This window comes from Photorhabdus namnaonensis (assembly GCF_001684335.1).
In the GTDB taxonomy this organism is placed as follows: Bacteria; Pseudomonadota; Gammaproteobacteria; order Enterobacterales; family Enterobacteriaceae; genus Photorhabdus; species Photorhabdus namnaonensis.
The window spans coordinates 170,108-212,668 of record NZ_LOIC01000083.1 but is presented as its reverse complement, the minus strand read 5'-3'; the positions used below and the strand labels follow the sequence as shown (position 1 = coordinate 212,668).

The window sequence follows — 42,561 nt, the reverse complement described above, 5'->3', positions numbered from 1 at the left end:
AGGTTTGGGATTTTTGGCAATTGATCAGATCGCAAAAATCGGACTGAGTTCCCTTCCAGTGATCTATTATTTTGAAAATTTATTTATATCACTTAAAATATGACGAAAAAACACAGAAAAAAACAAGGGCGGATTTCAAAGCATTTGAAACCACACTCGTTGCCCCGACCCCAACTAATACCAAACTTAAAGCATTATTAATGGCGTCCTCACCTTAGGAAAAACAACCTTCCCAGTACTACGAGGATAATCAACCATCTGAATTCCCTTCCTGTGAAAGAGAATACGTCTCTATCCTCCCAAATACGCATTTCTCACAGCTTCATTAACCAATAACGCAGACCCACTGTCTTCTAGTACGATCTTACCGTTTTCCAATACATATCCTCGGTCAGCCAATTTCAACGCCTGATTTGCATTCTGCTCAACCAAAAAGATGGTCATCCCCTCTTCCCTCAACTGCTGAATAGTATCGAAAATCTGAATAATCACTATCGGCGCCAATCCCAATGAAGGCTCATCCAGCAACAATAATTGTGGCTGACTCATTAAAGCACGGCCAATTGCCAACATTTGCTGTTCACCACCGGACATCGTTCCAGCTCGCTGGTTACGCCTTTCCTGTAAACGCGGAAATAAATCATAAACCCGCTCAAGGCGCTGCGGATACTGGGTCCTATCAGCAAAAAAGCCGCCCATTGCCAAATTCTCTTCCACTGTCATACGAGCAAACACTCTGCGTCCTTCCGGGACAATCGCAATGTCCTCACGCATAATACGAGATGTCGGCCATTGGGTGATCTCCTTACCACGAAAAATTATGGAACCTTCGGTTGCTCTGGGTTCACTACATAAGGTACTGAGCAACGTTGTTTTTCCTGCGCCATTTGCACCAATTAGAGTGACGATTTCCCCCTGCTGAATATTCAGACTGACCTGATGTAATACCTGAACTTCTCCATAATGGGCAGATACCCGATTAAATTCCAACATAATTAATACACCTCGCCCAGATATGCCCGGATAACATCCGGGTTGTTACGAATCTCTTCTGGCCGTCCTTGCGCTAAAGACATTCCCTGATTAACAACATAGATACGATCTGATATTCCCATCACCAATTTCATATCATGCTCGATCAACAATACAGAAACTTGATGATATTCCCTCAGTTCAGCAATTAAAGCATTAAGCTCTGCTGTCTCTTTTGGATTCAGCCCCGCAGCAGGTTCATCCAGCATCAAAATCTGCGGACGAGCTACCATACAGCGGGCAATCTCCAAACGCCGTTGCTGACCGTATGCTAGATTACCGGCCTGTCTGTTTGCCAGTGGTAATAAACCAATCCGTTCTAACCAAGTTATGGCCCAATCTACAGCCTTAGATTCTGCTCGGCGGAATGCCGACGTTTTAAAAAGACCGGCCAAAAGGCCCCTTTTCAGGTGCTGATGCTGCGCTACTAATAGATTTTCAATCACAGTCATCTCTCGGAACAACCGCACATGTTGGAATGTTCTGATAATACCCATACGTGCAATCGCCTGCCCAGATAACCCTTCCAGATGTTTCTCCCGCAGTTTTATCGTACCGCTAGTCGGACAGTAAAATCCGGTCAGACAGTTAAAGATTGTAGTTTTCCCTGCACCATTAGGGCCAATAAGAGAAACAATTTCACCCTGATTTAGCCTCAGGGCAATGTTGTTAACCGCGAGCAAACCACCGAAGCGCATGGTCAGATCGGAAACTTGCAATAATGGCGTTGCACTCATGGTTGCTTTCCTCCCTGTACCGGTCGTTCCAATTTAACATGACGGCGTTTTGTCGGTAGCAACCCTTGCGGGCGCCAAATCATCATCAATACCATCATTGCCCCTAGCAGCAACATGCTGTAGGCATTCAGATCACGCATCATCTCACGGGAAACCACCAATAAAACGGCCGCTAGAATCACCGCAGTCTGTGAACCCATCCCTCCGAGTACTACAATCGCCAGCACAAAAGCAGATTCAGCAAACGTGAAGGACTCCGGGCTGACGAAACCCTGCCGGGCAGCAAATAAAGTACCGGCAAAACCGGCAAATGCAGCACTGATAGTAAATGCAGCCAGTTTAATTCGGGTTGGACTTAAACCAAGAGAGCGACAAGCAATCTCATCTTCACGCAGCGCTTCCCATGCCCGGCCTAATGGCATACGCAGTAGCCGATTAATAATAAATACTGTCAGTATTACCAACAGTAACACCACCAGATAGAGGAAGATGACCCGATCACTGGGATCATATTTCAAACCAAAGAAGTTGTGGAAAGTGTCCCAACCTCCCTCTTTCACACCGCGGTTAAATTCCAACCCGAAGAAAGTCGGTTTTGGGATCTGGCTGATACCATTCGGACCACCGGTTATTTCAGTATTATTCAACAGTAGAATGCGAACAATTTCACCAAAACCAAGGGTAACAATTGCCAGATAGTCACCGCGCAATCGCAATACCGGAAAACCTAACAATAACCCCGATAAAGCCGCCGTTAACCCCGCCAGCGGTAAGCTCTGCCAAAATCCTAATCCGTAATAGTGACTCAGCAAAGCGTAGGTATAAGCACCGATAGCATAAAAACCGGCATACCCAAGTACCAACAACCCCGACAAACCAACCACGACATTCAAACCCAACCCTAGCATGACATAAATTAACGTCAGCGTAGCAATATCAACACTACCACGGGATACAATAAACGGCCAGATAATTGCAGCAATAATGACCAATATCGCCAGTAATTTTTGCCCTTTGGTTGAACCATCGAAATCCGGCAACGACCAGCTTTTAATCGGTATTTTCTTCATTGTCTGCTGAACAACTGGACGCAATAACTGGAACAGAAAAACAACCGCGCAGCCAATACCAATCCATAACCATCGCACTCCATCGGCACGATGGACGACCAACTGCGTACCGTCCAGCGACAACTGTATCCCCATCATAAAGACAGACAACACAAATAAAACGACTGAGGCGATAACGGCATTCATCCAATTGGCATGTTTCATACTTTTTCTACCTCTGGACGGCCTAAAATTCCAGTGGGCATAAACAACAGCACAACAATGAGTAGAGCAAAGGAAACGGCATCTTTATATTCTGTGCTCAGATAAGCAGAAGTTAGGGCTTCTGAAATTCCCAAGATCAAGCCACCAATCATCGCCCCCGGAATACTGCCAATTCCTCCCAATACCGCTGCGGTGAAAGCTTTCATTCCTGCCATAAAACCGATATACGGATTTATCACACTGTAGAACTGCCCCAACAAAACACCGGCTACCGCGGCCATTACCGCACCGATAACAAAGGTCAAGGAAATCACTCTGTTAGTATTGATCCCCAACAAACTGGCCATTTTCAGATCTTCCGCACAAGCACGGCAGGCCCGTCCCATACGGGAATAGCGAATAAACAGTGTCAATATCAGCATGGCAAGAAATGTCACTATCCAGATGGTCAGTTGCATTGCGCTAAGACTGGCAGAAAATCCATCACTTGCACCTAATACCCACTGTCCGGTAATCAGGCTCGGCAATGCCAGATCGCGAGAACTTTGTGACAGGCTGACATAGTTTTGCAAGAAAATAGACATCCCAATCGCTGAAATCAGGGCAATCAGGCGTTTAGAATGGCGAACAGGTCTGTAAGCCACTCGCTCAATACTCCAACCATAAGCAGCGGCAATGACAATTGATGTTAAAAAAGCGGCGGTAATCAGCAACCAGCCCAAATCAATTCCTATCATGATCAGAGCCGCAATCACAATAAAGGAGACATAGCTACCAATCATATAAACTTCACCATGAGCGAAGTTAATCATCCCGATAATGCCGTAAACCATCGTATAACCAATGGCAATCAATGCATAAGTACTACCCAGAGTCACTCCATTTAACATCTGTTGTAAAAAATAGAGAAATTGCTCCGACATACGTTGTACCTCTGGAATAACAGCGCCTGGCAAACAGGCGCTGATGACCACGACTTTACTTCACAGAAGTGGAAGAACCATCTGCATGCCATTCAAAAATACCGAATTCGAATCCTTTTAGATCGCCGACGGCATTCCAGCTCAGTGTTCCCATTACGGTATCCACTGGATTCGCTTTCAGGTCTTTCACCAAATCAGTCGGTTCCATACTACCGGTACGGTTCATTGCCGCGGCCAGAGATTGCAGCGCGGCATAGGTTGTCCAGACGAACGGGCCTGTCGGATCGCTTTTCTTACCTTTGATCGCCTCAACAATAGCTTTGTTCACCGGCACCTGATCGTAACGCTTAGGTAATGTGACTAACATGCCCTCGGAAGCGGCTCCGGCGATATTGGATAGTGAGGAGTTGCCTACACCTTCTGGCCCCATAAAGCGAATATTCAAGCCGGACTGCTTAGCCTGACGTAGAATTTGCCCCATTTCAGGGTAGTAGCCGCCAAAATAGACAAAATCCACATTCTCTTTTTTCAGACGAGCAACCAGAGCCGAAAAATCTTTATCACCCGCTGTGACGCCTTCAAACAGGACAATATTAGCTCCCGCTTTTTTCAATTTATCGAGAACAGATCGCGCTAATCCTTCACCGTATTGCTGTTTATCGTGAACAATAGCTATACGCTGAGGTTTAATCTTTTCAGCAATATATTTCGCTGCCGTTGGTCCCTGATCAGAATCCAGCCCGGTGGTACGCAGAATCATCTGGTAGCCACGAGTTGTCAAATCAGCATTGGTTGCCGCCGGTGTAATCATAATGACACCTTCATCTTCGTAGATGTCAGATGCCGGTTGAGTAGACGAAGAGCATAAGTGGCCGATAACATAACGAATGTTATCATTAATCACTTTATTCGCGACGGCTACAGCCTGTTTCGGATCACACGCATCATCATACTCAACGCCCACCAGCTTATTGCCATTAATACCCCCTTTAGCATTGATATCTGCAATTGCCTGACGGGCACCAGTAAATTCCATATCACCATATTGCGCAACTGGACCTGACATTGCCCCCACAATCGCTACTTTGATCTCTTGCGCCCACAGTGAGTGACTCATCATCATGACAATACCGCCTGTTAATAGGCTTTTACCTGTTATGACTTTCATTTTATTTATCCCCGTGTTGTTATTAATCTAATTTATTGTGCTTACCTTTTAGATCTCCGATTATCTAATGGGATAACCGTGATCTTTTGTGATCGATGATTAGATAAAGTAATTTTTATGAATAAGATTTTATTTTTCATGTTATTAAACTAGCATTTCATGCTTAAAATCAAATTAACAAGGTAGCTAAAAGCATTAATTACAGAATAAAATACCGCCAAAATTGATTGGAATTTAGACGAAACATGGTGTGATATTCTGGTTAAATATTAGTAAAGCAATCTTTAACTCGAAAGATCGACCATGTTAAAAACATTTTTCCAGTAACGTATAAAAGCGGTTACACGACACTCCATTGAACTATTCAACTAAAATTAATATGGAAAAACCATGAAGCTAACTATTGAACAACTTACTGTTTTATCAACACAAGATACGATTGATCTGAAAAAAATATGGCCTCAGCAAATACCTGAACAGTGGCAAATCTATCTAAAAAACGGCAATAAACTGTTCGCTGCTCGTTTTAATGATAGATTACTGGCCGCAGTAAAAGTGACTTTCAGTGATCAATCCGGCCTGCTTAAAGATTTATGTGTCCGTGAAATAACACGCCGCCGGGGAGTGGGTTTATATTTGATAAATGAAATAAGAGCTCAACATCCCACCATTAACCATTGGAAATTAAACCTTGAAAAGTTTTCCGATGCTAACGACCCGGCATTAAAAGGTTTTATGAATGCTTGTGGTTTTTACTACGACCCCAAGTCAAATTCTTATTCTAGCTGACCCATTTTCCAGACCGCAGCCACATTGCGGGCAGTGACCCGCAAATTCTCATGCCCGCAAGCAAGAGCGTCAGAAAGAGAACAAACGCCGGGCATAATTGAGAAAACGGCATCCAATCCGTGCTCATGAACGATGCTATAGTTCTGACTTATACTGCCAACCAATGCGATGGTTGAAATAGCATACTTTTTGGCGATACGAGCAACACCAATCGGCGTTTTACCGTAAATAGTCTGGCTGTCCATTCGACCTTCGCCAGTAATAACCAGATCAGCGCCTTGTACCGCCTTTTCCAATTCCAGCGTGGAGATAACAATATCAATTCCCGATTGTAACTTAGCGTCCAACCAACCAAGTAAAGGAACGCCCATTCCCCCTGCGGCTCCCACACCGGGTACGTCAATGACCTTAGTGCCGGTCAGTAATTCAATTGTCTCACCATAATGGCGCAGAGCCGCGTCCAATTCTTTCACCATCTCTAGTGTCGCCCCTTTCTGTGGCCCGAAAATAGCAGATGCGCCAAACTCACCACATAACGGGTTAGTCACATCACAGGCGGCGATAATTTCAGTCTGACTCAAACGCGCGTCCAAACCAGAAAGATCAATTTTAGCAAGCCGACTTAACGCAGCCCCACCAGGCTCCAACTCTTTTCCATCAGAATCAAGCAAACAGGTCCCCAACGCCTGCATCATACCGACACCGCCATCATTAGTCGCGCTACCGCCAATACCTAAAATTATCTTTCTGACACCTTGATCTAAAGCAGCCAACATCAGCTCGCCGGTACCATAAGTCGTGGTTATCAACGGATTACGCTTTTCCATCGGCACTAAATGCAAGCCAGAAGCCGCCGCCATTTCAATAACAGCGGTTTCTCCATCGCCTAGCACGCCGAAAAAGCTATCCACCGGCTGATTTAACGGACCAGTAACCGACAGGTGTACAACTCTCCCATTGGTGGCTGCAACCATCGATTCAACCGTACCTTCACCGCCATCTGCCATCGGCAATTTAATGTATTCTGCTTGTGGATAGATTTCACGAAATCCTTGCTCTATCGCTTCAGCGGCCTGTAAGGCGCTGAGACTTTCTTTAAATGAGTCAGGCGCAATAATAATTTTCATAGATCCTCCGCAAGGAAACCCTCGACTTTAGAGGGTGTCGCAAAAAGCCAGCATTGAAAATAAACCCATAGAGATTGATTGCCTGTGATTGGGACTGACAACCCATGACAGGCTAAATATGCTGCGATCCTAGCCCACAAAGCTCAGTATACAGATGAAGCAAAAGCGCTCTTGGATAAAAACAGAGTTTTTGGAGCAGGTGCTACGGACTAGATTTTTATCAGAGAACAAAATTTGAGCGCTAGCGCGGTCTCCCAGTCCTGTTGATGGATACATTTTCTATTTTTGTATAAGAAACGTTCATGCGGTAGCCCTAAGCCTATGTGGCGCCAGGCTAGGCACCGTACTGGCCAGCGGGATATGATAAATTATGACCCAATAAAACCAGAATGATCCACATTGTTTCATGCGTGATATTTAATGTACATAATGTACATATGGTAAAAGAAATACTTTTCAGTATTATAATCATAAATGGGTATGCCCATTATAACTGGGTATGCACATTACAACTGGGTATGCACATTGACCCCAATTTATGGGTAGTTTAGGAGGTGATATGAAAAGAATAGGATTTGTATTGTTGGTGTTATTCTTCGGCATGGCTGTTTTCCCTGCGAGCGCTAACAATGGGCACAGTAACTGCCGCCACGGGCCGTATATTAAATCGGGCAAGTGGATAACGCGCTTTGGCAAGATGACACTGGCGGTTGTGCCAACCCAATGTGGTCGCAATCTTCGCTTCGGTAAAACCAATGAGGCATTCAAAGAACTGGAGCGTAAATTCGGGAACAGCCCACACTGGTACAATACGAAAGGTATGCGTAATCAGTTCGACTGCCACGTGGATATTGCCCGTAACAAAGATAAATGGAATCTCGATCCTTACCGTAAACATGTGGGGTACAGCGCAACGAAAAAAGCTGGCTGCAATCCATAATAATATCGTAAAAAAGGAGCTGAATCAGCTCCTTTGCTTTTCTGGCGATGCTTCCAATTTAGCAAAAACCTCCGTAAGCCCTCGTCCAGTGCGGACGGGGATCGTAACGCCTGCAAGACACATATTTCATAGAATTAACTGAATGAGATGACAACTGTGAAAAATAAAACAAAAAAGGCGATAAACCATTATCGCCCTTTTAATTTATTAATGATGAATGCGTTAACGCAAAATCACTTTATACCTGTCATCTTTCAAGTTGCCTCTTTGTTGGCTGCACTCGCTCACCCCGGTCACATAGTTATCTATGCTCCCGGGGATTCACTCCCTTGCCGTCGCGATGCATCTTGAAATCCATAGGGTATATATTTACGCCTCAATGGCTACACGCAATTTTTTCATGGCATTTTTTTCAAGCTGACGTACACGCTCCGCAGAAACACCATATTTATCCGCCAGCTCTTGCAGGGTAGATTTATTGTCATCATCTAACCAGCGGCAACGGATAATGTCCTGACTGCGTTCGTCTAAACTTTCTATCGCTACCGATAATTTATCAGCCGCATGGTTTTCCCAATTGTCCTCTTCAATGCCGCCTGCAAAATCAGAAGCTTTATCTTGAAGATACAGCACTGGCGCAACCGGTTGACCTTCCTGACCATCATCATCGGCAGACATATCAAACGCCATATCCTGCGCTGACATACGAGATTCCATCTCACGCACATCTTTACTGGTCACACCAAGTTCTTTGGCGACCATTTCTACTTCGTCCTGATTGAACCACCCTAAGCGCTGTTTAGTTTTACGCAGGTTAAAGAACAGCTTACGCTGTGCTTTAGTTGTTGCAACTTTAACAATACGCCAATTACGCAGTACATATTCATGAATTTCAGCTTTAATCCAGTGAACGGCAAAAGAAACCAGACGCACCCCAACTTCCGGGTTAAAACGACGTACTGCTTTCATCAGGCCAATATTCCCTTCCTGAATTAAATCCGCCTGAGGTAGCCCATAACCAGCATAGCTACGAGCGACATGAACAACGAAGCGCAGATGAGATAGAATCAGCTTCTTAGCTGCATCCAGATCTCCCTGGTAATGCAGCCTTTCAGCCAGTTCCTTCTCTTCCTCTGCTGTCAACATCGGATAGGCATTAGAGGCACGGATATAGCCCTCTAGACTTCCTTGAGGAACTAACGCTAAGGTTTGCATTTCTTTGGCCATTCAAATCCTCTCAAATAAGGCTCAAATCGTTAGTATGGATTAGATTACATCAGTGTATATGAACCCACGTTCAACACACAGCGGTACAGTCTATCACCAGAATGTGCATATTCAAGTTACAGATCCGTGGAAGAGTAATAATTTCAGCACCGACCATCCCTATAACGGGATCGCAGAACAAAAAATAACAGATAGTTTTATATCTATGCAACTAACTTTATTTGTACTATCTCCGACAAATATTAATTCCATTTCATAAAAGCGCCCGTCAGGTTCACTGAGAGTGTACAAGCACCTTTTTAATTAATTCTATACAGTAGAAAATTATGATTTTGGATTTAAGTCAGTGAATAAGAAACTCTTACCCAAGGAAAAAAGGAGATGATTATTGCGTTGTCAGGCTGATCTCGCTCAGCCTGTTGAAAAGATTATCGTTTTATTCTGGCGTAAAATGGCGCAAATGCTGAGTTGTCGCCAACCAAGCAGCGGCCCAACCAATCATCGCGGAGAGCAAAACCAGCAGCAGGGACTCATCCCATGAAAGCCCATGTAAATTAAATGTCGTGCCAAACACGCTGGCAACCTGTGTGACAACATCAGAAAGTTTCCACACCAACAGTGCAGACAAAATTAACGATAAAATTGCCCCCAAAGCCCCCAACAAAACACCACCATTGAGGAACGGGCGCAAAATAAAGCCATCAGTCGCACCAATAAGCTTCATCACGTTAATCGTATCACGATGACTGAAAATAGTGAGACGCACACTATTACCAATGACCAAAAACAGCGCAACGATCATCAGAATACCGATCACGGTCGCAATCTGACCGATAAGACCTGTCAACGCCGCCAGACGGGCAAACCAGCTATCATCCATCCGAACTTCTTCAATACCTTTAACCTGAGAAACTCTATCACGCAGCGTGGTTAACGTCTGTGAACTCTGAAAATCGATTTCCGGTGTGATAATAGCCACCGCAGGCAACGGATTCTCTTCCAACATATCCAACGCATTACCAAAACCAGACCAGGCGCGGAATTCTGTCATGGCTTCCTGACGTGAGAGATAGTTGACATTACCCACACCATCAAGTGCTTTCAGCTCAGTTATTAATTTCTGAGCACTGCTATCATCGAGTGACTTATCGAGATATACCGTCAGTTGAGGGGTGGGATACCATTTTTCCGCAGCCTGGCTGACATTCTTCCACACAATGTAACAAACACTTGGTAATGTCAGGGAGATCGCAATCACCATCACGGTCAACAAAGTCGCCAACGGCTGACGTGACATATCTCTCAACGTATTCATCCAAGCATAGCGCCACTGCTCACGCCATCCTCCTCGCAAAACTTTACTTTTCGATCTTGTGACTTTCCCCGCTGCCTTACGCACATTTTTAACCATGATGCTCTCCTGCCATACGGCCTTGGCTCAGAGTCAGAATACGATATTTCCGTCTTTCAATCAGTGCCATATCATGGGTCGCCATCAGCACTGTCACCCCTACCCGATTGAATTCTTCAAACAGTCGTAAAATCCCCTCTGACAACTCACCATCCAGATTACCGGTAGGTTCATCCGCCAACAAAACCGTCGGCTTATTCACAACCGCACGAGCAATGCCGACACGTTGTTGTTCTCCCCCTGAAAGCTGAATTGGGAAATTTTTCGCTTTGTCCAGCAGACCAACCTTATCCAAAGCCGCAGATGTTCGACGACGGATATCTTCTGAACTGGCGCCTGAAATAATCAGCGGCATCGCCACATTATCGTATACCGTCCGATCCAGCAGCAGGTGATGATCCTGGAAAATCATACCAATCTGACGACGTAGAAAAGGTACCTCACGGCTTTTTAACCGACTGATATCATGACCGGCAAACCAGATATGCCCGGCGCTAGGCCGCTCAATGCCACAGATGAGTTTTAGCAAGGTACTTTTACCCGCCCCAGAGTGACCAATGAGAAATGCCATTTCCGCAGGGCGCAAATGAAAATCCACCCCTTGCAGGGCTTGCCGTCCCCCCAGATAAGCTTTACTGACCTGTTCAAAGCGAATCATAGGTAATTAATCCTCTCGGGCAAAAAGTGCCTCTATAAAGTCGTCTGCCTTAAATGGCCGTAGATCTTCAATGCCTTCACCAACCCCAATATAACGGATAGGAATTTCAAACTGATCAGCAATGGCGAAAATTACCCCACCTTTGGCAGTACCATCCAATTTTGTCAATGAGATACCTGTCAACCCAACAGCTTCATGGAACAGTTTAGCCTGACTTATCGCATTCTGACCGGTACTCGCATCCAATGTCAGCATAATTTCATGGGGAGCATTTTCATCCAGTTTTTTCATCACCCGGACAATCTTCTTCAATTCTTCCATCAGATGAGATTTATTTTGCAAACGACCAGCGGTATCTGCAATTAATACATCTACACCTTTAGCTTTAGCTGACTGAATAGCATCGAAAATCACGGAAGCGGGATCTGCGCCTGTATGCTGCGCCACCACCGGAATATGGTTACGTTCCCCCCACACCTGTAGCTGTTCAACGGCGGCGGCACGAAAAGTATCTCCGGCTGCCAGCATGACAGATTTACCTTGTGCCTGGAATTGACGAGCCAATTTACCAATTGTCGTCGTTTTTCCCACACCATTCACACCAACCATCAGAATGACATACGGAGTTTTTCCTTCAATGTCCAGGGGCTGATTCACTTTAGTCAGAATACCAGACATCTCTTCTTTGAGTTTGGCATACAAGGCTTCTGCATCTTTTAGCTCTTTACGGCTGGCATGCTCTGTCAAACTGCTAATGATTTTACGGGTAGTATCGACACCAACATCGGCAATCAATAACTGCTCTTCCAATTCATCAAACAGATCATCATCAATCTTTTTACCACTGAATAGGCTGAGAAAACCGGACCCTAGATTCTGACGGGTTTTAACCAAACTGCGTTTCAAACGAGAGAAAAAGCCCTCTTTAGTCGGGCGCTCTTGCTCTTTCACAACTGGCTGTGGCTGTTCAGTTTGTTGCTGTTCCGCCTGTTCTGCCGACAATTTTGCGGCTTCCTCTGCAAGACGTTGCTGTTCTGCCTGCTCCGCCGCTAATCTTGCGGCTTCCTCGGCCAGGCGTTGCTGTTCTGCCTGCTCTGCCGCCAATCTTGCGGCTTCCTCGGCCAGACGTTGCTGTTCTACCTGCTCCGCCGCCAACCTTGCGGTTTCCTCAGCCAGACGCTGTTGTTCTGCCTGCTCCGCCGCCAATCTTGCGGTTTCCTCGGCCAGACGTTGCTGTTCTGCCTGCTCCGCCGCCAATTGTTCTTCTTTTTGCTGCTCTTCCTGACGGCCATGCCCGAACCAGGAGAAAAAGCCTCTTTTTTTCTCTTTTGCCATTAGCCACTGCACTCCTCAAGGTTAAATCATGGCGTTACAACAAGGAATAATAACGAAATTAGAGTCAGTCTAACATTTTCGTAATAGCTCAACACATATCAATCATGAATTTCATGGTAAATTAATGCCTGTAAGTCTTCACAACTGTTACGCAAATTATGGCAAAGAAACCACAACGGCAATCGATGGGACAAATCCGTATTATTGGCGGAAAATGGCGAGGCCGGAAATTACCGGTACCGGATAGCCCCGGGTTACGTCCAACGACAGATCGCGTCAGAGAAACGCTATTTAACTGGCTAGCCCCGGTTATTCAGGAAGCACACTGCTTAGATTGCTATGCAGGAAGCGGAGCACTTGGATTAGAGGCACTTTCTCGTTATGCAGCACAAGTTACCCTGATTGAATATGAACGTAATATAGCCAAACAGCTTGCCGCAAATTTGGATTTGCTCAGTGCCCAAAATGCCGAGGTCATTAACGACAGTGCATTAACCTATTTATCTCGATCAGGAAAACCCTACGATGTCGTTTTCCTTGATCCTCCTTTTCGTAAAGGCATGCTTAACGAAACCATAAAATTGTTGGAAGAGCAAAATTGGCTGGCAGATGAAAGCTGGATTTATGTTGAGTCTGAATCTGAATCAACGGCGATTGATGTGCCTGTTAACTGGCAACTTCATCGTGAAAAAGTCGCCGGACAAGTCGCGTACCGGCTCTATATCCGTTATTTACTTGCATAATGATTATTCTGGAGTAACACTGATGTTTATTCAATTGGGCAAACTGTTAATGATCTGCGTTTGGGGATTTCTGATCTTTAACCTGATCTATCCATTTCCAAAACCATTGAAGTACTTTATGGATGTCGCCATGATTTTCATGGTGGTCATGCATGCATTTCAAATGCTGCTTCTGAAAACCAGTCAGCCCAAAGAGCAAAAACTCTCTAGCCTGATGCAAACCAAAATCTTCTTTTTTGGTGTCTTTGAGCTATTGTCAATGCAGAAAAAACAACGGAAAGAGAAAAGCCATCACCTCAAATAGTGGACACGCTCCCCAGTACCCGGAAAGTATATACAATTATGTGAGGAATGATTTATTTCATTCCCCTTTCCGGTTACGAATCCAAAAACTGTCACCATCTGTCTCAAACAGATAAACCATTTTTTAATTCACTGCCTATTTCCGCACAGATACTTAAACCAATCATCATTATTTCAGTATATATTTTAATAGTAAGAGAACAGACCCCTTATCCACCACTTATTTAAGGAACGAAGATGAGCTGGCCATTTATCGCAGTATTTTTCTCTGGTTGGTTGTATGTTGACGCAGCTTACCGTGGTCCAAACTGGCAAAGATGGCTATTCAGGCCAATCACTCTGCTATTGTTGTTATTGTGGGCATGGCAAGCACCTGAGCTGCATATTTCAGGTTATTTAATCTGTCTTGGGTTATTGACCGCTTTAATATCAGATGCTCTGCGTATGCTCCCCAGTAAGTATTCACTATTCTCTCTGAGCGCATTATTCCTCTGTTATCTGCTCTACACAATAAGCTTTGTATTACAGATGAATTTCAGTTTCTTCTTCCCGTTGCCATTAATTTTACTGATTCTAGGCTCCATTATTCTGCTGGTTATTTGGAATAAACTGGAGGAGATGCGCTGGCTGGTTGTTGCCTCAGTCGTTATGCTCCTGATAATGGTGTGGATGGCAGGTGAGCAATACTTCTCCCTTAATACAGCGTATGGTTTTTCTCTGTTAGCAGGCACTATCTTGTTGTTACTGTCACATAGTTTCTGGTTGATTAACCATTACCGGCTCCAATTCAAGTCTTCCAAAGCGATTGTGGCAACCTGTTATTTCATCGGCCATTTTCTAATTATTCGTTCCCTTTATCTTTAAGAGAAAAATTATATTGAAAATGAACAGCCGTACTCAGTCGCGCAATTTACCCATTTATTTTCTTTTTTTGTTTGACTCTAGAGTAGGCTCCAAAGTGTAGAGTTTAACCATTATCTTTGAGTTAACTCTGTTCAGGGGGAGTCCATGTACTCAAATTCAAACAAAAATAGTGCTCATCAACATAACCACCAGCATGGAAGCTGCTGCGCGACTACCACTTGTTCAGATCAGGCTAAACAAGTTAGTAAGCATTTACATAATCATGAACATGATAAGGCTTGCTCACATAAGCATAGTCATTCCCATGATACACAAGAGACACAAGCACCTGAGCTTTTGGCAAACCAACGTTTCAGTTGGGTAGTTAATGGTATGGATTGTCCAAGTTGCGCCCGCAAAATTGAAACCGCGGTCAGCAAAATTCCAGAAGTAAAACAAGTCAAGGTTCTATTCGCCACAGAAAAACTCGTCGTGGATGCGGATACAGATATCCGTTCGGCAGTGATTCAAGCCGTTAATCAGGCTGGATTTACTCTACGTAATGCCGATTCAAGTCAGAAAGCGGCAAAAAGCAGCCGCTGGAAAGAATTTGCCCCGATCATCACTCTTTCACTGATGATGCTGATAAGTTGGGGAATCTCTCACATCAACCCCTCATTTGGCCGTATTGCCTTTATTATTACCACCGTGATTGGATTGGTGCCTATTGTCACCAAAGCCTGGCAGCTCATACGATCAGGCACCCCATTCGCCATTGAAACATTGATGAGTGTCGCCGCCATTGGTGCGCTGTTTATCGACGCCACCGCTGAAGCGGCAATGGTATTGCTGCTGTTTATGCTTGGTGAAATGTTGGAAGCTTATGCTGCCGGCCGTGCTCGTCGAGGAGTTAGTGCATTGATGGCATTAGTGCCCGAAGAAGCACTACTGATAAAAAATGGTGAGAAAAGAACCGTCCCAGTTTCAGACCTCCGTCCTGGCGATATTATTGAGATTGCTCCAGGCGGACGTTTACCCACTGACGCAGAATTACTCAATTCATTCGCCAGCTTTGATGAAAGTGCGCTGACAGGCGAATCTATTCCGGTTGAACGAACGCAGGGAGAAAAAGTTCCGGCTGGTTGTTTGTCCGTGGATCGTGCCGTCCAAATGAAAGTGCTGTCCGAACAGGGCAATAATGCCATTGACCGTATTCTGCAACTGATTGAAGAAGCCGAAGAACGCCGCGCACCGATTGAGCGCTTCATTGACCGTTTTAGCCGAATTTACACTCCGCTGATTATGCTGTTTTCTGCGTTGGTTATCATTATTCCACCTACTGTATTCAGCCAACCTTGGGAAACATGGATCTACCGAGGTCTGACTTTGCTACTGATCGGTTGCCCTTGTGCTTTGGTGATTTCCACACCCGCCGCAATTACCTCCGCCCTTGCCGCAGCAACCCGCCGAGGCGCCTTGATTAAAGGCGGTGCGGCACTGGAGCAACTAGGATTAATCACCACAATCGCTTTTGATAAAACCGGTACGCTGACCGCAGGTAAACCACAAGTCACAGATGTACAACCAGCAGAAAACATCAGCGAATCTCAGTTATTAACTTTGGCTTCCGCTGTAGAAAGTGGTTCCCACCACCCACTGGCTAAAGCCATTTTGCAATACGCAGAAAGTAAACAGGTTAATATTACCGAAGCTGAACACCGTAAAGCGTTGGCGGGGGTTGGTGTTGAAGGTCAGTTAGACGGTAAACGTATTCTCGTCAGTGCGCCCGGAAAACTGCCAGAAAACACGTTATCTGATCGTTGGAAACAAAAAATTGTTCAGTTAGAAGATTGCGGTAAAACCGTTGTCGCCGTGATGCATGATGAACAATTTACTGGCCTTATCGCGATGCAAGATACGTTACGTCAAGACGCGATTGATGCTATCCATTTACTGAAAGATCAAGGCATTAAATCAGTAATGTTGACGGGGGATAACCCACGTGCAGCAACGGCAATTGCAGGTCAGTTGGGAATAGATTTCCGCGCCGGGTTAATGCCGGAAGATAAAGTCAAAGCGGTCATTGCATTGAATAAAGATCACAACACAATGATGGTAGGTGACGGCATCAATGACGCACCCGCAATGAAAGCTTCCAGTATCGGTGTAGCGATGGGAAGTGGTACCGACGTCGCTCTGGAAACCGCAGACGCGGCATTGACTCACAACCGTCTGACAGGTTTGTCGGAAATCATCGCCCTTTCCCGCGCAACGCACAATAATATTCGCCAAAACATTGCTATTGCCCTAGGGCTAAAAGGAATCTTCCTCGTCACCAGCTTATTGGGTATCACAGGCTTGTGGATGGCGGTATTGGCGGATTCTGGCGCAACCGCTCTTGTGACGGCAAACGCGGTAAGGTTATTGAGGATTAAGCTGAAATAAATGAAAATCGCCTAGTTATATTAAGGATATGAGTCTTATTACCGGCTCATATCCTATGCTATAGCAAGATAAACTCAGTGGTGAAAGCTCATTGATGTTCGAAAGCATGGTAAAAAGCAAAATCGTTCATTTCTCAACTTGGTTGTTATTTCAGAGTTGGCTCTCTTTTTTCCGCACCAGATAGCGATAAGGCATTTGTTCCGTTTCTTGCGCAACCAACTGGTGCTCCATAAAACGGCAGAAACTAGGAATATCCCGCGTAGTTGCCGGATCATCAGCAAGAATTAATAACATCTGTCCTGCTTCCATATGACGCACGGTTTTCCGTACCATCATCACCGGTTCAGGACAGCGAAGCCCTTGTGTATCAAGGGTCTTGTCTGGATTAATAAACACATCGGGCATAACTTATCTCTACAATTCCAAGCAATCTATGAAACTGGATTATATTATAAAAAAGCTAGCAAAAATTAACTTTACATACAGACATTTTGAATTCGTGTACAACCGACGTATCATGTGAGGCGCCGTCAGTTAAAACGGCAGATCTTTGATTGGGTTCCCTCACCCCATTTTCCAAAAAGGTACCATAATGTTTTTATCAACTACAATTATACAGCAACGCGCTACCGCTTTAATTTGGCTTTCGTTATTTCACATTCTAATTATTATTTCCAGTAATTATCTGGTGCAACTACCCGTCTCTATTTTCGGTTTTCACACCACCTGGGGAGCCTTTACTTTTCCATTTATTTTTCTTGCAACAGATTTAACGGTTCGTATCTACGGCGCGCCACTGGCAAGGCGAATCATTACTACTGTTATGATCCCCGCATTGCTGATCTCTTATATAATTTCCGCCCTATTTTTCCAAGGAGTATGGCAAGGGTTTACCGCGCTGACTGAATTCAATCTCTTTGTTGCCCGTATTGCCTGCGCCAGCTTCATGGCTTACTTCCTTGGGCAGATACTGGATGTATACGTCTTCAATCGTCTGCGCCGGAGACGTAATTGGTGGGTCGCACCCGCAGCGGCGATGTTCTTCGGCAACTTACTTGACACCCTTGCCTTTTTCTCCATCGCATTCTATCGCAGTACCGATGCTTTTATGGCTGCTAACTGGATCGAAATTGGGTTAGTCGATTACTGCTTCAAGCTATTAATTTGCTTACTCTTTTTCCTACCCGCTTACGGCATTTTGCTGAACCTGATTCTCAAATATTTCTTTAACTATCAAACTAATAGTACCTATATTCAAGTACGCTGATTTTTATACGCCCGACAAATACCTGTCTCTTAATCAGATCGCCTGATTAAGAGATTGGACAAAGCAATAGCCTGCCGCCCTGTCCTAATAATTCGATATTATGTCAGTGATATTACTACGATTTCCTATTCTAATTTCGCTTTTTCGGTTAATTTTACTCTTATCAATTAACAAAACTGATTGTAATGCTCGTTTTATAAGAATCTCTTTAAATTCCGCATTATCAATATTCGAATCCCATAAATCACCATTTGCATCAATGCCATCACAGGAAAAAATAAATAGATCAATCTCTAAATTTTTTAATTGTGCAATAAGTGATGAACTAATATAACAAGCATATTTACGATGCAGCGCTCCCCCTGAACTGATTAATTGAATATTTTTCTTCTTGGATAATTCATGGCAAATACGAATGCTATTGGTAAAAATAGTAATATTAATATCAGGAAGTTGCTTTGCCAGATACCAACATGTTGAACTTGCATCAAGTGCGATTATCATTCCTTCGTTTATCCAAGTCACAGCTTGTTGAGCAATAAGTGATTTACTCGAAAAATGGCTTTTAACCCGCATGTTAAAAGGATCACCATTATCCTGTGTTTCCCTGTTTAAACTTTTTGCTCTCCCATGCAGACGAAGAAGATGACCATGCTCTTGGAGAAATCTCAGATCTCGGCGTATTGTTTCTTTACTTACTTGCAAAACTACGGAAAGTTCAGTAGTTGTTAACGATTCATGGTGATGGAGAAGATCCATGATTTTTTGATGACGTTCATTTCTCATAAAGGAATCCCTTTTATATTGGGACAGAATAGGATTATTCCGCCCAATATCAGCATTAGAAAATCACGCCTTCTTTAGCAATATATTTCCACATTTAGTCGTTTTCTCTGTGACGATGATAACAAAAACGTTACCATTTCCTACTTTAACCGGCATGTTTAAAAACGACGAATAGAAGAAATAAATAGGACAATTATCTTTAACGAAAGATTACCTATTTTTATATAAAATTCTTAATTAATGAATGATAAACCTCCTGATGCTCACCCGGTGTATATAGTTCATAATGATAAGAAAATTGTTCACGGGCCTTTTCAGACGATTCATAGCAACCGACACCAAACCAGGCAAAGAAAGAAGCGCCTAATACCGTTGTCTCCGCTTCATTAACGACTTTTATGGGTAAGTTTAAAATATCTGCTTTTATTTGATTCCAAAGATAATTTCGGCTACCGCCGCCCACCAATATCAACTCCTTAGCATGAAATCCGCTGATTTTTTCCAAAAGAGATAGGTTTTGTTTTAATTGATACCCCAACGCTTCTAATGCGGCTCGATAAAAATGACGTCGTTCAGTATTTAACGTTATTCCACACCACCCCGCCTCAGAAGTTAATAAACGACAATTCATTCTTAAGTTATTAGCGCCGGGAGGAACAGATAAAGCTTCATGGATCATTTGAAGATAAGCATCCGAAGGGGAAACACCTTGCCAAAAAAGCTGCCTGACCCATTCAAGTATTCCAGAAGCCAACCATTGTAATCCGGGATTAAAGAGCCCTTTTCTCGCGTCCAATTCACATGTAGAGCCAGCATAATGGGGTAAAATATGGGTATTCACATGAGGAGTACGTACCATTAGGATTTCCCAAGTGCCGGAAGATAAGACAGGTTGATTCAAATCCGCACCTGATCCAAATAAAGCAAATTGCGTATCATGTCCAGAAGAAATCACTGGAATTCCCGCAGGCAAGTGGAATTCTTTAGCTATTTCTGATGTCAAAGTGCCAATTTGTTCACCGGCAGAAACGAGTTCAGGAAATAAATTCTCTGAAATATAAATCGCATCTAAAATTCCCCCACTAAACTGCTCATTATGAATATTTAGCAACTGACTAGTCCCGGCCATCGTTCTATCAGTTGACATCACTCCTGTTAATCGATAATTGATTAAAGAAGAAATAAATAACCATGCATGGGCTTTATAGTAAAGAGTAGGATGATTTTCCTTTAACCAAATTAATTTATAAAGCGTATTAAAATTAAATTGCCCGACACCGGATATCGTTTGCAATTTCTCAGCGGAGAAGTAACGCGCAATATTTTCAACAATAGGGATTGTTCGTGGACACTTCCAACTAATTATTGGATAAAGTAGGCCCCCCTTTGCGTCGACCAATGTTCCATCAACACCAAAAGTCGTCACCGTTATTGCACGTATCTTATAACCCGATAATTGGGAGATAACCATACGACAACAGCCTGCCAACCGTTCTAAAATGGCATCCAGCGACCATATATGCCAGTGAGGATTGGCTTTATCAGGCTCACTAGTATTCGGTATTGACGCCTTTGCAATCACATTACCCTGAGAGTCAACTGCAATAGCCCGCACATTGGTAGCCCCACAATCCAAAACTAAAACGATATCTTGAATCATATGCTCTCCTGTCTGGAATAGAGGCGGCACAATGCGTACCGCCAACAGCCCCTATTTCTTATAGAGAGGCCCATAGTTTTGACAGGCTCGGTAATCTGAACCTTCTGGCTCCATACCGTGCGCACTCCATGCAGAAGGACGATAAATGGCTTTCTCATCCACGTTATGCATACAAACTGGGATTCTGAACATAGAAGCTAATGTAATGAAATCAGCGCCAACATGACCAATAGAAAGCACTCCATGATTAGCTCCCCAATTCGCCATAACGGAGTACACATCCTTAAAGGCGCCTCTACCGGTTAAACGCGGAACAAACCAAGTTGTCGGCCAGGTTTCATTTGTCCGCTTATCCAGAATGTCATGAATATCTTTAGGCAATTCCGCACTCCAACCCTCAGCGATTTGTAGAACGGGGCCAAGACCTTTAATCATATTGACACGACTCAGGGTGAAAGGAACGCCGCCTTTGGTTAAGAATTTGGAGGAGAAGCCACCACCTCTGAAATATTCATGGAGCGCCGGACACCATTGCGTTGCAGCCAGACAAGCATCTACTTCCTCTGCGGTAATTTCCCAATGAGGCTTCATCGTAGGATGGCCTTGAGCGTCTTTTTGGCAGCAGGTCCCATCCAGTGTTGCAGAGCCTGAATTAATCAGATGAATCACCCCATTTTCAGCCTGCCCCGTGAGCTTTTTGCCCGTAACACGCTCGACAGATTCTGGAGACCAGAAAGTTCGAACATCAGCAAAAATCTGTGCTGTCCCTGTCAGCATATGGCCAAATAACATCGCAACGCCATTTAGACAGTCATTCTCAGTTGCAACCGTAAAGGGCTGACGAATGCCATTCCAGTCAAATGAACTATTTAAAATCGCTTCCGCGGTATCACCATTAGGATATTGATCTGTCCAATGACGTTGCCCCTGAAAACCCGCAGCAATCGCGTTGCAGCCGAGTGCTTCTTCGCCATACCCCTTTTCTTTCAGTTTTGGGTTTCCCTGCATCATGTCGCGAATGCAAATAGCCATGAGTAAACTTTCGCGAAGAACTTGACGACGACTTTCTGGTGAACGGTGATATTGTTTAGCATTCAGATCTTCACCATATTGGAAATAGTTATCTGCCCAAGATAAAGCAATCTCAAGTTCCTCTTCATCATATATTTGCTGATCAATACGACGGCGTAATTCTGTCATATCAACAGATTGGACTTTCATACCAAGCCAAGATTCAAAAAAATCATGATCAACAATTGAACCTGCAATGCCCATTGATGCACCGCCAATAGAAAGGTAAGTTTTTCCTTTCATACTAGCGACAGCTAATCCAGCACGAGCAAATCGTAGCAATTTTTCTTTGACATCATCAGGAATACGAATGTCATCAGCATCTTGAACTTCATGTCCGTATATAGAAAAAGCGGGGATACCTTTTTGCGAGTGGGCGGCTAAAGCTGCCGCAAGGTAGACGGCACCTGGACGTTCAGTCCCATTAAATCCCCAAATCGCTTTTGGTCTTGTTGGCTCCATATCTAATGTTTCACTGCCATAGCACCAACACGGTGTGACGGTAATTGTCAAACCAATATTTAACGCACTGAATTTTTCATCACAAGCCGCGGATTCAGCAAGACCAGCAATACATGTGTCCGCGATAACACATTCAACAGGGGTGCCACAAGCATGGTAAATATGTCCAGTCAATAAATTAGCGGTCGCTTTTGCCATATTCAGGGTTTGCTCTTCGAGTGATTCACGCACTCCCATACGACGGCCATCAATTACTGGGCGAATACCAATCTTGGGTAAGTTCATATTCTTTTTCATGCACTTTCCTCATATAAATAAAATTATTATTTGCTCTTTGAATTAAATGGATTACCGGGTAACGCATTCGCGCGGAATTTTGCGAAAACCAAGATCACAGCAAAACAGAATGCGGGCACGAGCTCAGCCGTTGGAATGTGGCCTACCGCGTCACTGACAAATCCCATAATAGGCGTCACTACGCCACCGCCAACAATCGTCATTACAATGAGTGAAGAACCATATTTGGTGTCCGGGCCTAATCCTTTAATCCCTAATGAAAAGATAGTCGGGTATTGAATAGACATAAACATGCTACAAATGGTCAATGCAATTAAGCCGATGTATCCCCCCACAAACGCGGAAATAATGCAAAGGATCATGGATATCAAGGCATAACAAGCTAATACTTTTTCTGGCGCAAATCGCTTAACTAACCAAGTACCCGTCGATCGACCAATAAAGAAAAACACCATTGTCGCGGTCAGATAATTGGCGGCATACCCCGGAGTCATACTTGGAATTTCATCAACAGCATAACGAATCAAGTAACTCCAGCAAGCTGTCTGCGCACCGACATAGCAAAATTGCGCTAACACTGCCCAGCGCCAATGCTTGACTTTAATCAGGCGACCTAAAGACTCAAAGAATGAGCTGCTATTATCATGCGTATCACTTTGTATCACTGGGAATTTAGTAAATAAAATTAAGAATGCAATCATTAAAACAGCGGCAGCGATAATCATATAAGGGGACTGTACCGCTAAAACGAGACTGTGATTATAGGTATCAAGTTGCTCAACAGTCATTTTATCAAGTGTTTCTTGGGATAAATGAGGGACATTAGATAAAATTAAACTTTGCCCAAAAATAACGGCGACAATTGCCCCAAACGAGTTAAAGGTTTGTGCCAGATTAATCCGAAAATGCCCCGTTTTTTCAGGCCCCAATACCGTGACAAAAGGGTTAGCCGCTGTTTCCAAACACCCTAACCCGGCAGCGATGATAAACAGTCCCACCAGGAATAGTGTATAACTCATCGCTTCTGCGGCAGGCCAAAAAAGAGCGGCACCAACAGCATAAAGTAATAATCCAGTCATTATCCCCGCTTTATAATTTAATTTATTCATTAATATTCCGACAGGAATAGGAATAATAAAATAACCAAAATAAAATGCCGATTGAATTAATCCCGCTTGAAAATTTGTTAAAACAAAAGCCTTTTGAAATTGAGGCAATAATATATCATTTAAATTATTTGCCACCGCCCATAAGAAAAATAGAGAACATAAAAGAGTAAAAGGGGCTAAATAACCTCTGTTTTTTTTATTATCCCGCGCTACACTTGATTGCATCGATATATTATCCATAGCACCCTCATCTATCGCAGTTGATACTGTAAGTCTTCCAGAATCCAGAATCCAGAATCCAGAATCCAGAATCCAGAATCCAGAATCCAGAATCCAGAATCCAGAATCCAGAATCCAGAATCCAGAATAACCCATATTTTTAGTCATCTATAAGATAATAAAATGATCCCAATCACACTTATTTATTCATGCCGATAAATTGTGAACCTAATCACTGAAATAAATCTATTATACATGCCCGTTTGTGTCTTTTTTATTTAATTCGGTCATAAAAATTACCGGATAATATTTTTTATAAAAAAACGGTCAATAAAACCAATAAATGACCGTTTGAGTTAGAAATGAAAAATACGGAATAAAAAAAACAAATATAGATATCTGTAAAACCCAAAAAGTGATAAAAACATTTGAGCTTAATCACAAAAATTAATTTAACTATTTATTTAAAAACAACAAAGTATTACAACAAAAATAAATAGCAAACTTCATTTATTTTTAATTGACTAGCATAAAAGCATACTTCTAATTTAAACAAGGTAAATAATCATGAAAAGAGATACATTATCTCGTGAAATTATTAATATATGCCTAGAAATGACCCGACTAGGATTAAATCAAGGCACTGCGGGTAATGTCAGTGTCCGTTATCACAATGGAATGTTAATTACGCCGACAGGAATTCCTTATGAACAATTGACTGAAACACATATTGTTTATGTAGATGAAAACGGTCAACCTGAGGATAATAAGCGCCCCTCGAGTGAATGGCGCTTTCATCAAGCGGTCTATCATGCCAGACCCGACGCCAACGCGGTTGTCCATAATCATGCAATTCATTGCACAGCGGTTTCTATTTTAAATAAATCAATCCCGGCCATTCATTACATGATTGCAGCGGCGGGAGGAGATTCAATTCCCTGTGTGCCTTACGCGACATTTGGCACCAAACAACTCTCTGACTATGTATTTAACGGTTTTAAAAACAGAAAAGCTATTCTATTACAGCATCATGGAATGATTGTTTGCGAGGTTAATCTACAAAAAGCACTATGGCTCGCGCATGAAGTTGAAGTGCTCGCTCATCTATATTTACAGACCCTGGCGATCCAAAATCCAGTTCCTATTCTGAGTCCAGAGGAAATAGCTATTGTGCTTGAGAAATTTAAGACATATGGCTTAAAAATTGAAAAAAATTGAAAAAATAGGACCATTTTGTCTGGCTGTCATTATGGCGCTAGCTTCCCCAGACTCAGCCAGGCCCAATGGAGAAGAAGGGCCTGTTCCAGTGCAAAGATCCGGGCATAGATCAAAAAAACACACATTTCCTACTATAAAACGGGTATAACAACTTTATTTATCCATAACCAACCATTAATTTTTATAGGTTGTGTTAGTCTGTTAAGTAATTTAAGTACTTTTTTCATCCGAAGACAGTTTACTGGTCTGCCACATTTTGCTTCCTGTTTAAGAAGATTTATACAGCAAATAGATATTTAGTTTCCACAAAAGGAGTATTTTTATGCTGAAAATTATTCAATCCCCATCCAAATATATTCAAGGACCTGATGCCCTGCTCCATATTGGTAAATACACAAAAACCATCGCCGACCACGTTTTGGTTATCATCGGTAACTCCGCGATGAAATTGGTGGGAGATGCCGTTCATAACAGCCTGGAACAGTATGAAATCACCCGCCATTTTGAAGTGTTTGGCGGTGAATGTAGTCGGAATGAGATTCAACGCCTGTCTGACATTCTTAAAAAACATGAATGCCAAGCCGTTATTGGTATCGGTGGCGGCAAAGTACAAGATACCGCAAAAGCGGTCGCTTACGAATCCAGATTACCTGTTCTGATTGCCCCCACTATCGCTTCCACTAATGCCCCGACCAGCGCGCTCTCTGTTATTTACAGCGATGATGGCAAATATGAAGACTATCAGTTTTTCCCAACAAACCCAGATATTGTCCTGGTCGATACCAGCATTATCGCTAAAGCCCCAACCCGCTTTCTGATTGCCGGAATTGGCGACGCGCTGGCGACTTACTTCGAAGCCCGGGTTTGTGGAGCCAGCCATAAACCGCGAATGACAGATGGCGGGATATCCCGTATCGCAATAGCTCTTTCCCATCTCTGTTACGAAACTTTGTTAGAAGAAGGCTATAAAGCAAAGCTGGCTGTTGAAGCCGGCGTCAGTACACCGGCGGTGGAAAGTGTTATCGAGGCAATTACTTACTTAAGTGGCTTGGGCTTTGAAAATACAGGTTTAGCCGCCGCTCATTCCATACACAATGGCTTTACCGTACTAGAAGAATGCCACCACATGTACCACGGTGAAAAGGTCGCCTTCGGGATATTAGTTCAACTAATACTGGAAAATAGCCCAAATGAAGAATTAGATACTTTCCTTGATTTCTGTGTACAGATGGGGCTGCCGGTTACTCTGGATCAACTTGGCGTGAAAGATGGTGAAAAACTGAAAGAAAAAGTGATGGCAGTAGCGAAAGCGAGTTGTGCCGAGGAAGAAACCATTCACAACCTGCCTTTTGAAGTGACGCCGGAAAAAGTGTACGCCGCTATTATGGCTGCTGACCGGATGGGACGCGACTGGCTGTATTAAGTTTAACAAGAGCGGGCAAATTGTCCGCTTTTATTCTTTTTCGAACCACTAAAGTTCGGAAATAAAAAAGGATAATTTTAGCTAATACAATGAGTATCCACCGAAAAAAATAATTTCTGTTAATACTGCTTATAGTGAAGTGAAGATCAATCAACTGAGTTGTTGAACAACGAGAAAACGCACTGTCCAAAATCAGTGCGTTAGGAAACAAATTTATCAAGTCTATTCAGGCCAAAAATTTTCATCCATTATTTGCTCAAACGTCCAAGGACAAGTTTCAGGAAATATATTTCGATTAATTAACGTTTCTTTTTCTGCCAATCGACGAGCGGCGATGTAAGCTTTTTCCAAGTGCTCATTCAACTTATTTTTCAAACTAGGAGATTCTTGCAAACAGTCAATTGCCTTATCACGCTGTTCCTCAATAATCAGTTCCCAACTCCGCCCTCTGCGATCTGCCTGATATCTCCATTTCAGTAAGTGTGCGAGTAAAATTTCCAGCCGGGATCGTAATTCTCTGCGCTCGCTTCGCCCCATAGCCTCAATTTCCTCAAGAAGATTTTCCGTATCCAACTGACTCAAATCACCGGAACGAAGCAAACCGGCCTGCTCCTGAGTCCAACCATAAAAATCGCTGTCATAACGTGTCGTCATGGTTCCTCCACTTGTGTATCAGCTATGCAACTGTACAAATTATGAGTCTGGCAGATTATTGGCATACCGTCAAAACAGTATGTTTATCATCAAAATCGATTAGCAACCTATTCAACATAAATTGAGAAGGCCCCTTCGTTTGGTAAGACCACATGAAGTAACAAATACGAATAAAAAGATGCATAAAAACTATGGTTTTTGTTTGATAAAGAACAAAAACGAACCAAAAACGCTCACCAACAATTAAATAAAGCTCGTTATTGTGACAGTAGTCACAATTTCATTGGTAAAGTACATTTTAAAAAGTTAACAAATCACTCAGAATTGTCGCTGGGACAGAACAACTTTAACAACTGAGGGTTGTTTCACAGATAGGTTGGGTTATTTCGACTATCATAATTTTCGTTATGGAAAATAACCACTTACAAAACCTTTCATTTTCCCATCCGGTGGCATTAGTCAACCGGCGAGCTATTTATATAACTAGAAATGCCATCGGAGGCAAAATATGTTAAGTATTTTCAAGCCGGCGCCTCATAAGCCCCGGCTGTCAACAGAACAGATAGATCCCGTCTATCGTCGCTTACGCTGGCAAATTTTTATGGGGATTTTCTTTGGCTACGCGGCTTATTATTTGGTAAGGAAAAATTTTGCTCTGGCAATGCCTTATCTGGTTGAGCAGGGTTTCTCCAAAGGTGAGCTCGGTTTCGCGCTATCAGGGATCTCTATCGCATACGGTTTCTCCAAATTCATCATGGGCTCCGTATCCGACCGTTCCAACCCACGATTCTTCTTACCCGCCGGTCTGCTCCTTGCGGCTATTGTGATGCTGTTTATGGGTTTCGTACCTTGGGCAACTTCCAGCATCACTACCATGTTCATACTGTTGTTCCTATGTGGCTGGTTCCAGGGTATGGGTTGGCCTCCTTGTGGTCGTACTATGGTGCACTGGTGGTCACAGAAAGAGCGTGGCGGTATCGTTTCTATCTGGAACTGCGCGCACAATGTTGGCGGAGGCTTACCACCATTGCTATTCCTGTTAGGTATGGCGTGGTTCAATGACTGGAAAGCCGCACTCTATATGCCAGCTTTCGCCGCTATTTTCGTTGCATTGATTGCGTTCGCGCTGATGCGTGACACACCACAATCCTGTGGCTTGCCACCAATCGAAGAGTATAAAAACGACTATCCATCTGACTATACAGAGAAAGATGAAAAAGAATTAACCGCTAAACAGATTTTCATGCAGTACGTGTTACCGAACAAACTGCTGTGGATGGTTGCTATGGCTAACGTATTTGTTTATCTGCTACGTTACGGCATTCTTGATTGGTCACCAACTTATCTACGTGAAGCCAAGCATTTCGCACTGGATAAATCTTCATGGGCTTATTTCCTGTACGAATATGCCGGTATCCCAGGCACGCTACTATGCGGTTGGATGTCAGACAAAATATTTAAAGGTAACCGTGGTGCAACCGGCGTGTTCTTTATGACACTGGTTACGATTGCAACTATCGTATTCTGGTTGAACCCACCAGGTAACCCAACGGTGGATATGGCTTGTATGCTGACTATTGGTTTCCTTATCTACGGCCCAGTTATGCTGACTGGTCTGCATGCCCTTGAGCTGGCTCCTAAGAAAGCCGCAGGTACCGCCGCCGGCTTCACTGGCTTATTTGGTTACTTAGGCGGCTCTGTTGCCGCAAGTGCTATCATCGGCTACACCGTTGACTTTTTCGGTTGGGACAGCGGCTTTATGGTAATGATTGGTGGTAGTATCTTGTCCGTTATTCTATTGCTAATCGTCACGATTACCGAAAAAAAACATAAACAAGAAATAGTCCAATAATATGGATAACCTCTGTCATTAAACTGTGATATATCGCTGATAATATTAATTGAGCCGCGTCATTATCTATATGTCGCGGTTTTTTTTCAGCCTCTAAAATAAGAAACTATGCCAATAAGCATGATTAACACAACCAAACACACAGTTTAATGAGATAAAGTTCACCTCATAACTAAAACGGAGAAACACACATGCAAACTCCAATCAAAACAATAATAACAGGTATTATTTTAGCCTCATCGATGTCAGGCATCACACAAGCGGCAGATAAGATTGTTATCGCCCATCGAGGCGCAAGTGGATATCTGCCTGAACACACTCTACCAGCCAAAGCGATGGCTTATGCCGAAGGTGCTGATTATCTGGAACAAGATCTGGTCATGACTAAAGATAATGAACTGGTAGTCTTACATGACCACTACCTTGATCGTGTCACTGACGTTGCCGATAAATTCCCTAACCGTGCTCGCCAAGATGGACGCTACTATGCCATCGACTTTACCTTATCTGAAATCAAGTCATTAAAATTCACGGAAGGCTTCGATATTAAAAATAATCAACAGGTACAGAACTTCGCCAACCGTTTCCCGATGTGGAAATCTGATTTCCGAATCCATACTTTTCAGGAAGAGATTGAGTTTGTTCAAGGATTAAATAAATCTACCGGCAAAAGCATCGGTATTTACCCAGAGATTAAAGCACCGTGGTTCCACCAACAAGAGGGTAAAGATATTTCCACTAAGGTGCTGACAGTGCTAAAAGAGTATGGTTACACCAAGAAAAGCGACAAAGTTTATCTGCAATGTTTTGATGTCAACGAACTTAAACGCATCAAAAACGAACTGCAACCCAAGTTAGGCATGGATCTGAAACTAGTTCAACTTATCGCCTACACCGACTGGAATGAAACTTATGAAAAACAATCAGACGGCCAATGGACAAATTACAGCTATGACTGGATGTTCAAACCAGGTGCTATGAAACAAGTGGCAAAATATGCTGATGGCATTGGCCCTGATTATCATATGATTGTGTCTGAGGATTCCACACTAACCAATATTAAGTTAACCGGTATGGCGAAAGAGGCTCACGCCAATAATATAGAAGTCCATCCATACACGATTCGGGTTGATCAACTGCCTAAATACGCCACCAATAGCGATCAACTTTTCGATATCATGTATAACCAAGCGGGCGTAGACGGTGTATTCACCGATTTTCCCGATTTAGGGGTGAAATTCTTGCAAAAACAGCATCAACATAAATAAGATGCAAACAAGGCGCCTTAATCAGCGCCTTGTTCCTGCCGCTTGATAATTACGCCTTAGTTATCGAAAAGGCCATAACATCACTGAGCTTTTCAGCCCGCAAAGCCAACATGACTAAACGATCGACTCCAAGCGCCACACCTGCACACTCAGGCATCCCTTGTTTCAGGGCGCCAATCAGATTTTCATCAATTGGTCGAACAGGTAAACCTAACTCTGCACGTTTACGGTTATCCTGTTCAAAACGCTGACGCTGCTCATGACTATCAGTTAGCTCACGGAAGCCATTTGCCAATTCAACGCCTTTAAAATAGACTTCAAAACGCTCTGCCACCCGATGATCTTCTTTGCTGATTTCCGCCAAAGAAGCCTGAGAAGCCGGAAAATGGTAGATAAAAGTTGGCTTTTCAGTACCAATATGCGGTTCAACACCAACAGCAAACAAAAGCTGTAATAAAGTATCCCGGTCTTCTTCTCTATCGGCAATATTACTCAGATCCAGTTTGGCCGCGACTTCACGCAATTTTTCTTTCTCTGCTGATAGCGGGTCAATATCCAGATAACGCAGGAAAGCTTGCTGATAAGAGAGTGATTCTGCATTTTCACAATCAAGGATCTGTTGGAGCAAATCATCAACTTCATTCATCAAACGATACATATCATAGTGAGGCCGATACCATTCCAACATGGTAAATTCAGGATTATGATAACGACCCGCCTCTTCATTACGGAAGCAACGACCAAGCTGATAAATAGGACCGCTTCCTGCTGCCAGCAGGCGCTTCATGTGATATTCCGGGCTTGTCATCATATAAAGAGCCATACCATCCGCAGCACCCGGACCAACAAACTCCGTCTGAAAAGCAAATAATTGAATATCAGTCACTGTAAACTGACCCATCGCAGGCGTTTCAACTTCCAATACCCCACGATCTGCGAAAAAGCGCCGTATTTCTGCTAAAATAGTCGCTCGTTTCAACAAGTTGGCGATAGGTGCGCTTGGCTGCCAGTTTGCTGTTTCGCTCATGTAAATGACTCCAAAATAAAACCAAACGTGCAGTCTACCTGCATCACACATATCAGACAAATTATTACCGTCTGATCATCCCGGAACAACTTAGTCTGTCTCGCATCAAGACTATCGCAGATGACTACTACCGGATATATTATTATCTATCTGCCCAAATATTACCGTCGGATAAAAATAAAATAGTGATAGCTTTTTTCCTGACAAAACAAAACCAATACCAGCCAAAATCACTATTTACTCTAACAGAGTTATCAATTTAAAATGGCAAAATCCGTCTATATTGGTTTTATCAGCCTTAATATAATGAATACCTTTCGTTTTAAGCCGAGTCAGATATTTTCCATTATCTGCCTTTAGTGCTATCAAATTATAGCCGACATCTTCTACAATAAACGTAGAATGAGCATCAATATTCAATTTTGAAGCCTCAATATAATTACCACCAGGCCGAACAACCCGACTCAAATAGAGCCCATTGTCTGCCCGAAGTGCCATTGTATAAGCATTAAATAGCGTCACTACATACCGGGAAGAAGCACCAATAGTATATCTTACAGCCTGAATATAATTAATACTTCCTATATTGAATCGACTCAGATAAAGGCCATTATCTGCCTGCAATGCGATAGTGTGCTCTGATAATGCCATCATAGCCTCCGTTTAAATATATACCCGTCATCTTTCAAGTTGCCTCTTTGTTGGCTGCACTCACTCACCCCAGTCACATAGTTACCTATGCTCCCGGGGATTCGCTCCCTTGCCGTCGCGATCCATCTTGAAATCTATAGGGTATAATTAATAACTTTATAGAATATCATTTAAACCTCACATTGACTCTCTATGCCCATAGAAATTAAATTCCCTTGTTGAATATATACTATTACCATTAAACAATAAAATATATCTTCTATTTATTATGGACGATATAGCCAGTTATTACTTGTAATTATTAAATAACCAGAAGAAATTGTCATATTTAAATTAAAATTAAGACATTATAAGGAAACTGAAAAATAATTTAAGATGATAATTATATAACTAGTAACATAAAGAATACATTATCAATAAAATTCTTATGAAATATAATTAACATTTCATCTATAATATTAATTAACCAATCCTATTATTTTACTATTAAAATAATAGTGGTCAGATAAAATTGACCACCATGATAAGATGCAGTAAAGATCAAAATTATCCAATTACAGATTTATAACTTTAAACTGGCAATATATATCCAAGTCGTATTTATCCGGTTTAATATAGTTAAAAATACCACCAGCATTGATCCGACTCAGATATTTTCCATTATCCGCACACAAAGCTACCACATTATCGTCGATATACTCTAAAGTAAAAGTAGAATAAATATCAATGTCTGATTTTGTCGCTACTATATAATCGCTACCAGCCAGAGAGATCCGACTTAAATAGAGACCATTGCTTGCACGAAGGGCTATCTTATTAGAGCTAAGTTGTGTTGCAGAATATTTGGTGTAAATGTCAATAATAGATTTATTAGCTTCAATAAAGTCAAACCCGCCTCCTCGATCAATTCGACTTAAATAGAACCCATTATCTGCTTGTAATGCAATAGGGCTACTTGATAATCCCATAACATTCTCCTATTTAAATATATTTAATTTATTTCATTCAACTATATTATTTATAACACATTAATTTAAACATCACATTTCACTACTCCTGTAAATATAAATTATTTTCAATGAATATATACAACAAATATGATTATTAAATACCAAAATATATTTTTGTATTATTTTGAATGATATAATCATTTAAGATTTAATTATAATATTCATTAAGCATAAATAGTTTTCACATTTAAATTATAAAACAATAAACTATAAACAAAATAAAAAGTTATTTGAAATCATTAATTGCAACATTATAAATAACTTTAAAACCCATTATTATCTAATTATCTTAAAATAAGTAATAAGTTTTTATCTGACATATTAAATAGCTGATATTATTAGTGCAAAAAATAAGACAAAATAATAGTGGCCAGTTTTACCTGGCCACCATAAAAAACTCAAGTAAAGATCATTATTTATGCAATTAGCGTGGTAACTTTAAAGTGGCAATACACATCTAAATTAACTTTATCCGGCTTAATGTAATCAACACCATTCTGAGTGATTCGACTTAAATACTTTCCGTTATCTGCACGTAGAGCTATCACATTACATCCGACATCCTCTACTGTAAACGTAGAATAAACATCAATACTTGATTTCTCAGCTTCAATATAATCACCACCAACTCGACTAATCCGGCTCAAATAACGATTATTATCAGCAAGAAGCGCTATCGTATTGGTACTAAGCTGTATTAATTTATATCTTGAGTATATATCAATGGCAGATTTAACAGCTTCAATATACTGAACCCCCGCCTGATCTACTCGACTCAGGTAGAGATTATTATCTGCTTGCAATGCAATAGTGATATTTGGTAATCCCATAATATTCTCCTATTTAAATACATTTTTATTTCTTAAATTAATTAAGTAAAATGACTTTAATCATGAAAAACTATTTAAATATTACTTATCCCTTTACCTGTAAAAACAAAACTCCTTTACTAAATAATAGGTCATTAAAATAAAATATCAAATTATATTTCCACATCTATTTTCAATAACATGGTTATTTTACTTTCAATTATAACATCCATAAAACAAACAGAAGTCATTTTTATATTTAATTTAAATAATAATTATAGAAAATAAAAATAACTTAAGATTATTAATTATAATATCATCAGAAGAAATAAATTATCTGAATCTCACTGAATATTTACACAATTTCTAATACTGACAAAAATATCAGATAAGTTAAATTCACACTACACAGACTGTGTGCTCAGCCCCACCATAACACTCCATTATTTTCCTCAAAAGGCACTCTCATTACCAGATCGTGATGAACGGAAGAAAAAAATAACTTATTCCTGTCTCAGATCATATTTTTGTAACTAAATCTGACAATAATACCCTTTCATATCAAATTTATCTCACTTGGAAATCGCTATACTTAATCCAATACAAATAGTAATAAATAGCTGTCCTTAATCGTTAAAGCACAGGATTTTACCTAAAAAATCTTGCTATATAAGAAACAATAACAACAATATTTAGGAAAGTTACGACGATTTTGCTTACTAATTAATTTCACTTAAACAATGGAGAAGCACAGTGCAAATCTTTAATGCCGATCTCGCTATTATCGGAGCCGGAGGAGCGGGTCTACGTGCCGCAATTGCCGCCGCTGAAGTTAATCCTCAAATGAAGATTGCTCTGATCTCAAAAGTTTACCCAATGCGTAGCCACACTGTGGCAGCGGAAGGTGGATCAGCGGCAGTCACCCAAGCGCACGACTCCTATGACTTCCATTTCAACGACACGGTATCCGGCGGTGACTGGTTATGTGAGCAAGATGTTGTTGAATATTTCGTCGAACACTGCCCAACAGAAATGATCCAGCTAGAGCAGTGGGGCTGTCCGTGGAGTCGTAAAGAAGATGGTTCCGTCAACGTGCGCCGTTTTGGTGGTATGAAAATAGAGCGTACTTGGTTCGCTGCCGATAAAACTGGCTTCCACATGCTGCATACGCTATTCCAGACTTCTCTTAAGTACCCTCAAATCCAGCGCTTCGATGAACATTTCGTCCTCGATATTCTGGTGGACGAAGGGCAAGCATGCGGTCTGGTTGCACTAAATATGATGGAAGGCGCTAAAATTCAGATAAGAGCCAATGCCGTCATTATGGCAACCGGCGGTGCAGGCCGTGTATACCGTTACAATACCAACGGTGGTATCGTGACCGGTGATGGTATGGGCATGGCATTCCGTCATGGCGTACCACTGCGTGATATGGAATTTGTTCAGTATCATCCAACCGGTCTGCCAGGTTCCGGTATCCTAATGACAGAAGGTTGTCGTGGTGAAGGCGGAATTCTAGTCAACAAAGATGGTTACCGCTATTTACAAGATTATGGCCTTGGCCCTGAAACTCCATTAGGCAAACCTGAAAACAAATATATGGAACTAGGTCCCCGCGACAAAGTTTCTCAAGCTTTTTGGCATGAATGGCGCGCCGGTCGTACTATTTCAACTCCGCGTGGCGATGTGGTTTATCTCGATCTACGCCATTTAGGAGAGAAAAAATTACTTGAACGCCTCCCCTTCATCTGTGAACTGGCAAAAGCGTATGTTGGCGTTGATCCCGTTAAAAAGCCCATTCCGGTCCGACCTACGGCACATTACACTATGGGCGGTATTGAAACTGACCAGAAATGTGAAACCCGCATTAAAGGACTGTTCGCCGTTGGTGAATGTTCTTCTGTCGGCCTGCATGGTGCAAACCGCCTTGGTTCCAATTCTCTCGCTGAATTGGTGGTCTTTGGCCGTCTGGCGGGTGAAGAAGCGGTTAAACATGTTCAGCAAACCAAACCCATTAATAACCGCTTATTGGATGCCCAGACACGTGATGTCTCAGCACGTTTGAACAACTTACTAAAACAGGAAGGAACGGAAAGTTGGTCGAAGATCCGTGATGAAATGGGGATCTCGATGGAAGAAGGCTGCGGTATCTATCGCACCCCTGAACTGATGCTAAAAACGGCTGATAAGATTGCTGAACTAAAAGACCGCTTCAAACGAGTGAAAATCACCGATAACACCAATGTGTTCAACACGGATCTACTGTACACCATTGAGCTTGGCTTTGGCTTGGATGTGGCTGAATGTATGATTCACTCTGCGATAAACCGTAAAGAGTCCCGTGGCGCCCATCAACGTCTGGATGAAGGTTGTACCGAACGTGATGATGAATACTTCCTAAAACATACGCTCGCTTTCTATAACTCTGGAAGTATCCCTCATCTAGAATACAGCGATGTGAAAATCACCAAATCCATACCCGCAAAACGTGTATATGGCGGTGAAGCCGCAGCACAAGAGAAAAAATATAAGGAGCAGGAGAATGGTTGATATGAACACCCTGAGAGTGGAGGTCATGCGCTATAATCCAGAAAGTGACCATAAACCCCATTTTATAACCTATGAAATTCCTTATGATGAGCAGACTTCTCTACTTGATGCCCTAGGTTACATTAAAGACAATCTCGCTCCCGATCTCTCTTACCGCTGGTCTTGCCGTATGGCTATCTGTGGCTCTTGCGGCATGATGGTTAACCGCGTGCCGAAGTTAGCCTGTAAAACCTTCCTGCGTGATTATCCTCAAGGAATGAGAGTTGAAGCGCTGGCTAACTTCCCTATTGAACGTGACCTGGTAGTGGATATGACCCACTTTATTGAAAGTCTGGAAGCGATCAAACCATACATCATCGGGAATGACCGCAAACCTTTTGAAGGCCCAAATATTCAAACTCCAGCACAGATGGCGAAATATCATCAATTTTCCGGCTGTATCAACTGTGGCTTATGTTATGCCGCTTGCCCTCAGTTTGGTCTGAACCCTGAATTTATCGGCCCGGCTGCAATCACGCTGGCTCACCGTTATAACCTCGACAACCGCGACCACGGTAAGAAGAAGCGTATGCCCCAACTTAACAGCCAGAATGGGGTATGGAGCTGTACATTCGTTGGTTACTGTTCTGAGGTCTGTCCGAAACATGTCGATCCAGCCGCGGCTATCCAACAAGGCAAGATCGAAAGCGCGAAAGATTTCATGATCGCCATGCTAAAACCACGATAAGGGGGAGGAAGAGAGTAATGACAACTAAACGTAAACCTTATATCCGCAGCATGGCTCCCAACTGGTGGCGGAAACTGGGCTTTTACCGCTTCTATATTCTGCGTGAAAGTACCGCCGTTACGACTATGTGGTTCAGTATCTTATTGATATACGGTCTATTTGCTTTAAAAGGCGGCGCACAAAGCTGGGATGAATTTATCACGTTCCTGAAAAACCCCGTCATCCTGCTGATTAATATCATCACTCTGCTAGGTGCTCTGCTGCATACTAAAACCTGGTTTGAGCTAGCGCCGAAGGCAGCTAACGTAGTAATAAAAGGCGAAAAAATGGGATCTGGGCCAGTAATCAAACTACTATGGACCGTCACTATTATCGTCACCATGATTATATTAGGTATAGCCTTACTTTAATCTCAAGGAGGATCTAATGAATCAAATACCTAAACGTTCCGATGAACCGATTTTTTGGGGATTATTTGGCGCCGGTGGTATGTGGGGCGCAATTGTGGCGCCTGCCATTATTTTATTGGTAGCAATCCTTTTACCATTGGGAGTAGCACCGGAAGCGTTAAGCTACACACGAATTCTAACCTTCTGTCAGAGCTTTATTGGTCGTGCGTTCCTATTACTGATGATTATTCTACCGCTATGGTGCGGTTCACACCGTATCCACCACGGTATGCATGACCTGAAAATTCATATCCCTGCAAGTAAATGGATTTTCTACGGCCTGGCCGCGATTCTGAGTGTTGTCGCGATAATCGGGGTTTTTACTCTGTAGTTGAACTATTCTGAATATTGTGCTTTCCGCAGGTTCATTTATTCTCCTTTCGATAATGAACTACTACAAAAAGTCGGTATTTCTTGATAAAGAATATCCCATATAGAAGCTGCACTGCCAAAATGTAAAATCTTTGGAGTGCAGTTCAATATTAACTGGACAATTTCAAACCGATAATACCGGCGATAATCAGAACAAAACTTAGAATCCGGGCAAAACTTGCAGATTCACCGAACACTATAATGCCAAAAATGGCAGTACCCACTGCCCCTATTCCAGTCCACACCGCATAAGCTGTACCTATCGGTAAGCCTTTCATCGCATAAGCAAGCAACCCCATACTGAGCGCCACAGCACCGGCTGTAATAAGGCTCGGTATCAACCGGGTGAAACCATGAGTATATTTCAGGCCAACCGCCCAGACGACTTCGAATAAACCAGCAATAGCAAGAACAAACCAGGACATATCAACGCCCCATATATAGTTGTGGAGTCGTCCCCAGAAAACGGCAGTATATCCAGGTCGTCCCGGATAACCATTAGAAACAGAGATGAATTATAGTCGTGTAAAATTGCAGTATCAATAACACAATATCGTGAGCTTAAAAGATAAAATAGCCATGCCCGGTATTATCACCAATAAAGAAAAACCACAGTCTGCTTCCAGAACTGCGGCTTTTATCGAATACAGTCGGGGTAATTATTTTACGCGAGAAACGTATTCACCAGAACGGGTATCCACTTTAATCACTTCACCAATTTGAACGAACAGAGGTACTTTAACTACCGCACCAGTGCTCAAAGTTGCTGGTTTACCACCCGTACCTGCGGTATCGCCTTTCAGACCTGGATCAGTATCAGTAATTTCTAATTCAACAAAGTTTGGTGGAGTCACAGAGATAGGCTGACCATTCCACAACGTCAAGATACACTCAGCTTGTTCTACTAACCATTTCGCATTATCGCCAACCGCTTTTTCATCAGCAGCTAATTGCTCGAAGGTTTCGTTATTCATAAAGTGCCAAAACTCACCATCGTTATACAGGTAAGCCAGGTTCATATCCATCACGTCGGCAGATTCTACAGAATCAGTAGATTTGAAAGTCTTTTCCAGCAGTTTACCGGAAATCAGCTTACGAATACGAACACGGGCAAACGCCTGACCTTTACCCGGCTTCACGAATTCACTTTCAAGAATAGCGCACGGCTCGCCATCTAACATGATTTTAAGACCTGAACGGAATTCATTGGTACTATAAGTAGCCATGGAGATCCTCTTTCTAAACAAAATGGCTTAGCCAAAAAATGGCGCACATTATAACCCCAAAGATCATCATCAGAGAAGACTGGCTGAAACAACTTACAGATGTTATTACCGACCCTGATGAATTATTACAATTATTATCTTTAGATGAACACCCGACATTGAGTAAGGGGAACGAAGCACGTCGCCTGTTTCCACTACGGGTGCCTAGAGCTTTTGTTGCACGTATGCAAGTAAACGATCCTAATGATCCGCTGTTGCTTCAGGTCATAACGACACCAGAAGAATTCACGCTTACACCTGGTTTTTCTACTGATCCTCTGGATGAACAACGTAGTGCTGTCCCCGGTCTATTACATAAATACCGTAATCGTGCATTATTGCTGGTTAAAGGAGGATGTGCGGTTAACTGCCGTTATTGTTTCCGCCGTCATTTCCCATACGAAGATAACAAAGGTAATAAACGCAATTGGCAGCAAGCGTTAGATTATATCCAGCAACATCCTGAACTTGATGAGATTATCTTCTCTGGCGGCGATCCTTTGATGGCAAAAGATCACGAACTTGATTGGTTAATCAGTAATCTAGAAAAAATTTCCCATATCAAACGACTGCGTATTCACACTCGTCTGCCTGTAGTTATTCCTGCCCGGATCACAACAACGCTTTGTGATCGGCTGGCGCAATCAAGATTACAGGTACTCATGGTGACACATATCAATCACGCTAATGAGATCGACCAATCCTTACGGAACAGTATGATGTTGCTGAAACAAGCAGGTATCACGTTACTAAATCAAAGTGTGCTGTTACGCGGTGTCAATAATCATTCTGATATTCTGGCTGATCTGAGCAATGCTCTGTTTGATGCAGGCATTCTGCCTTATTACATTCACGTGCTGGATAAAGTACAAGGCGCCGCCCACTTTATGGTCAATGATGAAGAAGCCAAGGAGCTTATTCGGGAATTACTGACAAAAATTTCAGGTTACTTAGTACCACGTCTGGCAAGGGAAATCGGCGGAGAACCGAGTAAAACACCTCTTGATTTGGGATTAAGGCAAAATTAACAAAAAATTCATGCCCGGATACTTTTCAGCCGGGCATATCATTCAAATTCTGAATGCCATTACTGGCATTTATAGACCTGACCAATTATTTTACTATCCAGTGGAGCAAAGCTCGATAACAGACTTTCACTCGGACTGGTAACTCCATAAATCACATTTCCCCCCATGACTGCGGCTTTATTGCGTAAATCATTAACTGCCCCACGCATTGAGCTGCTTTCATTACTTACACCAGTCATCCAATTGCTTTGTGTACCTGTCACTTCACCTAATAACTGACACTCGCTATCAGGCTTAATGTCAACAAAAAGAACCTGTGAACCTCCAGAAGTTAATTGGTTGGTGGTCGTACACCCTGCCAGCAGTAGCAACACTGAAGCGCTGAGCAAAACTTTAATTCGCATGTTTTTCCTCACTCATTGTTGTAAATTCGACAATTAATCATCAATATACCTTGTTATGCACCATTATCGCAAAAAATAATTTAATAAAGGTATCCTTAAGGTAAAATGTTTAGGCTAAAAATCTTTTATGCCAAGATGAATTCAGTAAAAAAATAGGGAAAATAACCGAATAAATAATACGAATAAGCTCAATAAGTTACTTTTCCCATAAAAAGGTAACTCATTAATTATCCCATTAGTTATCTCCCCAAAAAATATTTTATCTATTATATTAATGACCTGATAGGACATTCACAATACTACAAGTACTAAAACTAATATGGATTATAAATTTTCCTCCATCTCTCTTAATTTAAAGAATCAATCTGCAATATTAAAAGTATAATATAAATATTTAACCAATTCGTTAACTCCTAAGAGCGTCTTGAATAAACTTATAATAATCAGATATATAAATAATGTTTCATAATTCTGCTACACATGACCTTCTCCAACCCATTGTTATACATAGAATTATGGGTAGTATAAGATGTAGCGCTATTTTAGAATCTTATTTATTTCCTGTTAGTATATTTGTGCTTGTTTTCTATCTGATAAATTCAATTCACATGTTGCGAATGATATTAAACTTAAATCATCTCGTTAAAAACACCATTATAATATCTATCAGCAGTTTTAAATTGGTAATATCTCACAACAATCTTTTATTAAGTAATTATCTGACATTATATTTGACAAAAATTACACTTATTAAGATGATTTAGAAATTATACTCATCTTAATTTTATGTGGATTTTATTATATATAAATAACTATTCCTTTCTAACACTGACTCAATTTGAATACAGATATTCCATTGATACCACGATAACACTCAATCAAATATTTTCGTGGTCCCAATTTTATGGTTATTACCATCCATCACCAATATGGATGTGCTCTGCTAGATAGTCGAGAAATACCCGTACTCGTGATGGAGGTTGCCTTCCTGTGCCGACAAAAACAGCATATATTTCTTCCTTATCGCCAGGATTATAGTTCTCAAGTACAGGTAGCAACAAACCAGCCTGAATATCAGCATTCACATGGAAACGAGCCAGTCGTGCTAAGCCAAGTCCTGCTATTGCAGCTTTACGCATGGTTTCTCCATCACCAAGTAACAAGTTCCCTGAAGGCAATTGTTGTCCCCACTCTTCCGAACCGATGAAAGGCCACGCTTTCACATGGCGGGTGAAACCAAAACCAAGTCGATTGTAGCGACCCAGATCGCTAGGCATAGCAGGCATCCCTACTCTTTCAAGGTATGAAGGAGATCCTACCACAACCATGCGACTTGACCCCAACCGGCGCAGCATGAGACATGAGTCGTCCAGAGGAGGGCCGGTACGAATTGCCACATCGCTACGATCATCAAGTAAATCCACTATCAAGTCACATAACGAGATGTCGAGCGTGATCTCCGGGTAGCATTGCAGGAAGTCCGGTAATAAAGGCATCAAGCAATGTTTTCCAAAAGCAACATGACAATTCACACGTATCCGTCCACGCGGCACCGTTCCCTGATTTGCTTCTTGCTCTGCGGCTACGATGTCCTCCAAAATCCTGACACTACGCTCATAGAAAACAGAACCCTCAGCCGTTAATTGAAGTTTACGTGTTGTTCTATTCAACAGCCGTACACCAAGTCGCATCTCCAGTCGATTAATAAGCTTACTGACTGCTGATGGCGTCATGTCGAGCTTGCGAGCAGCGGCAGAGAGACTCTCCGATTCAATTACCTGAACGAATACAGCCATTTCTGTGGATCGATTAAATTTGTGCATAGATATTTGAATTATTTTCCAAAGTCCTATGAATAAGTGAATTTTAGTCTAATAAGCTCATTTTTTCTAAACTTAAGAAAATATTTTTTTCCTTAAGAATTTTCCCTATGCCAAATCATCTTTATTACTTAATACCTTGAACCGCTTTTTAAGCTAATGAAGAGGACAATCACTTTGTAAAGCCGCAGTTTCACATGGTGCAGGA

Annotated in this window: 40 protein-coding genes; 16 read left to right on the top strand and 24 right to left on the bottom strand. The window is 42.2% G+C overall.

Annotation, left to right across the window (positions count from 1 at the left end; all coding sequences use genetic code 11):
• Nucleotides 1-291 precede the first annotated feature (291 nt).
• Genes livF through Phpb_RS18800 form a run of 5 tightly spaced genes read right to left on the bottom strand, consistent with a single transcriptional unit; the run spans nt 292 to nt 5,134 of the window.
• On the bottom strand, nt 292-993 hold the full coding sequence (gene livF, locus Phpb_RS18820; protein WP_065391696.1) for a high-affinity branched-chain amino acid ABC transporter ATP-binding protein LivF: 702 nt from the start codon (nt 991-993) through the stop codon (nt 292-294).
• Between the two features lie 2 nt (nt 994-995).
• A complete protein-coding gene (livG, locus tag Phpb_RS18815) occupies nt 996-1,769 on the bottom strand; it encodes a high-affinity branched-chain amino acid ABC transporter ATP-binding protein LivG (RefSeq protein ID WP_065391695.1) in 774 nt (257 codons plus the stop codon).
• Nucleotides 1,766-3,043: a high-affinity branched-chain amino acid ABC transporter permease LivM gene (locus Phpb_RS18810; RefSeq protein WP_065391694.1), complete on the bottom strand. Its 1,278-nt coding sequence runs from the start codon at nt 3,041-3,043 to the stop codon at nt 1,766-1,768. Before Phpb_RS18810 ends, livG begins: the two co-directional genes overlap by 4 nt.
• Entirely contained in the window at nt 3,040-3,966 is a 927-nt protein-coding gene (gene livH, locus Phpb_RS18805) for a high-affinity branched-chain amino acid ABC transporter permease LivH (RefSeq protein ID WP_065391693.1), read from the bottom strand. Before livH ends, Phpb_RS18810 begins: the two co-directional genes overlap by 4 nt.
• A gap of 55 nt (nt 3,967-4,021) precedes the next feature.
• A complete protein-coding gene (locus Phpb_RS18800) occupies nt 4,022-5,134 on the bottom strand; it encodes a branched-chain amino acid ABC transporter substrate-binding protein (RefSeq protein ID WP_065391692.1) in 1,113 nt (370 codons plus the stop codon).
• A gap of 390 nt (nt 5,135-5,524) precedes the next feature.
• On the opposite strand from Phpb_RS18800, the gene panM reads away from it, so the two are divergent.
• The gene (gene panM, locus Phpb_RS18795; protein WP_065391691.1) at nt 5,525-5,923 is read left to right on the top strand and encodes an aspartate 1-decarboxylase autocleavage activator PanM; all 399 of its coding nucleotides are present in this window, start codon (nt 5,525-5,527) and stop codon (nt 5,921-5,923) included.
• Here the strand turns inward: panM and Phpb_RS18790 are convergent.
• Nucleotides 5,911-7,050, bottom strand: coding sequence for a glycerate kinase (locus Phpb_RS18790; RefSeq protein ID WP_065391690.1), 1,140 nt, complete (start codon nt 7,048-7,050; stop codon nt 5,911-5,913). The genes panM and Phpb_RS18790 overlap by 13 nt on opposite strands.
• A 559-nt stretch (nt 7,051-7,609) precedes the next feature.
• On the opposite strand from Phpb_RS18790, the gene Phpb_RS18785 reads away from it, so the two are divergent.
• The gene (locus Phpb_RS18785; RefSeq protein WP_065391689.1) at nt 7,610-7,990 is read left to right on the top strand and encodes a DUF2599 domain-containing protein; all 381 of its coding nucleotides are present in this window, start codon (nt 7,610-7,612) and stop codon (nt 7,988-7,990) included.
• Between the two features lie 369 nt (nt 7,991-8,359).
• On the opposite strand, the gene rpoH is transcribed toward Phpb_RS18785, so the two are convergent.
• From rpoH to ftsY, 4 genes are all read right to left on the bottom strand, one after another.
• Complete coding sequence (rpoH, locus tag Phpb_RS18780) at nt 8,360-9,217, bottom strand: RNA polymerase sigma factor RpoH (RefSeq protein WP_065391688.1); 858 nt, start codon at nt 9,215-9,217, stop codon at nt 8,360-8,362.
• A gap of 436 nt (nt 9,218-9,653) precedes the next feature.
• Nucleotides 9,654-10,628 carry a permease-like cell division protein FtsX gene (gene ftsX / locus Phpb_RS18775; RefSeq protein ID WP_065391687.1) on the bottom strand — a complete coding sequence of 325 codons (975 nt, stop codon included), beginning with the start codon at nt 10,626-10,628 and terminating at the stop codon, nt 9,654-9,656.
• Complete coding sequence (gene ftsE, locus Phpb_RS18770) at nt 10,621-11,286, bottom strand: cell division ATP-binding protein FtsE (protein ID WP_036776029.1); 666 nt, start codon at nt 11,284-11,286, stop codon at nt 10,621-10,623. The genes ftsX and ftsE overlap by 8 nt, the downstream gene beginning before the upstream one ends.
• 6 nt (nt 11,287-11,292) lie before the next feature.
• Nucleotides 11,293-12,621: a signal recognition particle-docking protein FtsY gene (ftsY, locus tag Phpb_RS18765; RefSeq protein WP_065391686.1), complete on the bottom strand. Its 1,329-nt coding sequence runs from the start codon at nt 12,619-12,621 to the stop codon at nt 11,293-11,295.
• Nucleotides 12,622-12,779: 158 nt separating this feature from the next.
• Here ftsY and rsmD point away from each other — a divergent pair, with 158 nt between their 5' ends.
• From rsmD to Phpb_RS18745, 4 genes are all read left to right on the top strand, one after another.
• Nucleotides 12,780-13,364 carry a 16S rRNA (guanine(966)-N(2))-methyltransferase gene (gene rsmD, locus Phpb_RS18760; RefSeq protein WP_065391685.1) on the top strand — a complete coding sequence of 195 codons (585 nt, stop codon included), beginning with the start codon at nt 12,780-12,782 and terminating at the stop codon, nt 13,362-13,364.
• Between the two features lie 22 nt (nt 13,365-13,386).
• Nucleotides 13,387-13,668, top strand: a complete 282-nt coding sequence (locus tag Phpb_RS18755; RefSeq protein ID WP_065391684.1) for a DUF1145 family protein — start codon at nt 13,387-13,389, stop codon at nt 13,666-13,668.
• A 236-nt stretch (nt 13,669-13,904) separates the two neighbouring features.
• On the top strand, nt 13,905-14,531 hold the full coding sequence (locus Phpb_RS18750; RefSeq protein WP_065391683.1) for a lysoplasmalogenase: 627 nt from the start codon (nt 13,905-13,907) through the stop codon (nt 14,529-14,531).
• A gap of 144 nt (nt 14,532-14,675) precedes the next feature.
• Nucleotides 14,676-16,955: a zinc/cadmium/mercury/lead-transporting ATPase gene (locus tag Phpb_RS18745; RefSeq protein WP_065391682.1), complete on the top strand. Its 2,280-nt coding sequence runs from the start codon at nt 14,676-14,678 to the stop codon at nt 16,953-16,955.
• A gap of 150 nt (nt 16,956-17,105) precedes the next feature.
• Here the strand turns inward: Phpb_RS18745 and tusA are convergent, their stop codons facing one another.
• Nucleotides 17,106-17,360, bottom strand: coding sequence for a sulfurtransferase TusA (gene tusA, locus Phpb_RS18740; RefSeq protein WP_065391681.1), 255 nt, complete (start codon nt 17,358-17,360; stop codon nt 17,106-17,108).
• Nucleotides 17,361-17,547: 187 nt separating this feature from the next.
• On the opposite strand from tusA, the gene Phpb_RS18735 reads away from it, so the two are divergent.
• Nucleotides 17,548-18,222, top strand: coding sequence for a 7-cyano-7-deazaguanine/7-aminomethyl-7-deazaguanine transporter (locus Phpb_RS18735; protein ID WP_065391680.1), 675 nt, complete (start codon nt 17,548-17,550; stop codon nt 18,220-18,222).
• Between the two features lie 84 nt (nt 18,223-18,306).
• Here Phpb_RS18735 and fucR read toward each other — a convergent pair whose 3' ends face one another.
• From fucR to fucP, 4 genes are all read right to left on the bottom strand, one after another.
• Nucleotides 18,307-19,008: an L-fucose operon activator gene (fucR, locus tag Phpb_RS18730; RefSeq protein ID WP_065391679.1), complete on the bottom strand. Its 702-nt coding sequence runs from the start codon at nt 19,006-19,008 to the stop codon at nt 18,307-18,309.
• 220 nt (nt 19,009-19,228) lie between these two features.
• Nucleotides 19,229-20,668, bottom strand: coding sequence for an L-fuculokinase (fucK, locus tag Phpb_RS18725; protein ID WP_065391678.1), 1,440 nt, complete (start codon nt 20,666-20,668; stop codon nt 19,229-19,231).
• Nucleotides 20,669-20,719: 51 nt separating this feature from the next.
• Complete coding sequence (gene fucI / locus Phpb_RS18720; RefSeq protein ID WP_065391677.1) at nt 20,720-22,498, bottom strand: L-fucose isomerase; 1,779 nt, start codon at nt 22,496-22,498, stop codon at nt 20,720-20,722.
• 26 nt (nt 22,499-22,524) lie between these two features.
• On the bottom strand, nt 22,525-23,847 hold the full coding sequence (gene fucP, locus Phpb_RS18715) for an L-fucose:H+ symporter permease (RefSeq protein ID WP_065391705.1): 1,323 nt from the start codon (nt 23,845-23,847) through the stop codon (nt 22,525-22,527).
• 546 nt (nt 23,848-24,393) lie between these two features.
• Between fucP and fucA the strand changes: the two genes are divergently transcribed.
• Together fucA and Phpb_RS18705 are read left to right on the top strand one after the other, a co-directional pair.
• Nucleotides 24,394-25,044, top strand: coding sequence for an L-fuculose-phosphate aldolase (gene fucA / locus Phpb_RS18710; RefSeq protein WP_065391676.1), 651 nt, complete (start codon nt 24,394-24,396; stop codon nt 25,042-25,044).
• Nucleotides 25,045-25,366: 322 nt separating this feature from the next.
• A complete protein-coding gene (locus tag Phpb_RS18705; protein WP_065391675.1) occupies nt 25,367-26,467 on the top strand; it encodes a glycerol dehydrogenase in 1,101 nt (366 codons plus the stop codon).
• Nucleotides 26,468-26,689: 222 nt separating this feature from the next.
• Here the strand turns inward: Phpb_RS18705 and Phpb_RS18700 are convergent, their stop codons facing one another.
• The gene (locus Phpb_RS18700) at nt 26,690-27,121 is read right to left on the bottom strand and encodes a DUF29 domain-containing protein (protein ID WP_065391674.1); all 432 of its coding nucleotides are present in this window, start codon (nt 27,119-27,121) and stop codon (nt 26,690-26,692) included.
• 508 nt (nt 27,122-27,629) lie between these two features.
• Between Phpb_RS18700 and glpT the strand changes: the two genes are divergently transcribed.
• Together glpT and glpQ are read left to right on the top strand one after the other, a co-directional pair.
• Entirely contained in the window at nt 27,630-28,973 is a 1,344-nt protein-coding gene (glpT, locus tag Phpb_RS18695) for a glycerol-3-phosphate transporter (protein WP_065391673.1), read from the top strand.
• Nucleotides 28,974-29,164: 191 nt separating this feature from the next.
• Nucleotides 29,165-30,241, top strand: a complete 1,077-nt coding sequence (gene glpQ, locus Phpb_RS18690) for a glycerophosphodiester phosphodiesterase (RefSeq protein WP_065391672.1) — start codon at nt 29,165-29,167, stop codon at nt 30,239-30,241.
• Nucleotides 30,242-30,290: 49 nt separating this feature from the next.
• On the opposite strand, the gene epmA is transcribed toward glpQ, so the two are convergent.
• The 4 genes from epmA to Phpb_RS18670 all read right to left on the bottom strand — a co-directional run bounded on the left by epmA (nt 30,291) and on the right by Phpb_RS18670 (nt 33,759).
• Nucleotides 30,291-31,268, bottom strand: a complete 978-nt coding sequence (epmA, locus tag Phpb_RS18685) for an elongation factor P--(R)-beta-lysine ligase (RefSeq protein ID WP_065391671.1) — start codon at nt 31,266-31,268, stop codon at nt 30,291-30,293.
• 237 nt (nt 31,269-31,505) lie between these two features.
• On the bottom strand, nt 31,506-31,922 hold the full coding sequence (locus tag Phpb_RS18680; RefSeq protein ID WP_240492612.1) for a fascin domain-containing protein: 417 nt from the start codon (nt 31,920-31,922) through the stop codon (nt 31,506-31,508).
• 551 nt (nt 31,923-32,473) lie between these two features.
• Nucleotides 32,474-32,887, bottom strand: coding sequence for a fascin domain-containing protein (locus Phpb_RS18675; protein WP_065391669.1), 414 nt, complete (start codon nt 32,885-32,887; stop codon nt 32,474-32,476).
• Between the two features lie 458 nt (nt 32,888-33,345).
• A complete protein-coding gene (locus Phpb_RS18670) occupies nt 33,346-33,759 on the bottom strand; it encodes a fascin domain-containing protein (protein WP_065391668.1) in 414 nt (137 codons plus the stop codon).
• Nucleotides 33,760-34,491: 732 nt separating this feature from the next.
• Between Phpb_RS18670 and frdA the strand changes: the two genes are divergently transcribed.
• From frdA to frdD, 4 genes are read left to right on the top strand one after another with little or no spacing between them, the layout of a single operon-like run.
• Nucleotides 34,492-36,288 carry a fumarate reductase (quinol) flavoprotein subunit gene (gene frdA / locus Phpb_RS18665; RefSeq protein WP_065391667.1) on the top strand — a complete coding sequence of 599 codons (1,797 nt, stop codon included), beginning with the start codon at nt 34,492-34,494 and terminating at the stop codon, nt 36,286-36,288.
• On the top strand, nt 36,281-37,015 hold the full coding sequence (locus tag Phpb_RS18660; RefSeq protein ID WP_065391666.1) for a succinate dehydrogenase/fumarate reductase iron-sulfur subunit: 735 nt from the start codon (nt 36,281-36,283) through the stop codon (nt 37,013-37,015). The genes frdA and Phpb_RS18660 overlap by 8 nt, the downstream gene beginning before the upstream one ends.
• Before the next feature lie 17 nt (nt 37,016-37,032).
• Entirely contained in the window at nt 37,033-37,425 is a 393-nt protein-coding gene (gene frdC, locus Phpb_RS18655; protein ID WP_065391665.1) for a fumarate reductase subunit FrdC, read from the top strand.
• A 16-nt stretch (nt 37,426-37,441) separates the two neighbouring features.
• Entirely contained in the window at nt 37,442-37,795 is a 354-nt protein-coding gene (gene frdD, locus Phpb_RS18650) for a fumarate reductase subunit FrdD (protein WP_065391664.1), read from the top strand.
• Nucleotides 37,796-37,946: 151 nt separating this feature from the next.
• Here the strand turns inward: frdD and sugE are convergent, their stop codons facing one another.
• Both sugE and efp read right to left on the bottom strand, forming a co-directional pair.
• Nucleotides 37,947-38,261 (bottom strand): quaternary ammonium compound efflux SMR transporter SugE, encoded by a 315-nt coding sequence (gene sugE, locus Phpb_RS18645; RefSeq protein WP_065391663.1) that lies wholly within the window; start codon nt 38,259-38,261, stop codon nt 37,947-37,949.
• Nucleotides 38,262-38,495: 234 nt separating this feature from the next.
• Nucleotides 38,496-39,062 (bottom strand): elongation factor P, encoded by a 567-nt coding sequence (gene efp, locus Phpb_RS18640; protein WP_065391662.1) that lies wholly within the window; start codon nt 39,060-39,062, stop codon nt 38,496-38,498.
• 38 nt (nt 39,063-39,100) lie between these two features.
• Between efp and epmB the strand changes: the two genes are divergently transcribed.
• On the top strand, nt 39,101-40,129 hold the full coding sequence (gene epmB / locus Phpb_RS18635) for an EF-P beta-lysylation protein EpmB (RefSeq protein ID WP_065391661.1): 1,029 nt from the start codon (nt 39,101-39,103) through the stop codon (nt 40,127-40,129).
• 59 nt (nt 40,130-40,188) lie between these two features.
• On the opposite strand, the gene Phpb_RS18630 is transcribed toward epmB, so the two are convergent.
• Nucleotides 40,189-40,533, bottom strand: a complete 345-nt coding sequence (locus Phpb_RS18630; protein WP_065391660.1) for a DUF4156 domain-containing protein — start codon at nt 40,531-40,533, stop codon at nt 40,189-40,191.
• A 911-nt stretch (nt 40,534-41,444) separates the two neighbouring features.
• Nucleotides 41,445-42,329 carry a LysR family transcriptional regulator gene (locus Phpb_RS18625; protein WP_240492611.1) on the bottom strand — a complete coding sequence of 295 codons (885 nt, stop codon included), beginning with the start codon at nt 42,327-42,329 and terminating at the stop codon, nt 41,445-41,447.
• Nucleotides 42,330-42,561 lie beyond the last annotated feature (232 nt).

What these genes read in the sequence shown, in the direction of transcription:
- livF (WP_065391696.1), bottom strand. Translation starts at nt 993, where the DNA reads ATGTTGGAATTTAATCGGGTATCTGCCCATTATGGAGAAGTTCAGGTA.
- livG (WP_065391695.1), bottom strand. Translation starts at nt 1,769, where the DNA reads ATGAGTGCAACGCCATTATTGCAAGTTTCCGATCTGACCATGCGCTTC.
- Phpb_RS18810 (WP_065391694.1), bottom strand. Translation starts at nt 3,043, where the DNA reads ATGAAACATGCCAATTGGATGAATGCCGTTATCGCCTCAGTCGTTTTA.
- livH (WP_065391693.1), bottom strand. Translation starts at nt 3,966, where the DNA reads ATGTCGGAGCAATTTCTCTATTTTTTACAACAGATGTTAAATGGAGTG.
- Phpb_RS18800 (WP_065391692.1), bottom strand. Translation starts at nt 5,134, where the DNA reads ATGAAAGTCATAACAGGTAAAAGCCTATTAACAGGCGGTATTGTCATG.
- panM (WP_065391691.1), top strand. Translation starts at nt 5,525, where the DNA reads ATGAAGCTAACTATTGAACAACTTACTGTTTTATCAACACAAGATACG.
- Phpb_RS18790 (WP_065391690.1), bottom strand. Translation starts at nt 7,050, where the DNA reads ATGAAAATTATTATTGCGCCTGACTCATTTAAAGAAAGTCTCAGCGCC.
- Phpb_RS18785 (WP_065391689.1), top strand. Translation starts at nt 7,610, where the DNA reads ATGAAAAGAATAGGATTTGTATTGTTGGTGTTATTCTTCGGCATGGCT.
- rpoH (WP_065391688.1), bottom strand. Translation starts at nt 9,217, where the DNA reads ATGGCCAAAGAAATGCAAACCTTAGCGTTAGTTCCTCAAGGAAGTCTA.
- ftsX (WP_065391687.1), bottom strand. Translation starts at nt 10,628, where the DNA reads ATGGTTAAAAATGTGCGTAAGGCAGCGGGGAAAGTCACAAGATCGAAA.
- ftsE (WP_036776029.1), bottom strand. Translation starts at nt 11,286, where the DNA reads ATGATTCGCTTTGAACAGGTCAGTAAAGCTTATCTGGGGGGACGGCAA.
- ftsY (WP_065391686.1), bottom strand. Translation starts at nt 12,621, where the DNA reads ATGGCAAAAGAGAAAAAAAGAGGCTTTTTCTCCTGGTTCGGGCATGGC.
- rsmD (WP_065391685.1), top strand. Translation starts at nt 12,780, where the DNA reads ATGGCAAAGAAACCACAACGGCAATCGATGGGACAAATCCGTATTATT.
- Phpb_RS18755 (WP_065391684.1), top strand. Translation starts at nt 13,387, where the DNA reads ATGTTTATTCAATTGGGCAAACTGTTAATGATCTGCGTTTGGGGATTT.
- Phpb_RS18750 (WP_065391683.1), top strand. Translation starts at nt 13,905, where the DNA reads ATGAGCTGGCCATTTATCGCAGTATTTTTCTCTGGTTGGTTGTATGTT.
- Phpb_RS18745 (WP_065391682.1), top strand. Translation starts at nt 14,676, where the DNA reads ATGTACTCAAATTCAAACAAAAATAGTGCTCATCAACATAACCACCAG.
- tusA (WP_065391681.1), bottom strand. Translation starts at nt 17,360, where the DNA reads ATGCCCGATGTGTTTATTAATCCAGACAAGACCCTTGATACACAAGGG.
- Phpb_RS18735 (WP_065391680.1), top strand. Translation starts at nt 17,548, where the DNA reads ATGTTTTTATCAACTACAATTATACAGCAACGCGCTACCGCTTTAATT.
- fucR (WP_065391679.1), bottom strand. Translation starts at nt 19,008, where the DNA reads ATGAGAAATGAACGTCATCAAAAAATCATGGATCTTCTCCATCACCAT.
- fucK (WP_065391678.1), bottom strand. Translation starts at nt 20,668, where the DNA reads ATGATTCAAGATATCGTTTTAGTTTTGGATTGTGGGGCTACCAATGTG.
- fucI (WP_065391677.1), bottom strand. Translation starts at nt 22,498, where the DNA reads ATGAAAAAGAATATGAACTTACCCAAGATTGGTATTCGCCCAGTAATT.
- fucP (WP_065391705.1), bottom strand. Translation starts at nt 23,847, where the DNA reads ATGGATAATATATCGATGCAATCAAGTGTAGCGCGGGATAATAAAAAA.
- fucA (WP_065391676.1), top strand. Translation starts at nt 24,394, where the DNA reads ATGAAAAGAGATACATTATCTCGTGAAATTATTAATATATGCCTAGAA.
- Phpb_RS18705 (WP_065391675.1), top strand. Translation starts at nt 25,367, where the DNA reads ATGCTGAAAATTATTCAATCCCCATCCAAATATATTCAAGGACCTGAT.
- Phpb_RS18700 (WP_065391674.1), bottom strand. Translation starts at nt 27,121, where the DNA reads ATGACGACACGTTATGACAGCGATTTTTATGGTTGGACTCAGGAGCAG.
- glpT (WP_065391673.1), top strand. Translation starts at nt 27,630, where the DNA reads ATGTTAAGTATTTTCAAGCCGGCGCCTCATAAGCCCCGGCTGTCAACA.
- glpQ (WP_065391672.1), top strand. Translation starts at nt 29,165, where the DNA reads ATGCAAACTCCAATCAAAACAATAATAACAGGTATTATTTTAGCCTCA.
- epmA (WP_065391671.1), bottom strand. Translation starts at nt 31,268, where the DNA reads ATGAGCGAAACAGCAAACTGGCAGCCAAGCGCACCTATCGCCAACTTG.
- Phpb_RS18680 (WP_240492612.1), bottom strand. Translation starts at nt 31,922, where the DNA reads ATGATGGCATTATCAGAGCACACTATCGCATTGCAGGCAGATAATGGC.
- Phpb_RS18675 (WP_065391669.1), bottom strand. Translation starts at nt 32,887, where the DNA reads ATGGGATTATCAAGTAGCCCTATTGCATTACAAGCAGATAATGGGTTC.
- Phpb_RS18670 (WP_065391668.1), bottom strand. Translation starts at nt 33,759, where the DNA reads ATGGGATTACCAAATATCACTATTGCATTGCAAGCAGATAATAATCTC.
- Phpb_RS18660 (WP_065391666.1), top strand. Translation starts at nt 36,281, where the DNA reads ATGGTTGATATGAACACCCTGAGAGTGGAGGTCATGCGCTATAATCCA.
- frdC (WP_065391665.1), top strand. Translation starts at nt 37,033, where the DNA reads ATGACAACTAAACGTAAACCTTATATCCGCAGCATGGCTCCCAACTGG.
- frdD (WP_065391664.1), top strand. Translation starts at nt 37,442, where the DNA reads ATGAATCAAATACCTAAACGTTCCGATGAACCGATTTTTTGGGGATTA.
- sugE (WP_065391663.1), bottom strand. Translation starts at nt 38,261, where the DNA reads ATGTCCTGGTTTGTTCTTGCTATTGCTGGTTTATTCGAAGTCGTCTGG.
- efp (WP_065391662.1), bottom strand. Translation starts at nt 39,062, where the DNA reads ATGGCTACTTATAGTACCAATGAATTCCGTTCAGGTCTTAAAATCATG.
- epmB (WP_065391661.1), top strand. Translation starts at nt 39,101, where the DNA reads ATGGCGCACATTATAACCCCAAAGATCATCATCAGAGAAGACTGGCTG.
- Phpb_RS18630 (WP_065391660.1), bottom strand. Translation starts at nt 40,533, where the DNA reads ATGCGAATTAAAGTTTTGCTCAGCGCTTCAGTGTTGCTACTGCTGGCA.
- Phpb_RS18625 (WP_240492611.1), bottom strand. Translation starts at nt 42,329, where the DNA reads ATGGCTGTATTCGTTCAGGTAATTGAATCGGAGAGTCTCTCTGCCGCT.